Here is a 57671-nt window from a genome sequence, read left to right as displayed (position 1 = left end):
GTTCGAGGCGACCGGCCCGGGAGGTCGACCAGCCGGCCAGGGCGGAGTTGACGACAGCGACGCCTGCGGCGGCGAGCAGTCCAGGCAGCAGCGCGTGCAGCCGCTCGACGGCGCTTCCGGTGCCGAGCAGGGCGTGCATGACCGCGTTGACGGCGAGCAGGCTGACTGCAGCGGCGACGCCTTGGGCGATTTCGCTGATCGCCACGGCGACGAGCGCACGGCGGTCCGCGCGCCACGCCATGCGCAGGGTGGCACCGACGAGGGTGGGCATCTGGCGAAGCGCCGACCCCATGGTCAAGTCCAGCCCCGCGTGCTCGTGTTGGGACCAGCCCATGTCATAGCGCAGCGGCCCGCCGAACAGTTCGCGCTCGGCGTCGGACACCTGCGGCTCGGCCAGGCGGACTTTCCCGAAGAAGTTCTTCACTCGTCGTCCCCCTGTGTGTGCCGGTTCAGCGCCCGGTAGGACGGGCCGTGGGTGAGCGTGTGGAGGTTGTCGGCGGTTCCAGGGTGGCAGTCCGGCGGGGGATTCTCGATCGGGACCCGGAAACAGTCAGTCCTTCGTGTTTCCCGGGCTCGGTGTTGCGCGCGGCCGGTCCAGGGCTGTGCCGAACGGAACGGAGGTGATCCGGTCCCCGCCGTCGGGCTCTTGGCGGTGGCAGAGTCCCCAAAGCTCCCGCTGGGCGGCCCTGGGTGGCTCGCGATGGCACATGCGTCGGGACGACGGACAGAACCCGCGCGGCGGCGTCATCGACTGGCCGGCCCCGTCCTCGAAGACGATCCCGCCGCCAACACTCGGCCGCCGTGCCCCTACCCGCGGCCAGACCTCTTTCTCTCCACTGTAGAGACGGACGTGAGGCGGGGTGGGCGAGCGAGGAGGAGGGGAGCGGTGAGTCGGTTGCCGGAGTCGGCGCGTGAGCAGGCGACTGCGGGTCAATACCCCTAGATCCAGCCCCTCTTGGCCGCCTCGGCCCCCACCTGGAAGCGCGTGTCGAGGCCGAGCCCGGTCGCGATCGCCGCGATGCGGCGGGTCACGGTGCGCGCGCTCGTCCCCAACTGCCGGGCGATCGCCTGGTCCTTGTAACCCGCCTGCATCATCTTCAGCAGCAGGAGGTCCTGCGCGCTCGGCCCGTCGGGTGTCGCCGGAGCGGTCGCGACGAGGGACTGCCCACGCTGCCAGTAGGAGTCGAACAACTCGAGGAGTGCGTCGAGCAGGCCCGACCGGTGGACGACGGCGATCCTGTCGTAGCGGCCCGGGACCAGCGCGACCAGCGCGACGCGTCGGTCCATGATGCGCAGTCTGAACGGCAGGGCCGGCAGGATGCGGGCCTGCTCGCCGATCCGGGCCAGGTGGGTGATCAGCTCGAAACGTTCCGGCTGCGCCAGCGCCTCCGGGGTGTAGACCGACCGTATGTCGACCCCGCGGCCCAGCAGGTCCATCGTCAGCTCCTCCTCCAACTCGGTGCTGTAGGGCCCGAGATACGGGGGTCGATCCAGGACCCAGAAGTGGGTGCGGACCGACTGCATCAGCTCGGCGACGCGCAGTGTGATCTCCGCCTCGCCGGTGATCACCTCCACCAGTCCGGTCGGATCCTCCTGCAGCCGACGGGCGCGGTATTCGTCCGCCAGGTCGTCGACGGTGCCCCACACCGCGGTGAACGCCGCCTCGGTCTCGGCTCGGCGTCTGGCGAGCAGTGCCCTCAGCGCGGTGTGCGGGCTGACCGGCCGGTACTGGCCGTGCCCTTCCCTTCTCAGCATGCCCAGCTCCGCCAACCGGGAGACCGTGCGCCTGACCCGGCTGGGCGTGGTGCCCAGGCTCTCGGCGATCTCGGCAGCCGTCCGGTCCGACTTGGTCAGATAGCTGCGGTAGACCCGTTCGTCGAACTCGCTGATCCCCAGGGTGCTCAGCACCGGACGACCTCCCAGCGGTCACCGCCCGGCGAGCAGTCGGGACGGTCGTGACGCGAATCGCCAACTGGCGATGTACGACATGAGTTTGATCTAGACATTCCTCGTTCACAAGCTTTCACTCTGAACGTTCACGCCACCTGTGGAAGGGCTCCGAGCATCCTCGATGCCGACGAGCGGTCAGGGGGCGCCACGTGGACGGCAGAGGACGACCGTGCTCTGTCCGACTGCAGAGCCGGGAGAGACCTTGTGAAAGCGCACCACCGCAGACGCTGGAGTGTGCCGGTTGCCGCCGGTGCTCTGGTACTCGCGCTGGCCGGCCCCTACGACGCGACGGCCTCGGCAGCCCGTTCCGACGCCGCCGACTCCCCGACCACCGCATCCGCGTCCGACCGGGTGCCCGCCGGCGACCACTCCGTCACACTGATCACCGGTGACGTGGTGACCACCCGACAGAGCCCCGGCACCGACGGCAGGACCGGAGGCACCGTCAGCGTCCGCGGCGCCGACGGACGCCCGGTGCAGACCCACATCCTGACGTCGGGCGACGACCTCTACGTGTTCCCCGAGTCCGTGCTGCCCTTCGTGGCCAAGGGCACCCTGGACCGGCAGCTGTTCAACATCACGGACATGATCGCCGACGGGTACGACGACGCGCACCGTGACCGGCTGCCGCTCATCGTCTCCTACACGCAGTCCGCCGACTCGCGCCGCAAGGCCGCCGCGCTGCCCGACGGGGCGACCCGGGTCCGTACCCTCGACGGCATCAACGGCGCCGCCCTCACCGCGGACCGCTCGCACGCCGCGGACTTCTGGAAGTCCGTGGCCGGGACGGCGACGACCGACGGAGCCCGCAAGCAGGCCGCCGCACCGGCCTTCGCCGGCGGGATCGCGCACATCTGGCTGGACGGCCTCGTCCACGCCGACCTCGCCGACAGCACCACGCAGATCGGTGCCCCCCAGGTCTGGGCGGACGGCAACACCGGACGGGGCGTGGACGTGGCCGTCCTCGACACCGGCGTCGACGCGGGACACCCCGACCTCGCGGACCGCGTCGCGGGCCGGCAGAGCTTCGTACCGGACGAGAACACGGACGACCACGTCGGTCACGGCACGCATGTCGCGTCCATCATCGCCGGTACCGGCGCCGCCTCCGACGGCAAGGAGAAGGGCGTGGCGCCCGGCGCCCGCCTCGACATAGGCAAGGTGCTGGACGACACCGGGTCCGGTCAGACCTCCTGGGTCCTGGCCGGCATGGAATGGGCCGCGGTCGACCAGCACGCCAAGGTCATCAACATGAGCCTCGGTGACGGTCAGACGTCCGACGGGACCGACCCCCTCAGCCAGGCCGTCGACAGGCTCAGCGCCGAGACCGGCGCGCTGTTCGTCGTCGCCGCCGGCAACGCGGGGGCACCCGGCACCATCGGCGCACCAGGCGCGGCGAGCGCCGCGCTGACCGTGGGCGCCGTCGACTCCGGCGACTCCCTGGCCGAGTTCTCCAGCCAGGGTCCCCGCGTGGACGGGGCACTGAAGCCGGAGATCACCGCGCCCGGCGTCGACATCCTCGCGGCCAACTCCCAGTTCGACGGCAACGGCGAGGGCGCCTACCAGACCATGAGCGGCACCTCGATGGCCACGCCCCACGTGACGGGCGCCGCCGCGCTGATGGCCGCCGCTCATCCGGACCTCACCGGAACCCAGTTGAAGGATCTGCTGTCCAGCAGCTCCCGGCAGACCCCGCAGTACGACGCCTTCCAGGCGGGCAGCGGTCGTCTCGACGTCGCCGCGGCCTCGCATGCCGGAGTCTTCGCGACGGCGACCGCGTACGCCGCGCAGGTTCCGCAGAATCCCGCCGACGGCGTGCGGCGCCCGGTGACGTACACCAACACCACGGACAAGCCCGTCACCCTCGCGCTGAGCGTCGAGGCGGCACGCGCTCCCGCCGGGGTGTTCCGGCTCTCCGCCTCCCAGGTGGTCGTGCCCGCGCACGGTACCGCCGGTGTCACCGTGACGATCGACGGTTCGGGCGTCACCGCCGACGGCCGGTACACCGGCCAGGTCGTCGCGAAGACCGCGGCCGGCAACGTCGCGGCGCACACCGCCGTCTCCCTCGGGGACGTCCAGCACAAACTGACCATGGAGTTCAAGGACGCCCAGGGGCGGCCCATGTCCGGCGTGGTCGAACTGCTCAGGTCCGGTGACGACGTCCCGCAGTTCGTCGTGATCGACGACTCCGGTACGGCGCAGATGTACCTGCCCAACGACGTGTACTCGGTGCTGTCCTTCAAGACGGTGCAGGGCGTCCACGGTCCCCACTCGTGGGGCATGGCACTGCTGGGCGACCCCGACGTCCGCCTGGACCGCGACACCACCGTCACGCTCGACGCGTCCAAGATCGACCGGATCGACATGACGACCCCGCAGCGGACCGAGACGACCTACCAGCGACTGGACTACACCCGCCTGATGGGTGGCCAGAACTGGCGGGACTACATGGAGACCCAGACCAACTACGACAGCCTGTGGGCCCAGCCGACCACTCACAAGGTCACCCACGGCGACTTCTACCTGGCGGCCCGCTGGCGCAAGGAGCAGCCCGCGCTGGCCGTCTCCACCCGGACCACCGACTTCACCGATGTGCTGCGCCAGGACGGCGTGACCCCCCTGCCCAAGGGCAGCGTCAAGCTCCCGCTGGTCTTCGCCGGCCAGGGCGCGAGCACCGACTACGCCCACCTCGACGTGCACGGCAAGGCCGTGGTGGTACGCCGTAACGACGACGTCTCCGACAGGGACCAGGCGGCCGCCGCGATCACCGCCGGCGCCAAGCTCATGCTGGTCGTGAACAACGTGGACGGCCGCGGCTTCCGCGGCTACAACGAACCGTTCAGTTCGACGCCCGTCCCGCTCGACGTGGGTCTGCTCAGCACCGACGAGGGTGAGAAGCTCGTCCGGCAGGCCCAGGGCCGGGGCGCTTCGGTCACGGTCGGCTCCGCGCCCGTGAGCCCGTACGTCTACGACCTCGACCAGGCCTGGCACAACGAGATCCCCAGCCACATGGTGGTGCAGGGCAGTTCCAAGAACCTCGCCCGGGTGGACGAGACCTTCGACAGCCCGGCCCCGGGGAGCACCGGCGGCGAGTTCCGGTTCGACTGGCCCACGTACAACGACTGGGCCATCGGCGGAATGATGCCGGAGCCGGTGCGGGGGAAGCGCACCGACTGGGTCTCCACCGGGGGCTTCAACAGTTGGAGCCAGAGCGCGTACGCGGACGGCCTGGTCTTCGAAGCCGGGGCCAAGACCTCCTACCGGGCGGGCAGTACACAGTCCGAGGAGTGGTTCAAGCCGATCGAGCGGCCCTACCTGAACGACGTCTACAGCATGCCCACACGCAAGGGTGACCACCTGTACATCGACGCCCCGGCCTGGGGCAGCCACGACCACGTCGGCATGAGCCAGATGGACGGCGTAGCGGAGCAGCGGCAGACCCTCTACCAGGGCACCACGGAGCTGGGCACAGGAACCTTCACGAACGTCTCGGGCGACGCACCCGGTGCCGGCAAGCTGCCGTACCGACTGGTCGTCACCAGCAAGCGCGACGTGGCGTTCACCCCGTACTCCTCCAGCACGCGCACGGAGTGGGACTTCACCTCGAAGGCGACGGCGGACGGCTCCGACGCGGTGCTGCCGCTGGTGCAGATCGACTACGAGGTCGGCACCGACTCGGCCGGGCGGGCAGGACGGCAGGACACCCTGTCCGTCACCGCCGCTCAGCTGCCGGGGGCCGTCGGCGCCGGCAGGGTCGGCGCGGTCACCCTGGAGATGTCCTACGACGGCGGCACGACGTGGCACCGGGCCACGCGTGATCACGACGGGCGGTACCGCCTGGACGCGCCGAAGAAGGCGTCCTACGTGTCGCTCAGGGCGAGCGCCGAGGACGCGGCGGGCAACGCGGTGCACCAGACGGTGATCCGGGCGTTCGGCCTGCGCTGACGCACAGCCGCGGATCGCGCGCGCATGAAGAACGGTCCGTCCGGGGTCGCACGACCCCGGGCGGACCGCTGCCGTCCTCCACGGACCGAGGCGTTCAGCGGGTGCGGGTCGTCGGGTCGCATCCCGTGGACGGCTCCCACAGAATCCTCCCGACGACCTGACGACGGTCCCGCACCCGTACCCTTCGGGGGCCGGAGCCGACAACACCCCGATCGACGCGCACGCCTGACAGATCACCTCATGACGACGCGCCCCGAGCCGACGACGCGTCCCGAGCCGACGACGCGTCCCGAGCCGGGGAACGCCCCGACCGCTTCACGGACACGCCCGTCAGCGGGATGACCACCTCGTCCTCGACCGGCGGGTCGATCTCCTGCTCCCGGTTGCCGGTGGCGGCGAAGCAGCGCAACCGGACCGAGGACGGGGTGACGTCCAGACGCAGGAACGACTTGAAGAACGGCGGACTGTAGGTCGCCGAACCCGGGGAGAAGACCTCGGTGTACGTCTTGCGCACCGGGAGACGCCAGCGCGAGGCGCGGTCGGGCCGCCTGCCCGCGCCCAGCAGCGTCGCGACCAGCCGATGCCGCCAGGTGACCCGGACCGGGGTCCCCGCGGATCGGATCGGCGGAATACCGAGCCGCTCCGCCATGACGGCCATGGACTGCTCCTCGGTCAGGGTGAACAAGCGGCGCAGCCACAGCCGGCGCCCGTAGAGCCCGCTGTAGAAGGCCAGCGAGTCGCCGCGGAGCGGGTAGCACCGGAAGTCCGCCTCGGTGACCCCGGCGACGGAGACGCGCGGGATCGTGTGCGTGGCGTGCATGAATGCCCCACCGCCACCCGCGACCACGTACTGCAGGGTGCGGTCGCCGACCCGTACGGGATAGCGCTGGTAGTTGTGGATGTCGCCCCCTATCGCCGCGACGTAGTGATGCGCGGGGTCGCGCACGATGTCGTCGACGGTGCCGCCGCCCTCGATCCCGCACGGGTGGTGCTCCCCGTCCACGTACAGGGGGGAACCGGTGATCAGGATCTTGGGGGTGTCGCCCGCGGACACTTCCCGCAGCCAGCGCCCCTGCTCGGCGTCGAGCGTGCCGAGGAGGCCGGTGTCGATGCCTATGATCCGCACCGGACCGGCGTCGACAGCCCAGTACGGCCCCGGCTGGACCGCCTGTTGGGCCGGCTCCGACCGCAACTGCCGCGCCTCTTCGAGCCGTTGCCCCTCCCCCTTGTTCGGCTTGTGCCACAGCAGCGAACGCAGCCGCTCCCGTGCCGTACGCCGCGATTCGACTTCCGGCGCGAGGGCCGGCGCGTCACAGAAGACCCGCATGAACCCGTGGAGATCCTCGTACCAGTCGTGGTTGCCGGGTACGGCGTAGATGGGGGCCTGGTAGTCGCGGTACGGCCGGTGGAACTTCGTTCCGTAGTCGTCGAGACTGCCGACCGGATAGATCACGTCACTGGCGAGGACCGCGAAACTCGACCCCTGACTGGCCTTCAGGAAACCGGGGACCACGGCGTATTGAGGTTCGTCACCCTCGCCGGTGTCCCCGATGACCATGAAGGAGAAACGGTCGGGATCGTCGCGCCGCACCACCGCGTCGGCGGGCGCGCCCGCGTTCCTGCGCTGCTCCACCCACCGGGCACGGGTACGGCCCGTGGGGTCCCCGAACCACGAGGCCAGCACGCCGTTGCGTGCGGGCCACATCGTCCTGGGGTCGAGCCACGAGAGCTTCTCGACGCGGGCGGGCATCAGGCCTCTGTAGTCACCGGGTTCCGGGCTGCCCCAGCCGGCGCCCCGGGCGGTGTCGCGTGAAGAGTCGGACATCGGCGAACGGTAACAACGATCTTCCCAGGCGCAGGACGCGGGGGGCGTGCCCCTGGCGCTCCGCACTCACCGGAGGCCTCACCCATGCCGCCCGGGGACCGGAAGCCCGGCTTCTTCGGCGGGTACGACACCAGAAGGTTCTTCGTCTGCTGGTGGTACGGCGATTGCGCCCAATCTGACCAGCGGAAACAGCAGATGGTGTGGCTCTCTGGCGGGGCTGGTCCGGAAATGGTCCGGATCTTGGTCCGTATCGGTTCGCGCAATGTGCCGCTGCTCGGCGGGGCCTTCGCGGACCGCGCTGTGATCAGCAGTGCGATGAGCTGGATTCCGCCGGCGACCTCCCCCGTGTGCCGAGCGCGGCCGCCGGGTTCAGACGTCCGGGCGGCGGCGTTGGGCAGGCCGTTGAGGCAGTCGGCCGCCTTGTGGCCTTCGGCGGTCACTGAATCGCAGCGGAACCGTTCGGACGCTGCGGAGGCGGAAGCAGGACTGGCAGCGAGGAGCACGGCGGGGTCGGCCCCGGGAGACTTCGCAGTACGTCGTGGGGGAGGAGCGGTCAGGGGCCCTAGGCGTTGCTCCACCCGGTTGTGCTGGAATACGCGTCCAGCAAGTCCACCACGAAGACCAGGGTCGAGCCCGCCGGGATCAACGGCGAGGGCGACTGATTGCCGTAGCCGAGACGCGGGGGAACGATGATCTCGCGCCGGCCGCCGACCTTCATCCCCCTCACCCCCCGGTCCCAGCCCTTGATGGCCTTGCCGCTGCCCAGGGCGAACTTGAACGGCTGGCCCCGGTCCCAGGAGGCATCGAACTCCTTACCGGACTCGAAGGTCACCCCGACATAGTGGACCCTGACCACCATGCCCGGCTTCACCTCAGCCCCGACCCCGACGACCAGGTCCCGGATGATCAGCTCGGTAGGAGCGTCACCCTCCGGGACGTCGACCTCGGGCTTCGTCGGTTCACTCATGGCAGCCTCATCACGTTCCGTCGGAAACCGTCGCACGGACCAGCCGGACACATGGACACTCCATGCAGCGGATGGTCACGCTACCGAGAATGCCAGCCACCGGAGCACATCAGATCCAGCGGCGCCGACCGCCCGCCAAACTCCACGCGGACAACGGCCATGACTACGACCACCTGCGACGACGGCTGCGCAAGCGTGGCGTCCGCCATCGCATCGCCCGCAAAGGCATCGAGTCCTCGCAACGGCTGGGCCGTCACCGCTGGGTGTGGTCGAGAGGACCGTGTCCTGGCTCGCCGGATGCCGACGTCTGCACCGCCGCTACGAACGCAAGGCCGAACACTTCCTCGCCTTCGTCGGCATCGCCGCAACCCTCATCAACTGCCGCCGAGTCACCAAGCGAAGCAACGTCTTAGCGAGACCTTGGCCCGGAAATGCCCCGGAACCGCTGGTCAGAGCCGGGGTACGGGTGGGGGATATCGGGAGTGGGGGCGTGTTTCGACTCGCTGCTCAGATGTGCGCCGAGAAGGGCGCCTGCCGGGCATTAGCCCTGGTCAGGCGCCCTTGCCGCGTGTCTAGAAGAAGCCCAGCTTCTTCGGCGAGTACGACACCAGGAGGTTCTTCGTCTGCTGGTAGTGCTCCAGCATCATCTTGTGCGTCTCCCGGCCGATGCCGGACTGCTTGTAGCCGCCGAACGCCGCGTGCGCGGGGTAGGCGTGGTAGCAGTTCGTCCACACCCGGCCCGCCTGGATCGCGCGGCCCGCGCGATAGGCGGTGTTGATGTCGCGTGTCCACACGCCGGCCCCGAGGCCGTACAGGGTGTCGTTGGCGATCTTGATGGCGTCGTCGAAGTCGTCGAACGACGTGACCGAGACGACCGGGCCGAAGATCTCCTCCTGGAAGATCCGCATACGGTTGTCGCCCTCGAAGATGGTCGGCTGGACGTAATAGCCGCCCTTCAACTCACCGTCGTACTCGACGCGTTCGCCACCGGTGCGGATCGTGGCGCCCTCCTGTCGGCCGATGTCCAGGTAGGAGAGGATCTTCTCCAACTGGTCGTTGGAGGCCTGCGCGCCGATCATCGTGTCGGTGTCGAGCGGGTGCCCCGGCTTGATCAGCTCGGTGCGGGCGACCGCCGCCTCCATGAACTCGCCGTAGTTCCCGCGCTGTACGAGCGCGCGCGACGGACAGGTGCACACCTCGCCCTGGTTGAGCGCGAACATCGTGAAGCCTTCGAGCGCCTTGTCCCGGAAGTCGTCGTTCTGGGACCAGACGTCGTCGAAGAAGATGTTCGGCGACTTGCCGCCCAGCTCCAACGTGACCGGCTTGATGTTCTCGGAGGCGTACTGCATGATCAGCCGGCCCGTCGTGGTCTCGCCGGTGAACGCCACCTTCGCCACCCGCGGACTGGAAGCGAGGGGCTTGCCCGCCTCCACACCGAAGCCGTTGACGATGTTCACGACGCCCGGCGGCAGCAGATCCGCGATCAGACTCATCCAGTAGTGGATGGACGCCGGGGTCTGTTCGGCGGGCTTGATGACGACCGCGTTGCCCGCCGCCAGCGCCGGCGCGAGCTTCCAGACCGCCATCAGGATGGGGAAGTTCCAGGGGATGATCTGCGCGACGACACCGAGCGGCTCGTGGAAGTGGTACGCGACGGTGTCGTCGTCGACCTCGCCGAGCGAGCCCTCCTGGGCGCGGATCGCCCCCGCGAAGTACCGGAAGTGGTCGATGGCGAGCGGGATGTCGGCGGCCAGGGTCTCACGGACCGGCTTGCCGTTCTCCCAGCTCTCGGCGACCGCCAGCTTCTCCAGGTTCGCTTCCATCCGGTCGGCGATCTTGAGCAGGATGTCGCCGCGTGCCGCGACGGAGGTCCGGCCCCAGCCGGGCGCCGCCGCGTGCGCGGCGTCCAGGGCGCGCTCCACGTCCTCGGCGGTACCCCGCGCCACCTCCGTGAACGGCTGCCCGTTCACCGGACTCGGGTTCTCGAAATACTGCCCGCGAGCCGGCGGCACGTACTCGCCGCCGATGAAGTGGTCGTAACGCGCCTGGTAGGAGACGATCGCGCCCTCGGTGCCGGGCGCCGCGTAACGGGTCATGCTGGTCTGCCTCCCGGAGAAGCGCTGCCCGCCGTTGGGCAGCTCTCGCCCCGAGGCTAGAAACGCGGACGTTGCGACGACGTTGCGGACGTGTGCACATGGCCTCGTCCGCCGGGCCTCGGGGGCATCCATCCCGCGGGTGCGGCCTGTTCGGACTCCACCTCGTCGAGCCGGGAGCGTACCGCGGCCGTCGGTCGTACGGCGGCCAGCGCTCGCCAGACGTCGAGATCGTCCTCGCCCCACGGGGCGCGTGCCCAGTCCGCCAGCAGGTCGGGGTCGCGGCGCGCGATGAGCGCCGTACGCAGTCCGTCGGCGAGCCGGCGCCGCAGGCGCACGACGGCCGGGGCCACCGAACCCGGGAGCAGTGGACCGGCGTACGCCGTCATGGCCCCCGTGATCGCGCCCGAGCCGAGCCGACGCTCCACGACGGCGACGTCCGACTCGACCGGCGCCGTGAGCCGGTAGGGGCGCGAGGCCAGCAGGCCGGAATCCAGCAGACGGCGCAGGCGGGTCAGTTCGGCGCGCAGCGTCACCGGCGTCACCGACTCGTCCTCGTACAGCGCGCACAGCAACTCGTCGCCCGTCAGGCCCTCCGGGTGCCTGGAGAGCAGCACCAGGATCTCGCTGTGTCTGCGGCTCAGCCCGACCTTGCGCCCTCCCGCGACCAGTTGAGCCTCGTCACGGCCGAGCGCGGTCAGCTCGACCGTGTCCGCCGCCGTTCTCGGTGGTGCGAACAATGCCAACTGGGACTCCGCCGCACGCGCCACCGCCTGCACGAAACCGAGGCTGTGCGGATGCGCGAGTCCGTCCCCGCCGGTGATGTCGATCGCACCGAGCACCCGGCCGGTGCGCGGGTCGTGCACCGGAGCCGCCGCACACGTCCACGGCTGGACGCGCCGTATGAAGTGCTCGGCCGCGAAGACCTGCACCGGACGGTCCACAGCGACCGCGGTCCCCGGCGCGTTCGTACCGACGGCCGTCTCCGACCATCGGGCGCCCGGTACGAAGTTCATCCGTCCCGCCTGGCGTCGGGTCGTCGGATGGCCTTCGACCCACAACAGCCTGCCCTGCGCGTCACAGACCGCGAGAAGATGCTTGCCGTCCGCCGCGAACGTCCCCATGAGCTCGCGGAAGAGCGGCATCACCGCGGCCAGCGGATGCTCCGCCCGGTAGGAACCCAGATCCCCGTCCGTCAGCTCCACCGTCGCGGTCCCGTCGGGTACGACACCTGCCCGCGCCGAGCGCCGCCACGACTCGGCCACCACGGAACGCACCGGACGGGGCACCGTGCCCGCCTCGGTGAACGCCTCGTGCGCCCGGCGCAGGGTCCGCACTCGTTCGACGGGATCGGCACCCGGTTCCAGGGCAACCCATGGATCGGTCATTCGGCCTCCCGGAAAGGCGATGCGGCTGGGACCATCGTCACGTCCAGCGAGGATCCGGACAAGCTCTGTGACGGTGCGGCGGTAGTCGGGACAAGGCGAGCCCGGAAGTGACGCGCAGGGAGGGAGGAGCAAAGGGGCGTCGGCAGTCCGTCGTTCAGAGGCGCAGCGCCGCGGCTGTCTCGCGCAACCGCGCGTGCAGACCACGATGCGTCTCGCGCGCGGGCAACCACTCCTTGCGGAGCTTCGCGACGCAGGTGTAGTTGGTGTCGCAGACATTGGCGAGCGGCGATTCGACCGCCTGGGTCGCGAACTGGTACGCGTCCAGTTCGCTGAACCCGTAGTCACGCACCAGCCACTGCACCAGGTCGAGCTGGGAGATGCGGAACGCGTCCTCCAACGGGCGTGCCGAACCGGTCGAGATGATGTGCGTGTCGGACTCGATGCGCGGCCAGGGGGTGGCGACTCCCTTGAGCAGCTCGACGATCACCACCGTGTTCATCGCACACTCGACCGCCACGCCACACGTCTCGCCCTCGCCCTGCCGCGCGTGCCCGTCACCGAGGCTCAACAGGGCCCCCTCGACGTTCACCCCGAGAAAGCAGGTGACGCCGGCCCGCATCTCCGGCGTGTCCATGTTCCCGCCGTGGGCGTCCGGCACCAGCGCCGAGCGCACCTCCAGATTCGCCGGCGCCACCCCGACGGTGCCGTGCATCGGATCCATGGGCAGCTCGATCCGGATGTCGCTGTCCCGCGCGCGGAACAGGGCGGTACGCCGCTCCCGGTCGAGCTGCCAGATCCACACCGTCTCCGGCAGCGCCGGCTGCAGCGTGGCCGTGGTGTGCGTGGACGTGAGCGCGCCGAACAGCGGGACCGTCGTCGAGGCCGCCCAGTCGCGGGCCGGCTCGATCGACACGAAGTGCACCGCGACGGTGTCGCCCGGCTCCGCGCCCTCCACGTGGAAGGGGCCGGTCTGCGGATTGAGGAACGGGAACTCGCACACCTCGGACACCAGGTCCTTCTCGGAGCGCACCCGTCCGGCGAAGCAGTCCTCCGTGTACAGATCGAGGATGGTGCCCGGCGCGACGCGCGCCACCGGCGGCGCTCCGCCGAACGTCCACGCGTACTCGCCGGGTTCGGGCCGTACGGTCAGGATGTGAGGGTCGCTCATGGCTGTGTGGCTCCGCTCTGCCGGGGATCGGGGGACGAGGTCTCGTCGAGGTGGACACGGGCGGTCTCGGCTATGCGCCCGGGGTGCCGGCGCGAGAGGACGATCAGCACCACGACCCCGGTCATCATCCACACCCCGACGACCGGTCCCGCGTACGACACGGGCGCGGTCAGCTCGGAGACGAAGTCGAAGACGGGCAGACCCGCGGCGGTCAACAGGGCCGGGACGAAGGCCACGATGCCCAGCAGCGGGAACAGCAGATGCCGTACGGGACGGAACAACTCACGTCTGCGACGCAGGAAGTAGCCCGCGCAGGCGAGATTCACCACGATGTACACACCGATCACGACCGTGACGATCACCGTCGCGAGCAGCAGGAAGGCCGTCACCGGGTCGTAGGCGAAACCGAGCCCGAGCATGGCCGCGATCGCCACGGCGCACTGTACGGCGACTCCGGCGACGGGGGAGCGGTGCCGGGGATGCAAGCGTGCGAACAACTCCGGGAAGACCTTGATCCGGCCCAGGGCGAAGGCCGTCCGGGTGGAGACGGTCGCGCAGGCGTTGGCGTTGGCGATGGTGGAGTTGACCACGGCCAGGAACACGAGCACCCAGAACAGCCCGAACGAGGCGCGGGCCACGCCCTCCCAGGACGCGGCTCCGGAGGCTGAGAACCCCGTGAATCGGTCCGGGCCGACGTACACGGCCATGGCGTAGGTGGTGAGGACGTAGACAAGACCGATCGCCAGCGCCGCACCGAGGACCGCGCGGTGCATCGTCCGGCGCGGATCTTTCGTCTCCTCGGCGAGCGGGGCCGCCGCCTCGAACCCCGCGAAGGCCAGCACGGTGTAGACCGATCCCGCGAACACGCCGCTGATGCCTTCGTACCCCTCGGCGGTGTGCGACGTCCCGAACACCGACAGGGTGTTGTCACCGCCCGCCTTGACGATCAGCCAGATGGCGAAGACGAGGAAGACCAGCACCTCGAAGACACCGAGAACGGTCCCGAAGCGGGCCGAGGCACGCACTCCGAAGTAGCCCGCCACCGCGATGACCGCGGCTCCGGCGAGCGACCACGGCCACCACAGGTCGTCGGGGTACGAGGACCACTCCTGGTGCAGCGTGCCCGCCGTGGTGAACCCGAGCTGCAGAAGCAGCAGCGGGGGCACCAGGGCTTCGACGAACACATAGCCCCAGCCGACCAGAAACCCCACGGCCGGGTGCAGTCCCTGCGCCGCGTACGTGGACACCGAGCCCGCGGAGGGCAGTTGCCGCGCGAGCTCGGCCACACACGACGCGGTGAACAGGCACGCGACGAGCGCGATCAGTACGGACAGCGGCAGGCTGCCGCCCGCGAACGCCGCGCCCGACGGAATGGACGCGGCGACCGCAGCGGCCGGCGCCATGGCCGTGACACTCTGGAACAGGACCTCGCGCAGCCCGATGGCGTCGCGCCGCAGTCCCGGAACCGTCTCCCCCGACATGTGATCCCCCGATCCGCCTGGACATCGAGCCGTCGGCCCGATGGCTGCGCCTCGCGTGAATCACGTTACGGCGCTTGCCGGTTGGGCTGGAAGAGCGAGGCGTGAGTCGGTGGACAAGTCCTGGACTGTGGACAATCCGGCCACCCGAAGGAGGGAACGGGAGCCCCGTGCCGCGTGCGGTGACGGCTGCGGCCGGGCGCCGCGACCGTGCCTACGACCGCCCCGCGACCGACGACGGATCGTCGAGCACGGCCCGCACCGCCGAGTGGGCGGCCCCCAGCAGCGGCCCTTGCGGACCCAGCCGCGAGACGGCCACGGCACAGGCGGGTCCCGCCGTGCGTCGCGCCAACTCGTCCTCCAGCGAAGGCAGCAGCCACGGCGCGAGGCCGGACAGCCCTCCGCCCAGCACGACGGTCTCCGGGTCGAGCAGGTTGACCGCCCCGGTCAGCGCGATGCCGAGCGCCGTTCCGGCGTCGCGCAGGGCACGTCGAACCTCTTCGTCGCCCTGGGCGGCACGCTCGGCCAGTACCCCGACGCGGTCGCCGCCCGGTTCCAGACCGGCCGCGCGCAGGACGGCCTCCTCACCCGCGTACTGCTCGAGGCATCCTCGTCCGCCGCACGGACACTCCGGCCCGTCCGGACGCACCGGGACATGGCCCAGCTCGCCCGCGAAACCGCGTGTCCCGCGCAGCAGGTGCCCGTCCACGAGCAGCGCCGCGCCGATACCGATCTCCGCCGACACATGCAGGAAGTCGCGGGCGGTCGCCTCGCCGAGCCAGAGTTCTGCGAGGCCGCCGAAGTTGGCCTCGTTGTCCACGGTCAGCGGCAGTTCGGCGGGCAGCAGCGCTCCGAGGTCCGTGTCGTGCCAGTCGAGGTTGGGGGCGCGGACCACGGTCCGGGCGTCGCGTGCCACCAGGCCGGGCACGGCGACCGCGAGGCCCGCGGGCCACAGTCCCTCACGCTCGGCCTCGGCGACGACCTGACGGACCAGCGCGGTCAGCTCCCTGATCACGGGGCCGGGGGGACGACCGCGGTTCGTGCCGTGCCGCACCGCACGGGCCCGTACGTCTCCGCGCAGATCGACCGCGCACGCCGCCAGATGGTCAACGCCCACCTCGGCGCCGATCCCGGCGGGTCCGTGTCCGCTGACCGCGAGGGCCGAGCCGGGGCGCCCCACCCGGCCGGGACGCTCGGGGCCGAGTTCTTCGAGGAGTCCGGTACGGATCAGCTCGTCGACCAGCGTGGAGACGGCCGCCCGGGTCAGACCGATGTGCGAGGCGACGGCGGCACGCGACAGCGGCCCCTCGGCTCTCACGGTGTGCATGACCCGGGAGAGGTTGCGACGGCGCATGCCTTGCTGGGTGTCGGGCAGCCGACGGCCGGAACCGGCCGGGTGGGCCTCGTGCAGCGGTGAGCTCATGCCTCCGTCAGTCCTCGTCCGGCCGGTCCCTATGGGGCTGTCCTCGTCTGTGCGCGGTCAGTTCCTGTTCGACTCCCGTTCCAGCAGCGGGGCCGCGTCGGAGAGTACCCCGGCGATCCTCGCGAGTGTCTCCTCGTCCCGTTCCACGGCATCGAGCACCGGGCCGTGGGCCGTACCCCAGCGCCGGGCGACCGCGGCCGGATCCTCGCCGGTCAACAGACCCGCGGCCTGCGCGGCGGCGCCCAGCGCGACCAGTTCCCTGGCCTCGGGCACCTGGACCGGACGTCCCGACAGCCGGCGTACCGTCTGCTGCCAGGCCGTGCCCCGGGCACCCCCGCCGATGAGAAGCAGCGGTGCGGAACGATCGGCGTCCGCGTCGAGCACCAGGTCCAGGGCGCCGAGCAGCGAGTGGACCGCGCCGTCGTACGCCGCCTGGAGGAGCTGCCCGCCCGTCGTGTCGTGCCGCAGCCCGTGCAGGAGGCCCGAGGCGTGCGGCAGGTCGGGGGTGCGCTCGCCGTCGAGGTAGGGGAGCAGGGTCACGCCCGCGCCGGGTTCCACGGCCTCGCGGTCGAGCCCCAGCAGGGCGGCGATGCGGTCGACGGCGAGGGTGCAGTTCAGGGTACAGGCCAGCGGAAGCCAGTCGCCGCGCGCGTCGGCGAAGCCCGCGACGGTACCCGTCGGATCCGCGGGGCGCCGCGTCGAGATGGCGTACACGGTGCCCGAGGTGCCGAGACTCAGCACCGCGGTACCAGGTCGCAGCCCGAGGCCGAGTGCGGCGGCCGCGTTGTCACCGGTGCCGGCGGCGACCAGCGTGCCCCTGGAAAAGGGCAGCTCGTCGTGGGCGTGCACGGTTCCCGCCACCTCGCCCGGCCGGACGACGCGGGGGAGCAGGGCGGGGTCGAGGCCGATGTGCGCGAGGACCTCCTCGTCGTACGCCTCGGACCCGGACGCCCACCAGCCCGTGCCTGAGGCGTCGCCACGGTCGGTCGTGGCCTCTCCGGTGAGGCGTTCGGTGAGGTAGTCGTGCGGCAGCCGTACGGCGGCGGTGGCGCGGACGGCGTCCGGTTCGTTCTCGGCCAGCCAGGCCCACTTCGTGACCGTGATGGAGGGGCCGGGCACGGTTCCGGTGCGCTCGGCCCAGGCCTTCGGGCCGCCCAGCTCGTCGATCAGCCGGCGGGCCTGGGGCGCCGAGCGCACGTCGTTCCACAGCAGTGCCGGGCGTACCGGATCGCCCTGGGCGTCCAGGGTGACGAGCCCGTGCTGCTGGCCGCCGATCGAGACCGCCGCGGCCTCGTGGGCGGCGTCACCGCATTGGTGCAGTGCTTCGCGGAGCGCGTCCCACCACTGCCGCGGATCGCTCTCGCGGCCCGCTCCGGTAGAGACCGTGTGCGGCGCCTGCCCGCTCGCCACCACCCGTCCGGTCGATGCGTCGACGACCAGGGCCTTGGTGGACTGGGTGGATGTGTCCACCCCGACGACGAGCGGACCCTCGGCTGCTGACATCGGGCTCTCCCTCTTCCGCGGCTCCGCGGGATCTGTCCTGATGGTGGGCTTTTGGACCGGCGCGGCCCAGCTTTCACACTTCGTCTCTTCCCAGAGACGCCTTCGCATACTAATTTGTTAACTGCCATGACGAAATAGTCGGAGCTAACAAGGAGCCGCGGCATGAACTACCAGCCCACCCCCGAGGACAGGTTCACCTTCGGCCTGTGGACCGTCGGCTGGCAGGGAAGGGACCCGTTCGGCGACGCCACCCGGCGCGCCCTCGACCCGGTCGAGTCGGTGCAGCGCCTGGCCGACCTGGGTGCATACGGTGTGACCTTCCATGACGACGACCTGATCCCCTTCGGGTCCTCGGACAGCGAGCGCGAGTCGCACATCAAGCGGTTCCGCCAGGCCCTGGACGCGACCGGCATGCGGGTGCCGATGGCCACCACCAACCTCTTCACGCACCCCGTCTTCAAGGACGGCGCGTTCACCGCGAACGACCGGGACGTGCGCCGCTACGCGCTGCGCAAGACGATCCGCAACATCGACCTGGCGGTCGAGCTGGGCGCCCAGACGTACGTCGCCTGGGGCGGCCGTGAGGGCGCGGAGTCGGGCGCCGCCAAGGACGTACGTGTCGCCCTCGACCGCATGAAGGAGGCCTTCGACCTCCTCGGCGAGTACGTGATCGCACAGGGTTACGACCTGAAGTTCGCCATCGAGCCGAAGCCGAACGAGCCCCGTGGTGACATCCTGCTGCCCACCGTCGGTCACGCGCTCGCGTTCATCGAGCGGCTGGAACGCCCGGAGATGTACGGCGTGAACCCCGAGGTCGGCCACGAGCAGATGGCCGGGCTCAACTTCCCGCACGGCATCGCGCAGGCACTGTGGGCGGGCAAGCTCTTCCACATCGACCTCAACGGCCAGACCGGCATCAAGTACGACCAGGACCTGCGCTTCGGGGCCGGCGACCTGCGCTCCGCGTTCTGGCTGGTCGACCTCCTGGAGAGCGCCGGATACGCGGGACCCAAGCACTTCGACTTCAAGCCGCCGCGCACCGAGGACCTCGACGGGGTGTGGGACTCCGCGGCGGGCTGCATGCGCAACTACCTGATCCTGCGGGAGCGGTCGGCCGCCTTCCGCGGCGACCCCGAGGTTCAGGAGGCGCTGCGTGCCTCGCGCCTGGACGAACTCACGCAGCCCACCGCGGCTGACGGCCTGCAGGCGCTGCTCGCGGACCGTGCGGCCTTCGAGGAGTTCGACGTGGAGGCGGCAGCCGCGCGCGGCATGGCCTTCGAGCGGCTCGACCAGCTCGCCATGGATCACCTGCTCGGCGCGCGGGGCTGATCGACGCGTCGGTGAGGCGTGAGGCCCGCTTCGAGGTGCTGCGGGCCCGCGCCTCCCGGTGCGGATCTCTGCGGGAATTCCCCGGAATCATGTGGTCCGTGGCATGAGTCCGTATCAACTTCCGCGCGGGGGTCGCCATGTGACCGGTTCGAGCTGACTCTGGACGGTATGGCCACGCCGCCCTTACCGCCCCAGCCCCCTCGGCCGCCGGAGAACACACCGCCTTCAGGAGGCGGTGGCTTCGGTCCGCCGCCCGAAGGCTACGTGCCCTCGTCCGGCGGCCAAGGCTCCCCTTCGGGAGGTTACGGCCCCCCGTCACAGGACGGTGGCGGCGGCTGGCACCCCCCGCCACCGCCTCCCGCGCCGCCCGGTGGCCCTGGAGGGCATCGTGGAGGGCGGCGCCGAAACCCCCTGCTCCTGGTGCTCGTCGCGGTCGTGGCCCTCGCAGCCGTCGTCACCGTGATCCTGTTGACCGGCGGCGGCAGCGACAAGCCCGACAAGAAGGGGCCCACCGAGACCAGTAGCGGCACGGAGAGTTCTCCCTCGCCCTCACTGAGCATCCCGTCCGAGCTGCCCAGTGAACTGCCCAGTGAGCTGCCTTCAGGGCTGCCCTCGGAGTTTCCGTCGGAACTGCCGAGCGGCCTGCTCAGCGATCTGCCGAGCGGTCTCCAGTCACTCGTCCCCGATCTGGCCGACGACGAAGTGCCGTACTACATGTTGGGAACAGGCGACTGTTTCGACACCAGCGCGGCCCGGACCGGGCAGGCCGCCAAGCGCTCGTGCGGCGCACCGCACGACGCGGAAGTCGTCGAAGTGGGCGAGCTCAACGGCACCTACTCCACGGACGCCGCCCTCAAGAAGGCCGCCTCGGCCCTCTGCGCGGCACCCCTGGAACGCAAGGCGGCACAGCAGCCGGCGGGCACCGTCCGCGGCACCCTCGTGCAGTACCCGGATTCCGGCACCTACAGGACAGGCATCGACAAGGTGGCCTGCAGTCTGGCCGCGGACATCGGCGACGGCACGCGCAGGCTCACCGCACCACTGGCGTGACCGGCACGCACGCGTGGCTGCTGTTCGCGCCGCACGCACGCGTGCCGTACGCACACGATCCTGGGGTCTGGACTCGGTACGGCAGTCGCGCGTACGCCCGGCCTCGACGCGACGGGCGTGCGGCCTCATCCGTTCGTCGAGACGTCGCGCGGGTCTCCCGCCGCCATCGCGAGAGCCGTGGCCGGATCCCCGACCGCCTGTCCCGCAGGCGTCCAACGGCCGTGCTCCTTGCGATACGGCCACCACCGGCCGTCCTGCCCCAGGCGCAGCTGGACCGGCGCGCCGACCATGGTCCAGTGGTTGTGGGACGCGATCAGCGACGGCCGCTCGTCCTCGTCCCAGGCGGACGCCAGCGCGGCACGCGCGCGTGCGAGTGCCTCCGTCCCCACGGTCCACTCGTCCTCGAGCACGGACAGCGCCACCGCTCCGCCGAACTGCCAGGCACGTACCGCGAGCGTCAGTTCCTGGCGGTCCCGCCCCGATCCACGGGCGAGTCGCTGGGCGATCGGCGTGTCCGGACGGGCCGCCGCGAGACGGACCGCGTCCTGCTCGAGCGTCAACTCCTCCTCCGGTGACCGCGACCCATGGTCCGGTCCGATCGCCCGGGCCAGCAGTCGGTACGCCTCGGCCGCCGTCGCCATGGCCAGGAACTCCAGGGCGGGCGGGTCGACGCCGGGCGCGGGCGCGGCCCCCGTGTCCAAGGAAGGCGGTAGTCCGGGCCCTTCGGGCAGTCCGGGAAGGACGGGCAGGGGAGGCAGGATGTCACCGGCCGCGTACGCCTCGGCGGCGGCCACGCCTTGTGGAGGGGCTTCCGGCACTGCCCGGGGATGCCGGCTCCGTGCGTTCGCGCCGCCGACGGTACTACCGCGCTGCTGGAGTTCGTCGAGCAGCGTCCGTTCGGTGCGCCCGCGCAGGAGCAGCAGGACGAACGGGTCCTGGTCCAGCAGGCGCGCCATCTGATAGCAGAGCGCCGAGGTGTGCCCGCAGTGGTCCCAGGCCCCGCAGTCGCAGTCGGCTTCCAGGTCGCCGAGCCCCGGGAGCAGTTCGACGCCCGCGTCCGCCGCGTCCTCGACCAGGTGCGGCGGCATCTCGCGGTCGAGCAGCGCCGCGACATGTCCGGCCCGTTCGACGGCCATGTCCAGGAAACGGTCCCACCGCTCATCGGGCAGTTCCTGAACCAGGACGTCGGCCCGATGCGTGGTGTGATCGCGATCCCGGACGACGGCCGTGATGCGTCCCGGACGCACCGACACGGAACCCACCGCTCCCGCGCGCGCGAGCCTGCGTCCCGCTTTGATTTGCTCGGAGTCCAGCGCGGCGTCCTCCAGGGCCTTCACCCAGGCGCGCCCCCACCACGTGTGCGCGAAGCCCCGCCCGCGCAAGGGAGGCAGCGCCGCGAACGTGCGCTCCTTGTCACCGTCTGTCATCGTGTGCCCCCGCGAAGTTCCACCAGTTCGGCCAGTTCGGCGTCGGTCAGTTCCGTGAGCGCGGCCTCCCCGGCACCCAGGACAGCGTCGGCCAACCGTTGTTTGCGCCGCAGCATCTCGGCGATGCGGTCCTCGATGGTCCCCTCGGCGATCAGCCGGTGCACCTGCACGGGCCGGCTCTGGCCGATGCGGTACGCGCGGTCGGTGGCCTGTGCCTCCACCGCCGGGTTCCACCAGCGGTCGTAGTGCACGACGTGCTCGGCCCGCGTCAGGTTCAGGCCGGTTCCCGCGGCCTTCAACGACAGCAGGAAGACGGGGATCCCGCCCTCCTGGAAGTGCCGCACCATCGCCTCGCGCTCGTTGACGGGTGTCCCTCCGTGCAGGAACCGGGTCGGTACGCCACGTGCCGCGAGATGGCGCTCGATGAGGCGTGCCATCCGCACGTACTGGGTGAAGACCAGAACGCTCGCGCCCTCGGAGAGGATGGTGTCGAGCAGTTCGTCCAGCAGCTCCAGTTTCCCGGACCTGCCGGAGATCCTCGGCAGGTCCTCCTTGAGGTACTGCGCCGGGTGGTTGCAGATCTGCTTCAGTCCGGTGAGCAGCTTCATGATCAGGCCGCGCCGCGCCATGCTGTCCGCGCCCGAGATCTCCGCGAGCGTCTCGCGCACCACCGCCTCGTACAGACCCGTCTGCTCCGCCGTGAGCGAGACGGCGCGGTCGGTCTCGGTCTTGGGCGGCAGCTCGGGCGCGATACCGGGATCCGACTTGCGGCGTCGCAGCAGGAAGGGCCGGACCAGCCGGGCGAGCCGCTCGGAGGCCGCCGGATCCTGACCGCCCTCGACGGCCTGCGCGTACCGCGTCCGGAAGGAGCCGAGGCTTCCGAGCAGACCCGGTGTCGTCCAGTCCAGGATCGCCCACAGCTCCGAGAGGCTGTTCTCCACCGGCGTGCCGGTCAGCGCCACGCGCGAGCGTGCGCCGATGGTGCGCAAGGCCTGGGCCGTCGCGGAGTAGGGGTTCTTCACGTGCTGGGCCTCGTCGGCTACGACCATGCCCCAGGACACCTCGCCGAGCCGCACGGCGTCGAGCCGCATCGTGCCGTACGTGGTGAGCACGAACTCCCCGTCCCGCAGGCCTTCCAGGCTGCGCCGCGAGCCATGGAACCGGCGCACCGGCGTACCCGGGGCGAACCTCTCGATCTCGCGCTGCCAGTTGCCCATCAAGGAGGCCGGGCAGACCACGAGTGTGGGGCCCGCGGCCGACGGTTCGGTCTGCCGGTGCAGATGCAGCGCGATCAGGGTGATCGTCTTGCCCAGGCCCATGTCGTCCGCGAGACAGCCGCCCAGTCCCATGGAGGTCATCCGGGCCAGCCAGTTGAGACCGCGCAGCTGGTAGTCCCGCAGTGTTCCGCTGAGCGCGACCGGCGGGCCGACCGGCTCCTGCGCCTCCGGGTCCGCCAGCTGCTCCCGCAGCGTCGCCAGCCACCCCGAGGGCCGTACGTCGACCCGGTGGCCGTCGACCTCCGCCGAGCCCGTCAGAGCGGCGCTCAGCGCGTCGATGGGTGTGACCTCGCGGTCCTGCCGTGCCCGGGCGCGACGCACCGCGTGAGGGTCGACGAGGACCCACTGGTCGCGCAGCCGCACCATCGGACGGTTCGCCTCGGCGAGCAGGTCCAACTCATGCCGGGTGAGCTGCTGATCGCCCAGCGCGAACCGCCAGTTGAACGTGAGCAGGGCGTCCGCGGACAGAAAAGACGGTGTGTCCGACGAGACCTTCTTCAGTCTCCGCCCCTCTTCGGACGGACCGACGACCGCGCGCGTGGTCAGCTCGCGTGCGAGCTCCTTGGGCCAGTGCACGTCGACACCGGCGAACGCCAGCAGACGGGCGCCCTCGCCGAGGAGTTCGGTCACCTCCTCGTCCGCGAGTTCCAGGGCATCCGGAACCGTCGCCGAGAGCAGCGGTGTGAGCGGGGCCCAGGCGTGGGCCGCGCGGCGCAGGGCGAGCAGGACGTCCATCCGCGCCCGCGGGCCGAAACCCGGCGCACCGGCCCAGACCGCGGAGGCGTCCGCGACGACGCCGGGATCGCTCACGCTGTGCACCTGCAGCACCCCGCGGAAGGGCGCCCGCGTCACATCCCCCTCGACCGACGCCAGGCCCGGGATCTCGACGCGCAGTGAGACGCGTACTCCCGTGTCATGTCCCGCGGCCACGTCGGCCGTCCAGGCGCGCTGCTGTGGCACGTGCTGCGGCTCCTGGGCCGCGAAGGCCGGACCACCGGCGGCGAGCGTCGCGGCGGGGGAGCGGGGCAGTGCGTCGGCCACCGCGTCGAGGAAGGCGCGCAGCAACCGCCCCGGGTCGGGCAGCCGCGGTGGCTCGACATCACTCACCGGTACGGCGTGCGCCTCCGGTGGCATCGCGGCGGCGAGCTCGCGCGTCCGTTCCAGGTCGTCGGCGCGCAGCGGCCCCGCGCGCCATGCGTCGTGGCCGTCGCCCGTCAGCCCCGGCAGCAGCAGACCCCGAGCGGCGAACTGGAGGGCGAGCACCGAGGCGGCGCCCCAGAACGTGGTCGCCCGGTGCGCCCGCGCGACGGCACGCGCGCGCGTGAGGACCGGCAGCGCGGCCCGGACGGGAAGCTCGACGGCCGCGACGGTCACCAGCTCGACACCCCCGTCGCCGGGAAGTACGACGGTCAGGTCCCGCGTGGTTCCCGACGCCACCGCCGGAGGGATGTCACCCTCGGGCCGCCAGAAGGCGACGCGCCCGGTGCGGGCGGGTTCGGCGGGCATGAACACGGCACAACAGCGGGCCAGTTCGGAGATCTCGGCGGGTGTGGCCGCAGGAATTCTCTGCACGGCGATGACGCATTCCTCAAGTTTGACTACTGGGGGTCGGAGCCGCCGAGGGTACAGCACTTCACCGGCACGGGCGGGTACGCCGCCGCACTGAAACGGCTCATCCCGCACCGGGGGTGCAGGTAGCCCCCCTCCGCGTGCGGGGGAAGCCTCCGTACGTATCCGGGTGATGGCGCCATGGTTGCCGATGGGCCCCGATTCGTACGTTTCATCAGGTCAGCCCATACCCTGAGAGAACCGGAGACCCAACCATGCCCGACACCGCCGCAGCCGTCGCGGAACGCCCTCCGGGGGTAGACGTCGGGCAGTCCCCGGGAAGCGGGTTCGCGCCTCTCCTGCGCGTCGTCAGAAATCAGGGTCTCCTGGAGCGGCGCCGCGGCTGGTACGCGCTCACGATCACCGTCAACACGCTCTTCCTGGCCGCGATCGTGACCGGCGTCGTCCTGCTCGGCGACACGTGGTGGACGACGCTCCTCGCCCCGCCGCTCGCCGTGTTCTCGGCCCGGACGGCCTTCATAGGCCACGACGCGGGACACTCCCAGATCACCGCCGGCAAGAGGACCGGCCGCGTGATCGGCCTGATCCACGGCAACCTGCTCCTGGGAATGAGCTACGGCTGGTGGAACGACAAGCACAACCGGCACCACGCCAACCCCAACCACATCGACAAGGACCCCGACGTCGTCGCCGACGTCCTGGTCTTCACCGGTGAGCAGGCCAAGGAGCGGGCCGGTTTCCGGCGCTGGCTCACCCGCAACCAGGCCTGGCTCTTCTTCCCGCTCACCCTCCTGGAGGGTGTCGCTCTGAAGGTCCACGGCTTCCGGGATCTGCGGAGGCAGACGCCGCGCGAGCGGGCGGTGGAGGCGCTGCTGCTGGTGGCGCACGTCGCGGCGTACGCGACGCTGCTGCTCACCTCGATGTCCCTGGGCAAGGCGCTGGCCTTCGCCGCACTGCACCAGGCGCTGTTCGGCCTGCACCTGGGCATGGCCTTCGCACCGAACCACAAGGGCATGGAGATGCCCGACCCGGACGGTGAACGCTGGGGCCATCTGCAACGCCAGGTGCTCACCTCGCGCAACGTTCGCGGCGCCGTCCTGACCGACTGGTTCCTCGGCGGCCTCAATTACCAGATCGAGCACCACTTGTTCCCCAGCATGCCCCGGCCCCATCTGAGGCGCGCCCAGCCACTGGTACGCGCACACTGTCGGGAATTGGGTATCCCCTATGCGGAAACGGGGCTCGTCGACTCCTACCGGCAGGCCCTGCGTCACATGTACGAGGTCGGTGAGCCGCTCAGGGCCGAGTAGTCGCGGAGGGACTCGGGGGCGGGTGCGGGAAGGACTCAGGGGCGAGTAAGGGAGCGACTCAGGGATGTCTCAGGGTCGCGCACTGGAACCGTGGACGGCGCGGACCCGTTTTCAGGACAGAGAGCGGCAGTAGCCGCGAAGGAGGCGACACATGTCGAAGAACGCGAAGATCGCCGCAGGGGGTGTGGCGGTCGGCCTCATCCTGCTGATCTGGCTGCCCTGGTGGGCCGCCTTCCTGATCGTGGTGGGGGTTCCCGCGGCCGCGTACCTGACGCTGGACCCCTCGCAGCGGCGCCGGCTGCGCCGCATCACCCGCAAGGAGCTCGGACGCTGAGCGCTGCCGGGCCGGTGCGGCCCGGCCCGGCGCGGCTCCGCCCGGCGTAGCGGGAGGCGGCCACGCCGCCGCTCGCGGACCTTACGGCCGTACAGCCCGCGAGCGGCAGCACGCACCGTCCGCGGTGGTCGCGCGGCGCGGTCGCTCAGCTGGGGCGAACGGCCATCTTGTCGAGGGCTTCCAGAAGACCGGGCAGTTCGGGGCCGCGCCCGACGGGCAGCACCTCACCGGGTTCGTCGTCCAGGAGGACGAACGCGATGTCGTCGGTTCGGGCGACCATCGACCAGCCCGGGCCGTCGGCCCGCAGCGTCCGGGCGTCGCCGGTGGCGAACGACGAGCGCACACGGCCGAGTGGCGGCGGCGTGTCCACGTAGGACCGCGCCTCCGCGAGCACCCGGCGGACACCGCTACGGCTCCTGCCGCCGCTCACGGACTCGTCCTGAGGCGCGTTCTCGTCCTCAGTCTTGTCCTCCGCGTGAGCCTTGTCCTCCGCCTGAGCCTTGCTCTCCGCCGTGACGAACTCGTCGTCGTCGATCTGTTCCCGCCATGTCGACCACTGCAGGGCGATCTCGTCGGCGCCGAGACGCCGTTGCGCCGGCCCCCAGTCGGTGGTGTCCGGAGGGGTGAGCGGCGGCCGCTCCGCGAGATCGGGAGCGGGATCGTGCGGGGCGGGAACCCCCGGCGCCGCGACAGCGACCGCGAGGGGCCAGCCGGGCAGCGCGCAGACGACCGTCCGCTCGTCGGGGGACAGTTCGTGCTCCATGCCGCAGTCCCAGGACGCGATGGCGACGGCGACCAACGAGACATCGTCGATGACGACCGTCCACCGCGCGCCGTCGCCGTCCTGGCCGAGCACGATCCCGTATCCGTCGGACAGGGGCGCCAGATCCAGGGCCGCGCAGGCCTCCGGGTAGTCGTCCCCCAGCACGCTGGGGAACTTCGCGGGCGTCAGCAGCACCGCCGTCAGCACATACAGCGCGTCGTCGTCCCCGGTGGCGACGGCGTCACCGTCCGTCCCGGCCATCCCAACCTCCCCATCGCTACGTTCGTCGGCGCACCCTAGTGCGACCGGAAGGTGCTTGTCACGGGCCCGAAGCCCACGCGGAGCTGCAGTTATCCGGCTGGACAGGGGCGAAACGACCGTCGCGGCCCCTGGCTTTCAGCCGGTCGGCAGACCGAGCAGCGTCCGCGCCACGGTACGGGGTGACTCGTCGCGCTCGCGGGCCAGGGCGATGACGGCGCGGCAGGCCAGTTCGTTCACCCCGAACGACAGGGCCTCGGGCGACACCCAGGTCGCGGCCTCGTCGATCCGCTCCTGGTCGTCCTCCGCGCACGCCGACACATATGCGGCGGCGGCCTCGAACAGGTTGCGCGCACGCCTCTCGGGGCGCTGCTTCGCAGGCCGCCGCCCTCCGGTCTCCTCGGCCGTCCTGGGGCCCCACAACCTGCGGAATCTGGCGAACATGCCGGACATCGGACCGCCTTCCCCTGCGGGCTCGTCATCGCTGACCGTTCATATGCTGCTACTCAACGTAGAGTTGAAGCCTCGGCGGCAGAAGGGGGACGGCTCGGTGAAGCGCTACGAGCGACTCGAGCGGATTCGGCGGATGGACCCGCGCGAAGAGGCGTCGGAGATCTACCGGCTCAGCTCCGTCTACGAATTCCCCTGGGACCTCGCCCGCGCCCTGGAGCTGGCCCTCTACCGCACGTACGCCGTCCCCGGCATCGGCCGGCTGCTCGCCGAGACGGCGGAGCTCACCGACCGCACGCAGAAGCGTTACGACGACACCGCGCTGCTTCTGGACACCGTCGTCGAGCACGGCTTCAACTCCGAGGAGGGGCGCACCGCGATCCGGCGCATCAACCAGATGCACCGCAGCTACGACATCGGCAACGCGGACATGCGGTACGTGCTCTGCACCTTCGTGGTCGTGCCCAAACGGTGGATCGACGCCTACGGGTGGCGCAGGATGTCCCGGCACGAGATCGTCGCGTCCGCCGTCCACTACGGCACTCTGGGACGGCACATGGGCATCGAGGACATCCCGGAGACGTACGAGGAGTTCGAGGCATGCCTCGACGCCTATGAAGAGGCTCATTTCGGGTGGGACGAGGGTGGGCGTCGCGTCTCCGACGCGACCCTCGACCTGATGGCCTCCTGGTACCCGCGCCCGCTGGCGCCCCTGCTGCGTGCCTCGACGCTCGCGCTGCTCGACGAACCGCTGTTGCGGGCGTTCCGGTACGAGCCACCGGGTGCCGCCACCCGCGTGCTGGTGCGCCGTGCGGTACGGGCGCGCGGCCGTCTGGTCCGGCTGCTGCCGCCCCGTCGGGCCCCGCACTACGCACGGCAGAACCGGGAGATCAAGGGTTACCCGAACGGCTACCGCGTCGCCGAACTGGGGACATGCCCGGTGCCAGGTGTGCGCGGCTGTCCCGCCTCACCCGTCACTCGCGTCGAGTGAGGCGATCGTGGCCCGCAGCCAGGACAGTTCGGCCACACTCGTGGCCCGCGCGATGGTGAGGACGCCGCGCCTGAAGGGGTCGTCCAGTTCCTCGGCACGCAGTGGCCGGTCGCCTTCGTAGAAGAAGCTCGCCGGCTCTTCCAGGAAGGTGAGCCTGCGGCGCAGCACCGAGGCCTGGGCCGCAGGGTCATCGAGGTGCCTCAGGAAGGCGAGCACCGTGAACCAGCGGTTCTCGTCGGTGATGTCGCTCCGCGCGGGTTCCGCGAGTCGGCGGCGCAGTGTGCGTTTGCCGTCCTCGGTGAGTGTCAGGACATGGCGGGGGGCGGCCACGGCGCCCGGCTCCGTCGTCCGCGCCAGCATGCCCGCCTTCTCCAGCCGCTTGATCGCGGGATACAGCGTGCTCTCGGCGACGGGTTTCACGTGCCCGGTCAGCGCGGTGATGCGCTTGCGGAGTTCGTAGCCGTGCAGGGGGGAGTCGTACAGAAAGCCGAGGATGGCCAGTTCCAGCATGTGTCGCATTGTGTCGCACGGGCGCCGTGCACCGGCTCGTCAGTAGATCCGCTCCACCATCCCCGCTCCATCGTCATCGAGCACTTGATGCATCGCACTCGTAATACATCGGAGACGATGTATTCTCTACGGGATGTCGAGAACGTCGAGAACGACGAAGCGACTCCAGGAGGAGAAGCGATGAAGCAGGCAGAGTTCGACGGCAGGGGAAGTCGGATCCGCTGGACGGAAGCCGCAGGCGCGGAGCCGGCCCGGGTGTATGTGCACGGCCTGGGATCGGCCTCGGCGGTCTACAACGCCCACATCGCCGCCCGGCCCGAACTGGCAGGACGTCGCTCCCTGTTCGTCGATCTGCCGGGGCATGGCATCAGTGACCGGCCCGTGGACTTCGGTTACACCCTGGAGGATCACGCCGACGCATTGGCCGCCGCTCTGGACGAGGCCCGTGTCACGGCGGCGGAACTCGTCGCCCACAGCATGGGCGGCGCCGTGGCCATCGTGCTCGCGGACCGCCGGCCCGACCTCGTGTCCAGGCTCGTCCTCGTGGAAGCGAATCTCGACCCGTACCCCCCGGGCGAGGCGGGCGGCAGCGGGATCGCCTCCTACTCGGAGCGGGAGTACGTCGAAAACGGCGGCCACGCGCGCGTGCTCGACAAGGTCGGCCCCGCATGGGCCGCCACCATGCGACTCGCCGACCCGCTCGCCCTCCACCGGACCGCGACCGGGCTCGCGCGCGGCACCACGCCCACCATGCGCCACCTGTTGGAGCGGTCGCCGGTGGCCCGTGTCTACCTCCAAGGGGAACTGAGTGGCGAACTGGACGACAGAAAAGGGCTGGAGGCCGCCGGTGTGCGCGTGGTGAGCGTCCCCCGGGCGGGGCACAACATCATGTTCGACAACCCCGACGCCTTCGTGGCCGAGATCGCCGCAACGGTGTGAGGTCTCAGCTCCGGTGTACGGCAAGCGCCAGGAAGCGCTCGTCCTCGTCGGCGTACGACGTCATGACCCATCCGGAACCCGCCAGCAGAGGACGCAGATTCGCCTCCGCTCGCAGATCGTCCGGCGTGATCCGGCGACCCTGGCGGGCCGCGAGCGCCGCCCGCCCGATGGGATGGAACAGGGCCAGCGTGCCACCGGGACGCACCACGCGCGCCAACTCCCGCAGAGCCGCCCGAGGGTTCGGCAGATGGGCGATGAGGCCCGCGCCGAACACGGCGTCGAGCGACCCGGTGCGCAGCGGCAGCGTGGCGGCATCGGCGAGCAGCAGTTGCCCCTCGCGGTCCCGCCCGGCCCGTACGGCGGCCGCCAGCATCGCCGGGGTCAGATCGGCCCCGATGACCACTCCGGACGGCCCCACGGCCGCTCGTAGCGGCGGCAGGGCGCGCCCGGTGCCGCAGCCCGCGTCGAGTACCCGGTCACCCTCGCGCAGGCCGAGTTCGGCCGCCGCCGCCGCGTAGGCGGGCCCGTCGTCGGGAAATCTGGCGTCCCAGTCGGCGGCGCGCGGTGAGAAGAACTCCCGGACGTGTGTGTGGTCGTCGTTCATGTTCCGCATGATCCCGCACCGACACGAAGGGCGACGCTGCGCACACGTTCGAACGTGACGCGATCGCTCGGCTGCCTTTCTGTGTCATATTGCAACACCTTTCGAAATGCGCCCCCTTCGTGCGCCCCTGGCCGGGCTAGCGTCCGTGGGCCATGGGACACCTGGACCACGCCACCTTCGGCTGGCTGACCCCCGTGCTGTCGTACGCGATGGCCTGTACCGGCGCTGCTCTCGGGCTGCGCTGCACCGTCCGCGCGCTCGCCGCCACCGGACGCGCGCGCCGCAACTGGCTCCTCGCGGCGGCCTCGGCGATCGCCACCGGCATCTGGACGATGCACTTCGTGGCGATGCTCGGGTTCGGCGTCAGTGGCACGGAGATCCGCTACGACGTCCCGTTGACGATCCTGAGTCTGCTCGTGGCCCTGGTCGTCGTGGGCGCGGGCGTCTTCGCGGTCGGGTACGGCCGTGACCGGGGACGCGCGCTCGCCCTCGGCGGACTCACCACGGGGCTCGGGGTCGCGAGCATGCACTACCTCGGCATGGCCGCGCTGCGACTGCACGGCTCCGTGCGCTACGACCCGATGCTCGTCGGACTCTCGGTGGTGATCGCCGTGGTGGCGGCGACCGCGGCCCTGTGGGCGGGGCTCAACATCAAGTCACCCCTCGCGGTCGTCGGGGCCTCACTCGTCATGGGAGGCGCCGTGAGCAGCATGCACTACACCGGAATGCTGGCGGTGAGCGTCCGCGTCAGCCCTTCCGGTGAGGCTCTTCCCGGGGCCACGGTGATGCAGTTCGTCTTCCCCCTCGCCGTCGGCCTCGGGTCCTATCTCTTCCTGACCTCGGCGTTCGTCGCACTGTCACCCACGGCCCGCGAGCGTGAGGCGTCCGCGGCGGCCCAGCGGCCGGTCGAGAGCGCCGCCCGCTAGCCGCGGCTCGGTACCGACCCGCCGGGAACGCCCCCGATTCATTGAGTGAGGAGGCCATGCGTACACCCCGTACAACCCCCGCACCCGGCGCCGAGTCGCCGTCCCAGGCTCCGGCGCGCGGCCGTCGTGCCCACGCCGGCCCGCCCGCCGAGGAGCACGGCGGCCTCGACGAGGACGCCGACGGGACGGGACCCGTCGGGAGCCCGCGTCCCGGGGCGATCCCGCGTCGCGCGGGTCGTTGGAACCCGCGCCCCCGCACCGTGCGGGCCAAGATCATCTGCCTGCTGATGGTGCCGGTCGTCTCCCTGTTCGCGCTGTGGGCGTATGCCACGGTGACCACGGCTCAGGACGTCGCGCGACTGCGGCAACTGCAACGCGTGGACTCCATGATCCGTGTCCCGATCGACAACGCCGTCACCGCGTTGCAGGCCGAGCGGACGGCTACCGTCCGCTACGCGACCGATCCGGAGTCCGAGCGGCAGAGCGACCTCAGGACGTTCGCGGAACGGACCGACCGCGCGGTGGCGAAACTTCGGCTCGGCGACCGCAACACCGTCGCCGACGGCGCCGACCTGCCTACCGGGGTGGCCGGCCGCCTCGACTCCTTCGTCACCGCAGCGGAGGACCTGCGAACGCTGCGCAGTGCCGTACGCGAGCGCCGTACGGGGTGGAACGAGGTCTACGAGCAGTACACCAAGGTCATTTCGGCCGCCTTCACGGTGACCGGCGCGCTCACCGGCGTCCAGGACCCGGGCCCCGGATCCGAGGCGCGCGTGCTCATCGAGTTCTCCCGGGCAAGGGAGGCGCTCGCGCAGGAGGACACGGTGCTGGCCGGCGCGCGGCTCGCGGGCACGCTGGAGGGTGAACGACTGCGGCTGTTCACCGGAGCCGTCGCCACCCGTCGTGCGCTGACCGACGCGTCCGTCGCGGATCTGCGGGGGGCCGAACAAGCGTCCTGGCGCGACCTCATGGACGGGAGCGCGTACGCCGACGTGGGTGCCGTCGAGGACAGCGCGCTCGCGTCCCGGCCGGGCGCCACCGCCCTGGCCGCCGCGCCGGAAGCCGACTGGAACGCGCCTCACGCGCGGGTGAGTGACGCCATGCGCACGATCGAGGCCCACGCGGGCCCAGGTGCCGAGGGCCGGGACTACCCGTTGACCCGCGGTCTGCGAACGCCCGCCGGCGCCGCCGTCGTGTTCGGTCTCGCCGCCGTCGCCGCGTCACTCGTCATCTCCGTACGCATCGGCCGCGGCCTGGTCGTCGAACTGGTGGCCCTGCGCAACAGGGCCCTCGAGATCGCCCGGCGCAAACTCCCCGACGCCATGCGCAAACTGCGCGCGGGGGAGGAGATCGACGTGCGGGCCGAGGCCCCGTCCGGACCGCCCTCCGAGGACGAGACCGGTCAGGTCGCGGAGGCCCTGACCACCGTCCACCGGGCGGCCCTGCGCGCCGCGGTCGAACGCGCGGAACTCGCGAGCGGAATCTCCGGAGTCTTCGTCAATCTCGCCCGGCGCAGCCAGGTCCTGGTGCATCGCCAACTCAGCCTGCTGGACAGCATGGAGCGCCGGTCCGAGGATCCGGACGAACTGGGCGACCTCTTCAGGCTCGACCACCTCACCACCCGTATGCGGCGGCACGCGGAGAACCTGATCATTCTCTCGGGCTCGGCTCCCGGCCGGGCCTGGCGCATGCCGGTCTCACTGACGAACGTGGTCCGTGCGGCCGTGTCCGAGGTCGAGGACTACGCGCGCGTGGAGGTACGGCAGTTCCCGGAGACGTCCGTCATCGGGGCCGCTGTCGCGGACCTCACGCACCTCCTGGCGGAAGTCGTCGAGAACGCCGCGCAGTTCTCACCTCCGCACACCCATGTCCGTATCACCGGTGAGCCGGTCGGCAACGGCTACGCGCTGGAGGTCGAGGACCGGGGGCTCGGGATGGGCAAGGAGACGCTCGACGAGGCCAATCGGCGGATCGAGGAGACCGAGACGCTCGACCTGTCCGACAGTGACCGGCTCGGTCTCTTCGTGGTCAGCAGGCTCGCCGCCCGGCATGACATCAAGGTGCACCTGCGGACCTCGCCCTACGGAGGCACCACCGCGGTCGTCCTGCTTCCCACGGCGCTGCTGCAGCCAGGTCCGGCGGAACGAGCCCCTCGCAAGGCGGACACCGAAGGGCCCGCGGAACGCGAGTACGCGCGCGTGTCGGCCACGCCCGAAAGGGAGGCCGTCCAGGCGCCCGCCGAGCGGCCCGTCCTCGTGGCTCCCGTGCAGGCCGCCGTCGAAGCCCCCGGGAAGACCTCACCCGAAACACCGCCCCCTGGAGTCACCACCTTGCGGCTGCACCGTCCTCCGGAAGCCTCCGACGGTGACGACGGCCTCCCCAGACGCGTACGGCAGGCCAGCCTCGCACCCCAACTGCGTGAACAGCGCCCCGAGGAGCCGGCACATGTCCCCCGTCCCAGGAGCGAGGACACCCGCACCCCCGAACTCGTACGGGACCGAATGACCGCCTATCGCGACGGCTGGGCGCGCGGTAGCGGCCGGACATCCGGTCACGGCGGCACCTCAGCCCCCGATGCGGGTGGCGACAGCGGCGAAGGAGACCCCGCGTGATTCAGGACCCGAGCCTGCGGGCTGCCCAGAGATCCGGCGAGCTCGACTGGCTGCTGGACGACCTGGTGCTGCGTGTGGCCGAAGTACGGCACGCGGTGGTGCTGTCGAACGACGGGCTGGCGGTCGGCGCCTCCACCGGCCTCGGACGCGCGGACGCCGAACACCTGGCCGCCGTCGCCTCCGGCTTCCACAGCCTGGCGAAAGGCGCAGGCCGCCATTTCGGTGCCGGAGGCGTACGTCAGACACTGGTCGAGATGGACGACGGCTTTCTGCTCGTGGCGGCGGCGGGCGATGGCTCGTGTCTCGCCGTTCTCACCGCCGCGACGGCCGACATCGGGTTGGTGGCGTACGAGATGGCGCGGCTGGTCAAGCGCGTCGGCGAGCATCTCCACGCACCTCCGCGCGCCGCTGCGCAGCCGCCCGCCGCCGGATCGGCCGAGGAAGGCCGATACGGATGAGCGAGGACGCGGTGGGCAGCCAGTGGTACGACAACGAGGCCGGGCCCCTCGTCCGCCCGTACGCGATGACGGGCGGCCGCACCCAATCCGGCCCCACCGGGGTCCGCTTCGACCTGATCGCCCTGGTCACGCTCGACACGACCGCATCCGGGGCGGACGACGAGTCGCTGCTCGGGCCGGAACACCGCCACCTCATCGACCTGTGCCGCGTCGAGACCCAGTCGGTGGCCGAACTCGCCGCGGACACCGACCTGCCGGTGGGCGTGGTCAGAGTCCTGCTGGGCGACCTTCTGGAACGCGGCCGCGTCACGGTCAGCCGCCCGGTGCCGCCCGCACAACTGCCCGACGAGCGGATCCTCCACGAGGTGATCGAAGGGTTGAGGGCGCTCTAGATGAACGTTGTCGGCCCGACCCGCACCCGCCATCGCCCACTTCCGGACACCGAACAGCCGCGAGACGGTCGCAACGGTCCAGTAGCGGTCCGTTCCCTCGCGGGGAAGGCGCAGTTGCCATGATGCTGACTTCGCGCACCCGCAGACATGTACCGAATGCACCGAAGCGCCCGCCGTGCACCTGGGTCCCACCACAGCGCGTGCGGACGGGCCATGCCGACCCTGGTCGGCACTCCCGAGGGAAGTGATCGATGGTCTCCGAGAACTCCGACGCCTCGGCCGCCGAGTCGTCCGCGCTGGCTTTGAAGATACTGGTCGCCGGTGGGTTCGGCGTGGGGAAGACCACCCTGGTGGGCGCGGTCAGCGAGATCCGCCCGTTGCGCACCGAGGAACTGCTGAGCGAGGCAGGGCAGTCGGTGGACGACACCGAGGGAGTGGACCGCAAGGCCACGACGACCGTCGCCATGGACTTCGGCCGCATCACCATCCGGTCCGGTCTCTCCCTCTACCTGTTCGGCACCCCGGGCCAGGACCGGTTCTGGTTCCTCTGGGACGAGTTGTCGCTGGGCGCGCTCGGCGCCGTCGTCCTCGCGGACACCCGGCGACTCGAGGACTGCTTCCCCGCGGTCGACTACTTCGAGCACCGGCACATCCCGTTCGTGGTGGCCGTCAACTGCTTCGCGGGCGCCCGGGCCTACGGAGCCCAGGACGTGTCCCGTGCCCTCGACCTCGACCGGGGCACGCCGGTGGTGCTCTGTGACGCCCGTGACCGCGACTCCGGGAAGGAGGTGCTGATCCGACTGGTGGAGTACGCCGGGCGGGTGCACACCGCCCGGCTGCTCGACTCCGTCGGCTGAGAGCGCCGAGTCGCCGGAGGCCCACGGGCGAAGGGATCCAGGGCGTGCCGTTCGGAACATGCAGGCGTCGCTGGGGCGACTCGGCCGCAAGGCACCGCTTCTCACAGCCGGCTGACCCGAACGGCACCCTCTAGTCCGCCACCGCGGAGTACGCGAGGACCTTGTCGATCCGCACGCGTACGACGAGTTCGCCCGGGACTCCGTTGCGCTTCCCGAACTCCTCCGCCCGATCCGCACCCATGTAGCGGCCACCGATGCGGGCGGCCCAGAGACGCAACTCGTCGGGGTCCTCGGACAGTTCGGCCCGACCTTCCAGCACCACGAAGTCGAACGGCGGCCGGTCGTCGTCCACGCAGAGGGCGACTCGGCCGTCACGGGCGAGGTTCCGCCCCTTCACGGTCTCCTTCGAGGTGTTGAAGATCAGGTCGTCGCCGTCCAGCAGGAACCAGATCGGCGCCACATGCGGACTCCCGTCCGCCCGGACGGTCGACAGTTTCCCGGTGCGGGTGCCGTGCGAGACGAAGGCCCGCCATTGCTCGTCGGTCATCTTCTGTGCCATGCCTCCATCCTCCTTGCTCGCACGGCGGCCGTGGGGAAGGCTGGCTGGTCGAATCCTCCGGTCAGGGGGAGACAACGACACGGGGAGACGGACATGGAGCAGAACACGCGGCTCGGCTGGCTGCTGGACGACCTGACCGAGCGCGTCGAACACGTACGGCACGCGTTGGTGCTCTCCAACGACGGGCTGGTGACGGGCGCGAGTACGGGACTTCGACGCGAGGACGCCGAACACCTGGCGGCGGTCTCGTCGGGTCTGCACAGTCTGGCCAAGGGGTCCGGTCGTCACTTCGGCGCGGGCGAGGTGCGGCAGACGATGATCGAGTTCGACGACGCGGTGCTCTTCGTCACCGCCGCGGGAGACGGCAGCTGCCTGTGCGTTCTCAGTGCCGCGGAGGCCGACATCGGCCAGGTCGCCTACGAGATGACCCTGCTGGTGAACCGAGTCGGCGAACACCTGCGGGTGGACACACGCCAGCCGGAACGATCCCCCTCACTGGACTCCTGACCTGCGCAGACGTGTCACGCGGCGGAGTTATACACAGGCGCGCCGCGAGATCGTCCGGACCGGCTACGGTTTTTCTCGAGGCAAGCGCACACCGGCGCGAGCACCGCACTCCACGGGGGAGACCGTCATGTCCGGTAACACCGTCACGCAGTCGGACACGCAGTCCGCTACTTGGTCGCTCGCCCGCGCCGCCCGGGAACTGGAGCTCAGGCGCGGCGAGTTCGACCTGGCCGTGCACCTCGGATACGTACGCACAGTTCTCGACGAAGGGGGAGGGGGACGCCGGGTCACCCGTGCGGAGACCGACCGCGTGCGTTCCCAAGAGGGCTTTCCCGAGGCGCTGCGAGAGCGCGTCAAGGCTGTCGGTACGACAGAGGGTGCCGCCCTCCTGGGCATTTCCACCGCCCGGTTCACACGCCTCGCACGCCTGGGCCTCGTGGTGCCGGTCAAGTTCTATCTGAACCGCTACCGAGCCGTGGTCTGGCTCTATCTGGCCGAGGAACTGTACCGCTTCCCGGCCGACAAGCAGAACGCTCCGCTGCTCAGGGGCCGTACGCCCGAGGGACTGCGGGACCAACTGGAGGCCGGCCTGGACCTCCGGCCCCGCAACTGGCGGGGACGGCACATGGGATTCCTGCTGCGCCAGACCGAGGGCCCCTGGGCGAGGGCGGCGGTCGTGGCCTCCCTGCTCGACCCCGTGCAGGTGGCGGAGGTCATCACGGATCCGTACGAGCGCGCCTGCCTGAACCGCTTCCGCCCCGAACGCCCCTCCCACGGCGCGCCGGACTCGCCCGCCGCGCACCTCGTCTCCCGGATCATGACAGCCGAGGACCCCGACGAGATCAGCTGGCTCCGCGCCGACCTGGGTCAGGCCGTCGCCGAGGCCCGAGAGACGCACCCCGCACCGCGTCCGACGCAGAGGGCCGAGCCCGGCGTCGTCCCGGAACCGGCCGGATCGTCCCCGGCCCATTCGTTCCCGGCCCATTCGTCCCGGGCCCGTTCATCCCCGGTGGCCTCTCGACCAGTGGTTCCCGCTCCGGCTGCCTTCGCTCCGGCCGCACCGGTGTCGGCCGCAGCCGCGCCGGTCGTCTCCACGGCAGTGGCTTCGCGGCCGGAGACAGCCACCTCCGAAGACCTGCCCGCGGCCGGGGAACGCGGGTGGCCACGCGGGCTGGTCGGCTGGCTGCGCCGCAGAAGCACCTGACAGCCTGGCGGCCCGGCACATCGTCACAGCGCCCGGAACAGGCCTTCCTGGACGACGGAGACGAGCAGGCGTCCCTTCAGGTCGTAGATGCGTCCGCGGGCCAGTCCTCGCCCGCCGGTCGCGATGGGCGACTCCTGGTCATACAGGAACCACTCGTCCGCCCGGAACGGCCGGTGGAACCACATGGCGTGGTCGAGGGAGGCCATGTCGAAGCCCCGCGGACCCCACAGCGGCTCCACGGGGATGCGGACGGCGTCCAGGAGCGTCATGTCACTCGCGTACGTGAGGGCGCATGTGTGCACGAGCGGATCGTCGCCCAGCGGTCCCACGGCCCGCATCCACACCGCGCTGCGCGGTTCCGCGTCCTTGATCTCGTTCGGCGTCCAGCGCAGCCGGTCCACGTACCGGATGTCGAACGGCTGGCGGCGTGCCATGCGTTCCAACGCCTCCGGAAGCGTGCCCAGATGCCTGGTGATCTCCTGCGGCAGCGTCGGCAGGGACTCGGGGTCGGGGACTTCGCGAGCCGGCGGCAGCTGGTGCTCGAAGGTCCCTTCCTCAGGCTTGTGAAAGGAGGCGGTCAGATTGAAGATCGTGCGTCCCTGCTGCACGGCGGTGACACGACGCGTGGTGAAAGAGCGCCCGTCCCGGACCCGTTCGACCTGGTACACGATCGGCACGCCCGGCCTGCCCGGACGCAGGAAGTACGCGTGCAGCGAGTGCACCGGTCGGTCGCCCTCCGTGGTGCGCCCGGCGGCGACCAGCGCCTGGCCCGCCACCTGGCCACCGAAGACACGCTGCAGCGACTCGTCCGGGCTGCGGCCGCGGAAGATGTTGACCTCGATCTTCTCGAGGTCGAGCAGGTCGACGAGTCTCTCGGCTGGGTTCGTCATGCGGGGGATTCTCCTGTGCTCACAACTGGCCGACGTCGGTGACCTTGACGACGGCACGGCCCTCCGCGTCGGACGCCGTGAGGTCGACCTCCGCGCTGATGCCCCAGTCGTGGTCGCCGTTCGGGTCGGCGAAGGTCTGACGGACGCGCCACAGGCTGTTCTGCGGCTCCTCCACGATGGACAGCAGCTTGGGACCGCGGGCGTCGGGGCCGGTGCCGAGGTCCTCGTACTCGTCCCAGTACTTGTCCATCGCCTCACCCCAGGCGTCGGCGTCCCAGCCGGCGTCGGCATCCAGCGCGCCCAGCTCGTGGACGTTGTCGAGCGCGGCGAGTTCGACGCGGCGGAACATCGCGTTCCGGACGAGGACGCGGAAGGCGCGGGCGTTCGCGGTGACCGGCTTGACCTGGTCGGCCTTCTCCTGAGCCTCCTCGGCCGTCATCACCTCCGGGTTGGCGAGCTGCTCCCACTCGTCCAGCAGGCTGGAGTCGACCTGGCGCACCAACTCGCCCAGCCAGGCGATCAGATCCTCCAGGTCCTCGGACTTGAGGTCGTCCGGGACGGTGTGTTCCAGGGCCTTGTAGGCGCTGGCCAGGTAGCGCAGGACGATGCCCTCGGTGCGCGCGAGCTCGTAGAAGGAGACGAACTCGGTGAAGGACATGGCGCGTTCGTACATGTCGCGGATCACGGACTTCGGCGACAGCGGATGGTCGCCAACCCACGGGTGGCTCTTGCGGTAGGTGTTGTAGGCGTGGAAGAGCAACTCCTCCATCGGCTTGGGGTACGAGACGTCCTGGAGCCGCTCCATGCGCTCCTCGTACTCGACGCCGTCCGCCTTCATCGCGGCCACGGCCTCGCCCCGCGCCTTGTTCTGCTGGGCGGCGAGGATCTGCCGCGGGTCGTCCAGCGTGGATTCCACGACGGAGACCATGTCCAGGGCGTAGGACGGGGACTCGGGGTCCAGGAGGTCGAACGCGGCGAGCGCGAACGTCGACAGCGGCTGGTTGAGCGCGAAGTCCTGCTGCAGGTCGACGGTGAGACGCACGATGCGGCCCTCGGAGTCCGGCGTGTCCAGCTTCTCGACGATGCCGCCGTCGAGGAGCGAGCGGTAGATCGCGATCGCCCGCCGGATGTGCCGCAACTGCTGCTTGCGCGGCTCGTGGTTGTCCTCCAGCAGATGCCGCATCGCCTCGAAGGCGTTCCCGGGCCGGGCGATGACCGACAGAAGCATCGTGTGGGTCACCCGGAAGCGGGAGGTGAGCGGCTCGGGATCGGAGGAGATGAGCTTCTCGAAGGTGTTGTCCGTCCACCCGACGAAGCCCTCGGGAGCCTTCTTGCGCACCACCTTGCGACGCTTCTTCGGGTCGTCGCCGGCCTTGGCGAGGGACTTCTCGTTCTCGATCACGTGCTCGGGGGCCTGAGCGACGACGTACCCCGCCGTGTCGAAGCCCGCCCGTCCGGCGCGCCCCGCGATCTGGTGGAACTCGCGGGCGCGCAGCGTACGTACGCGATTGCCGTCGTACTTCGTCAGCGCGGTGAACAGCACGGTGCGGATGGGGACGTTGACACCCACGCCAAGGGTGTCCGTGCCGCAGATGACCTTCAGCAGGCCGGCCTGGGCCAGCTTCTCGACCAGCCGACGGTACTTGGGCAGCATGCCGGCGTGATGGACACCGATCCCGTGGCGTACGTAGCGGGAGAGGTTCTGGCCGAACTTGGTGGTGAACCGGAAGTTGCCGATCAGATCGGCGATCTGGTCCTTCTCCTCCCGGGTGCACATGTTGATGCTCATCAGCGCCTGCGCCCGCTCCACGGCCTGCGCCTGGGTGAAGTGGACGATGTAGACCGGGGCCTGCCTGGTCGCGAGCAGTTCGGTGAGCGTCTCCGTCAGCGGAGTCAGCACGTACTCGTAGGAGAGAGGCACGGGCCGGGTCGCCGAGCGGACCACCGACGTGGGGCGGCCGGTGCGCCGGGTGAGGTCCTTCTCGAACATCGACATATCGCCGAGCGTCGCCGACATCAGGATGAACTGCGCCTGGGGCAGTTCCAGGATCGGGATCTGCCACGCCCAGCCGCGGTCGCCCTCCGCGTAGAAGTGGAACTCGTCCATCACGACCTGGCCGACATCGGCGTGCTTGCCGTCCCGCAGCGCGATGGACGCCAGCACCTCGGCGGTACAGCAGATGACGGGCGCGTCGGCGTTGACGGAGGCGTCACCGGTGAGCATGCCCACGTTCTCGGTGCCGAAGATCTTGCACAGCTCGAAGAACTTCTCCGACACGAGCGCCTTGATCGGTGCCGTGTAGAAGGTGACCTCGTCCCGGGCGAGCGCGGCGAAGTGCGCACCCGCGGCGATCATGCTCTTCCCCGAGCCGGTGGGGGTCGAGACGATCACGTTCGCCCCCGAGACCACCTCGATCAGCGCCTCCTCCTGGTGGGGATAGAGCGTGAGACCGCGTTCCCCGGCCCACGACTCGAAGGCTTCGTAGAGGGCGTCGGGATCTGCGGTCTGCGGCAGCTGATCGATAAGGGTCACGCCCCCATCTTGCCTGTCGACCTGCCCGATGGGGGAATCGGATGTCCGGCCGAAGATCACGAACGTTACGCTGTGGCGCCGGCGAAGCGTCACCGTACGCGGGCAACTGGACAGCGGTACAAGTGGAATGGGGCGGGGAACGGCCATGATGGGACCAGCACACTCACTGTCGGGGGCCGCGGCCTGGCTCGGTGTCGGGGCGGCGGCCGCGGCCACCGGTCACACCATGCCCTGGCCGGTTCTCCTCGTCGGGGCCCTGATCTGCGCGGGGGCCGCGCTCGCCCCCGACCTGGACCACAAGGCGGCGACCATCTCGCGGGCCTTCGGGCCGATCTCACGAGGTCTGTGCGAGATCGTCGACAAGCTCTCGTACGCGGTCTACAAGTCGACACGCAAGGCCGGCGACCCGCGGCGCTCCGGTGGCCATCGCACGCTGACGCACACCTGGCTGTGGGCGGTGGCCATCGGTGCGGGGTCCTCGCTGCTGGCGATCACCGGTGGGCGCTGGGCGGTCCTGGCGCTCCTGTTCGTGCACATGGTGCTCGCGATCGAGGGGCTGCTGTGGCGGGCCGCGCGCGGGTCCAGCAGCGACGTCCTGGTCTGGCTGCTGGCCGCGACGAGCGCGTGGATCCTCGCCGGGATCCTGGACAAGCCGGGCAACGGCTCGGACTGGCTGTTCACCGCGCCCGGCCAGGAGTACCTGTGGCTCGGCCTGCCGATCGTGCTGGGCGCCCTGGTGCACGACATCGGGGACGCGCTGACGGTGTCCGGCTGCCCGATCCTGTGGCCGATCCCGCTCGGCCGCAAGCGGTGGTACCCGATCGGGCCGCCCAAGGTGATGCGTTTCCGGGCCGGCAGCTGGGTGGAGCTCAAGGTGCTGATGCCGGTGTTCATGCTGCTGGGCGGGGTGGGCTGCGCGGCGGCGCTCAACTTCATCTGACCGGCCGGGCGTGCGCCGCGTCCGGCGACGACGGCGCTCCCGCACCCGTCGGATGCGGTGCTCCCGTACCCGTGGGTTGCGACGGTCCCGTGCCCGGTGGACACGGTGCTCCCGTACCCGTCGGATGTGGTGCGCGGGCGGTCGGCGGCGACGGTCTCAGGGCCTCACGCCGTGTCCTTCTCGTCCCCGGCCGGTCCCGAGCTTCCGTAGCGTTTCTCGAACTGCGCGATCCTGCCCTCCGAGTCCACCGTCCGGGCCTTGCCGGTGTAGAAGGGGTGGCTCTCCGAGGAGATCTCGACGTCGACGACCGGGTAGGTCTCGCCGTCGTCCCACTCGATGGTCCGCTCGCTCGTCGCCGTGGAGCGGGTGAGGAAGGCGAATCCGGCGGCCCGGTCCCGGAAGACCACAGCGTGGTAGTCGGGCTGCTTCTCCTGCTGCATGGGATCTCCTCGCGTGGGAAGGGCGGGCCGGGGAGGGCCCGCTCAGCCGGACAGGGTGTCCTCGTCGACGATGTGCATCGCGGCTTCCTCGGCCGAGGAAGCGGCGCCGTCGATGCCGACGTCGGTGGCGATCAGCCCGCTCTCCCCGTCCTCGTGCGCTCCTTCGGCAGGGGCGACGAGACGGCCGGAGCGGGCGGTGCCCACCTCGTTGTCCAGGGGCTCGCCGTCCCCGTCCTGGTAGTCCCCGATACCGTCGCCGCCGGGCTCCGTGACCTCGGGCAGCTCTTCCGCGAGGCGCTGGTCCAAGGTCTCGCCGTGCCTGCGCTCGGAGGCGGTCACCCCGGAGTGCTCCACCGCCCACGGGCGCTCCGGCGGGGACCAGCCACGGTCGAGTGGGTCACCCACACCGTCGGAGTCCAGGGTGTCCTCGACGTCGAGCAGCCCCGCGTCGTCCTGCACCTCCGATCCGTCAGGCTGGTAGACGTCGTCTCCCCATCCGTCGGCGCTCTCCACGGGTACCTCCAGGTAATGCGGGTGAGCCCGGTCCCACCACGCTCGACGGCGGGCACGGTCACTGGACACCGGCCCCGCCCCGCGCGAACCGGGTGGTTCCCGGTCGCTCCCCGAATCGGTGCCGACATCCAGCCTTCCACCCCGGTTCGGCACCGCGCAACGCCACAGGCTCCGACGTGGGACGGACCCGTGCACGCGGCGAGGACCAGGACACCGGTGCGCGGGCCCCGCGGGACCGGCGCCGGCCGCTCCACCGGGGTCCACGCCTGCGCCCCTGACCGGACCGGCGCGGCCCGCGCATCCGTGCCGCGCCGGTCGGTCGGGATCACCTCATCCGTGCCAGGACCTCCACAAAGCCGCGTAGGCGCCGTCCGCGGCGACCAGGTCGTCGTGGCTGCCCAGCTCACTGATCCGGCCGTTCTCCACGACGGCGATGACATCCGCGTCGTGGGCGGTGTGCAGCCGGTGGGCGATGGCGACGACGGTGCGACCGTCGAGCACGCGCGCCAGCGAGCGTTCCAGATGGCGGGCCGCGCGCGGGTCGAGGAGCGAGGTCGCCTCGTCCAGCACCAGCGTGTGCGGATCGGCGAGGACCAGCCGGGCCAGCGCGATCTGCTGGGCCTGCGCCGGGGTGAGCGCCAGGCCGCCCGAACCGACCTCGGTGTCCAGACCGTCGCTCAGAGCCTGTGCCCAGCCCTCGGCGTCGACCGCGCCCAGGGCCGCCCACAGTTCTGCGTCGGCCGCTCCCGTCCGGGCGAGCAGCAGATTGTCACGCAGGGAGCCCACGAAGACGTGGTGCTCCTGGTTGACCAGGGCCACGTGGGTCCGGACGGCCTCCGCGGGCATCCGCGAGAGTTCGGCGCCGCCGAGCGTGACGTGGCCGGCTCTGGGGGCGTAGATCCCGGCGAGCAGCCTTCCCAGGGTGGACTTGCCCGCACCGGACGGGCCGACCAGCGCGAGGCGGGTGCCCGGCGCGACCTCCAGGGAGACCTTCCGCAGCACGTCCACGCCGGCGCGGTAGCCGAACCGGACCTCGTCCGCGTGCACGTCGCGCCCGTCCGGCCTCACCTCCGGATCGCCGGCGGCCGGTTCGATGTCGCGGACGCCGACCAGCCGTGCGAGCGAGACCTGGGCGACCTGCAGCTCGTCGTACCAGCGCAGGATCAGGCCCACCGGGTCGACCAGCATCTGGGCGATGAGCGCGCCCGTCGTCAGCTGACCCACGTCGATCCAGCCCTGGAGGACGAAGACCCCGCCGATCATGAGGACCGAACAGAGGACCGTGACATGGGTGAGGTTGACGATGGGGAAGAGCACCGAGCGCAACCACAGGGTGTAGCGCTCCCAGGCCGTCCACTCCTTGATGCGGCGCTCGGAGAGGTCGATGCGGCGCTGGCCCAGGCGGTGCGCCTCGACGGTGCGTCCGGCGTCCACCGTCTCGGCGAGGGCGGCGGCGACGGCGGCGTAACCGGCCGCCTCCGAGCGGTAGGCGGCCGGGGCACGCTTGAAGTACCAGCGGCAGCCGACGACCAGGAGGGGGACGGCGACCAGGACCGCGGGCGCGAGGGGAGGTGCGGTGACGGCCAGCCCGCCGAGGAGCAGCACGACCCACACCACGCCGATGGCGAGCTGGGGCACGGCTTCGCGCATGGCATTGGCGAGCCGGTCGATGTCGGTGGTGATACGGGACAGCAGGTCGCCCGTGCCGGCCCGTTCCAGCACGCCCGGCGGCAGCCCGACCGACCGGATGAGGAAGTCCTCGCGCAGGTCGGCGAGCATGCGTTCGCCGAGCATGGCGCCGCGCAGCCGGACCTCGCGCACGAACACGGCCTGGATGACGAGCGCGGTGAGGAACAGCGCGGAGGTGCGTACCAGGTGGAGATCCCGCGCATGGTCCGAGACCCGCTCGACGATCGCGCCCAGCAGATAGGGCCCGGCCATCGAGGCCACCACGGCCACCGTGTTGACGGTGACGAGCAGCAGGAAGGCCCGGCGGTGCCGTTGGAAGAGTTCGGTGATGTAGGCGCGTACGGTCGCGGCGGCGCCGACGGGCAGGGTGTTCGCCGTCGTCGGGGCCGCCGGGTCGTACGCCGGTGGCGCCACGCCGATCATGCGGTTTCCTCGATTTCTTCCAGTGCGTCGATCTCGCTGTTCCTGCCGAGCCCGTCGAGCGTGTCGAGCTCGTCGTGCTCGTCGTGCTCGTCGTGCTCGTCGATCTTGTCGAGCCCGGCCGTCGCGTCGCTTGTCCCGACGCCCGCCCGTCCACCGTCGGAGGCGGCTTCCTCGTCCGTCTCGCGGGTGACCACCGCCCTGTACCGCGGTTCGCCGAGCACCAGCTCGCGGTGTACTCCGACGGCCGCGACCGAGCCCTCGTGGACGAGTACGACCCGGTCCGCGTGGTCCAGGAGCAGCGGTGAGGAGGTGAAGACGACCGTTGTGCGTCCGGCGCGCAGAGCGCGGACACCGTCGGCGATCCGGGCCTCGGTGTGCGAGTCGACCGCGGAGGTCGGCTCGTCCAGGACCAGCACGCCGGGGTCGGTGACCAGTGACCGGGCCAGGGCCAGACGCTGGCGCTGGCCGCCCGACAGGGAGCGTCCGCGCTCGGTGATGCGGGCGTCCATCGGGTCCTCGGCGTCCAGCGAGCCCTGCGTCAGCGCGTCCAGGACGTCGCCGCACTGCGCGGCGGCCAGCGCCTCGGCGGCGCTCACCCCACCCGAGGAGGGCACGTCCAGCAGCTCGCGCAGCGAGCCGGACAGCAGCACCGGGTCCTTGTCCTGGACGAGGACGGCCGTCCTCGCGGAGCCGAGCGGCAGGTCGTCGAGCGGTACACCTCCCAGGAGCACCGAGGTGCCCTCCACGGAGGGATGGCCACCCAGGCGCTCGGCGAGCACGCCCGCCACGTCCGGGTCGCCGCAGACCACGGCGGTGAGCCGCCCCGCGGGCGCGAGAAGCCCGGTGACGGGGTCGTACAGGTCGCCGCCCGGCACCTCGGCCGAGCGTGACCCGCCACTGTCCGTGGCCCGTTCCAGGGCCAGCACCCGGGCGGCGCGCTTGGCGGACGGACGGGAGAAGGAGTACGCCATGGCGATCTCCTCGAAGTGCCGCAGCGGGTAGGTGAGCAGCATGACCGTGCTGTAGACGGTGACCAGTTCGCCGACCGTGATCCGGCCGTCGCGGGCCAGGTGCACGCCGTGCCAGATGACGGCGATCATGAGCAGGCCGGGCAGCAGCACCTGGACGGCCGAGATCAGCGACCACATCCGGGCGCTGCGCACGGCTGCCCGGCGGACCTCCTGGGACGCGCGGCGGTAGCGGTCGAGGAAGAGTTCCTCGCCACCGATGCCGCGCAGCACGCGCAGACCCGCGACGGTGTCCGAGGCCAGTTCGGTGGCGCGTCCGGCCTTCTCCCGCTGGAAGTCGGCGCGGCGGGTGGCGCGGGGCAGCAGCGGCAGCACGGCGAGCGCCAGGACGGGCACGCCCACGGCGACGATCACGCCCAGGTCCGGCTGGTAGACGACCAGGCCGACGCAGACGAGGACGACGGTCAGCGCGGCCGCCGCGAACCGCGACAGAGCCTCCACGAACCAGCCGATCTTCTCGACGTCGCCGGTGGAGACGGCGACGACCTCGCCGGCAGCGACGCGTTGGGTCAGCGCCGAACCGAGCTGGGCGGTCTTGTGCGCCAGCAACTGCTGGACGCGTGCGGCGGCGGTGATCCAGTTGGTGACCGCGGCCCGGTGCAGCATGGTTTCGCCCAGCGCGATGCCCGCACCGCACAGCGCCATCAGCCCACCGGTCAGAGCCAGCCGTGTGCCGGATCTGTCGACGACGGCCTGCACGGCCAGGCCCACACAGAACGGAAGCCCGGCGACGGCGACGAAGTGCAGCAGTCCCCAGGCCAGGGCCTTGAACTGGCCGCCCAGCTGATTCCGGCCGAGCCACCGCAGGAATCGGGGGCCGGAACGGGCGTCCGGCACACCCGGGTCTGGATAGGGAAGGTCTTGAATCTGCATGGCGTCCCAGTGGCTCGTGTAAGGGGTGGGTTCAGGGGTGAGGGGAAGCCGTAACGTTTCGGCGACCAAGCCGGTCGCGGAGGCCGGCAGCAAACCGTGAAAGGTTCGCGGCAGGACGCAGTCCGAAGCAAGCGGTTTTTTCCCTTGGGACAAGGTTTCGGCCCCTCCGGCGGATGCCCGCCGCGACCTTCCCCGGGCGGGATGACGTCCCCGGTCGCGCCCGCGTTCCGGGCCGCCGGACGCGGGCCCAGGAGGACACCATGTGTCCAAAGGGGCGGGGGTAAGGGGCTGTTCGTCCGATAAGTGGTGCGACGATGGACCGCATGCGAAAAAACGGTGCGATGCGGACGGGGCTCGCCGTGGCCGCGTGCGGAGTCCTCGCGATGACCCTTTCGGGATGCGGTGGTCCGGGCGGAGGAAGCGGTTCGGCGAAGGGGCCGGGCGGGCCGGGCGGGAAGACCGAAGGGGCTCCCGCGGGCGGCGTCGACGGTACACGGATCCCGGGGGTCGGCCACGGGCTGCGGTCGCACATCCCGTCCAACTCCCGTCAGGTCGTGGCCGTCTACGGCGCGGGCAGGAACTCGGCCGACTCGACGGTCGTTCTCTACACGAAGTCCGGATCCACCTGGGACACACAGCGCGTGGGGAAGGCGCACAACGGGGTGAAGGGCTGGACCACCGACCACCACGAGGACGACAAGCGCAGTCCCGTCGGCGTGTTCACACTCACCGACGCCGGCGGAGTGCTCCACGACCCGGGCGCGCTTCTCCCGTACGACCGGTCGCAGGCCTACCAGGCCCCCCGCGGCTGGGCCAAGTCCTACTGGCACGACTTCGACTATGTCATCGCCATCAACTTCAACCGCCGCCCAGGTACCCCGCCCGACGACCCGAGCCGCCCGCAGGGCCAGTCGAAGGGCGGCGGCATCTGGCTGCACCTGGACCACGGCAGCGGTACGTCGGCCTGCGTGAGCCTGCCCAAGCCGGCCATGGAGCATCTGCTGCGCACGCTCGACCCGCGCCGGCACCCCGTCGTGGTGATGGGGGACAGGACGGATCTGGCGGCGTAGTCACCCCGGCCGCCCTGGGCGCGCCGCGGCCTGGCGGCCCCGAGGGCCCATTGCGGGGTGTCCCGACTCCCCGTAGAACACCGCACATGAGAAGACGGATCGTCATGTCCATGCTCGCCGGAGTGTTCCTCGCGGCGAGCACCTGCCTCGCGACGGGCCCGGTCTCCGCGGCCTCCTTACCGGGCGCCGCGCTCCACGCCCCCGTGGCAGCCCCCGTCACACCCCCCCGACAGTCCCGTCACCCCTCCCCACGCGCCCGTCGCGGCCCCCGCGGAGTTCGGCACCGACTGGCACGATCCCCTGACCGCCGCCCCGGCGACATCCAGGCCCCACGCCAAGTCCTGCGAAGTGACTCTCGCCGAGGCTCAGTTCAGGGACTTCACGCCGTACCGGGGGACGTACGCACCGCCCGGCGGCTGCGGCGACCGCTGGAGCAAGGTCGTCCTGCGGCTCGACGGGAAGGTCAAGGGCCGCCAGTACGACCGACTGGGCTACCTGCACGTCGGTGGCGTGGAGATCTTCCGCACGTCCACTCCCGAGCCCTCGCCCGACGGCATCGAGTGGTCCGTCGAGAAGGACGTGACGCGTTACAGCGACACGTTCCGGCGCGGTGGCGACGTCGAGATGCTCATCGGGAACGTCGTCGACGACACGTACACCGGCGTCCTCGACGTGAAGGTCACGCTGACCTTCTACGCGGAGGGGAGGGCCACGCGGCCGGCCGCGACCCCCGACACCCCCAGCCGTGTCCTCACCCTCCAGAACGGCACGCTCACCACCCCGCGCAACAGCGAGCGCATCGTCGCCGAGGTCTACGCGACCGGATCCGGCGGCGGCTGCGAGGAGTTCTGGTACCTGACGGTGCCCGACTCGGCCCCGTACTCCTGCAAGGCGCCGGGCGGTCCGTACCGTGAGGTGCAGATCAAGGTCGACGGCCGGCTCGCCGGCATCGCCGAGCCGTTCCCGAACGTGTGGACCGGCGGCTGGTCCAACCCCTTCCTCTGGTACGTGATCCCGGGACCGCGCGCCTTCGACGTCAAGCCCATCGAGTACGACCTCTCGCCCTTCGCCGGGCTTCTCGACGACGGCCGTCCGCACCGCGTCGACGTGTCCGCCGTGGGGGTGCCGGAGGGGCAGAGCGGCTGGAGCGCCCCCGTCAACGTCCTCGTCTGGCAGGACACGCGGCGCGCCCACGTGAGCGGCGCGCTCACCGAGGCCACGGCGGACGGCCTCGCCAACACCTCCTCGTACACGCCCGGTTCGCCGGAGCGCCTCGACACGGTGGGTGGCCACCGGTTGACGGTCTCCGGCTACGTCGACACCTCGCACGGCCGGGTGACGACCACCGTCCGTCGCGTGCTCGCGAACACCTCCGTGCACCAATGGACCGACGGGGAGGACACCGACGGACTGAGGGCCACCTGGAGCGACGACCAGACGGTCACCGTCGACGGGCGCGGGACGGCGAGGACGACGCGCACCCACCGGACGTACACGATGGACGGCGCGACGACGCTCGGCCCGGACGGCCGGCTGCGGACCGTGATGCGGCTCGGTGACCGGGCGGCGGTGGATGAACTGCGCGGCGGGCGGCGGACCGCGTGGTCACGGCTCGACGACACCTATGACGGCGACGCGACGTACACGGCCGACGCGCCGCGCGATCAACGGCACGCGGTCGGCAGGACGAGCGAGCGCTACGCCCTGCGTGGATCCGACGGTTGCCATGACCGCGTTCTCGTCACTGAGCAAGGAGCGCTGACGGTGGATCACCGATACTGCTGAAGTCGCTCGGGGCCGCTGAAGTCTCCCGGAACCGTCGAGGCCGAAGGGAGGGCTCGAGGAGTTCGGCGAAGGAGTCCGAGGGGATGGCGCGCACCTGCTCCGGCATCGCGGCGCCGGTGCGCGGGGCCCGTCGTGTGTGCCGAGCCCCGTCAGCTGCCCCTCAGCAGCGCTTTTCCAGCCGGGGCATCCCGTCCACGAGGGTGTCCAGCAGCCCGCCCAGCACCTCGCGTTGCTCGTCCGAGAGCGGAGCGAGGATCTCCTCCGCGGCCGACCGGCGCGCGCCCCGCAGCTCCTGCAGTGCCGCGCGCCCCTGGTCCGTGACCTCGATCCGGATCACCCGCCGATTGCTGGGATCGGGGACCCGGCGCACCTTTCCGCTCGCCTCCAGGCCGTCGACCAGTGTGGTCACCGCCCGCGGGACCACCTCCAGCCGCTCGGCGAGATCGGCCATGCGCGGCGGTGAGCCGTAGTGCGCGAGTGTGCGCAACAGCCGGGACTGGGCCGGAGTGATGCCCAGCCCGCGCTGCTCCAGATGCCGCTTCTGGATGCGGTGCACGCGGCGGGTCAGCCGCAGCAACTGCTCGGCGAGGAGGCCGTCGGCATCGGGGGTGGTCATACGGGAACAATAACAGGATGCGGTTCATTGTGAGTATAGGTAACAATGAGCTAAGCTCCGTGAGTCATCGTGTCTCCGTCTCCGTAACCATTCCCTCACCCTCCGTAGGAGCCCATGCGCCCCGAGCGATCCACCTGGACCCCGTCCCCCGCCGAGAGCGAACAGCCGCGGCAGGTGCGCCGCATCCTGAAGCTCTTCCGGCCCTACCGCGGCCGCCTCGCGATCGTCGGTGTGCTGGTCGGCGCCTCGTCCCTCGTCACGGTCGCGACACCCTTCCTGCTGAAGGAGATCCTGGACGTCGCCATTCCTCAGGGTCGTACGGGTCTGCTGAGCCTGCTCGCGCTCGGCATGATCCTCAGCGCGGTCGTCACCAGCATCTTCGGCGTCCTGCAGACCCTGATCTCCACGACGGTCGGCCAGCGCGTCATGCACGACCTGCGCACCGCCGTCTACGGCCGGCTGCAGCGCATGTCGCTCGCCTTCTTCACCCGCACCCGCACGGGAGAGGTCCAGTCCCGCATCGCCAACGACATCGGCGGCATGCAGGCGACGGTGACCTCCACCGCCACCTCGCTGGTCTCGAACCTCACGAGCGTCGTCGCCACGATCGTCGCGATGATCGCCCTCGACTGGCGGCTCACCGTCGTCTCGCTGCTCCTGCTGCCGGTCTTCGTGTGGATCAGCCGCCGGGTGGGCAACGAACGCAAGAAGATCGCCACCGAGCGGCAGAAGCAGATGGCCGCGATGGCCGCCACCGTCACCGAGTCGCTCTCCGTCAGCGGCATCCTGCTCGGCCGCACGATGGGCCGCGGTGATTCGCTCACCAAGGCCTTCGAGGCCGAGTCGGACAGCCTGGTCGACCTCGAGGTGAAGTCGAACATGGCGGGGCGCTGGCGGATGTCCGTCATCGGCATCGTGATGGCCGCCATGCCCGCCGTCATCTACTGGGCGGCGGGCATGGCCATCCAGTTCGGCGGTCCGTCCGTCTCGCTGGGTACGCTCGTCGCCTTCGTCTCGCTCCAACAGGGCCTGTTCCGCCCGGCGGTGAGCCTGCTGTCCACCGGTGTCCAGATCCAGACCTCGCTCGCGCTCTTCCAGCGCATCTTCGAGTACCTGGACCTGCCCATCGACATCACCGAGCCGGAGCGGCCGGTCCACCTCGACCAGGTCAAGGGCGAGATCCGCTTCGAGGACGTCGAGTTCCGCTACGACGACAAGAGCAATCCGATCCTCGACGGCATCGACATCACCGTGCCCGCCGGCGGCAGCCTCGCCGTCGTCGGCCCGACCGGTTCCGGCAAGTCCACGCTCAGCTATCTGGTGCCAAGGCTGTACGACGTCACGGGCGGCCGTGTCACGCTCGACGGGATCGACGTGCGCGACCTGGACTTCGACACGCTCGCGCGGGGAATCGGTGTCGTCTCCCAGGAGACGTACCTCTTCCACGCCTCGGTCGCGGACAACCTGCGCTTCGCCAGGCCGGACGCCACCGACGAGGAGTTGTGGGCGGCGGCGCGGGCGGCCCAGATCCACGACCACATCGCGTCGTTGCCCGACGGGTACGACACGGTCGTGGGCGAGCGCGGCCACCGCTTCTCCGGCGGGGAGAAGCAGCGCCTGGCCATCGCGCGCACCATCCTGCGCGACCCGCCGGTGCTCATCCTCGACGAGGCGACCAGCGCTCTGGACACCCGCACGGAGCACGCCGTCCAGAAGGCGATCGACGCGCTGTCGGCCAACCGGACCACGCTCACCATCGCGCACCGGCTGTCCACCATCCGGGGCGCGGACCAGATCGTGGTCCTGGATTCCGGCCGAGCGGTCGAACGCGGCACCCACGAGGAGCTGTTGGAGCGGGACGGGCGCTATGCGGGCCTGGTCCGCCGGGACGCCCAACTGGAGCCGACAAGATGACGATATGCCGGGTTTGTGGCGATTAGCGGGTTACCGTGCCCGCATGCAGATGAACACTCCGCGACGGAGCACGATTCGACTGACGCGCCGGGGCCGGGTCGCCCTCGTCGCGACCGGAGCCGTCGTGGCGGTCACCGCCGTGGCGGTGCCGCTGCTGATCGTCGGAGGCGAGGAGGCGCCCCGCGCCTCCCTCGTGATCCCGGAGGGCTGGCGTGCGGGCCAGGTCTACCGGGCCGTCGACAAAGCGCTCGCCCTGCCCGCGGGTGCCACCAAGAAGTCCCTGGCCAAAGCTCATCTGAAACTGCCCGACGACGCGGCGGGCAACCCCGAGGGGTACCTGTACCCGGCGACGTACCCGGTCGACGAGAAGGCGACGCCGGAGTCGCTGCTGCGCTTCATGGTCGACACGGCCGACAAGAGATTCCACGGGAACCCGATCACCGCGGGAGCCCAGCGCAACGCGATGGACGTCTATCAGGTGGTCACCACCGCGAGCATCGTCCAGGCGGAGGCCGCCACCAAGGCCGACATGGCCAAGGTGGCCCGGGTGATCTTCAACCGGCTTCAGCAGGGCATGCCGCTGCAGATGGACTCCACGCTCAACTACGCGTTGAACCGGTCCACGCTGAACACGACCGCGAGCGACACGAAGCTCAAGAGCCCCTACAACTCCTACGAGCGCATGGGTCTGCCGCCCACACCGATCGCCAACCCCGGCGAGGACGCGATGCGCGCCGCGATCAATCCGACCCCGGGCGACTGGCTGTACTTCGTCACCGTCAAGCCGGGTGACACCCGCTTCACGGCCAGTTTCGAGGAGCATCAGAGGAACGTCGCCGAGTTCAACCGGAACAACCGGGCGAGCGGGGCCTCGGCCCCGTCGTCGTCCAGCTGAACGGCGGCCGTCCGGGGCGTCAGGCGCCGGCCGGCACTCCGGCCAGCAGCCGCCTGATGTCCCGTACCGCCGCGCGTCCGGCCCGGTTGGCGCCGATGGTGCTGGCCGACGGCCCGTAGCCGACCAGATGGATCCGCGGATCGGCCGCGGCACGGGTGCCCTCGACGCGGATGCCGCCGCCCGGCTCGCGCAGCCGCAGAGGCGCCAGATGGTCGATGGCGGCGCGGAAGCCGGTCGCCCACAGGATGACGTCGGCGGCCACGCGGTGTCCGTCGGCCCACTCCACGCCGTCCGGGACGATGCGATCGAACATCGGCTGCCGGTCCAGCACGCCGTCGGCGAGGGCCTGGCGGATCGCGTCGTTCAACGGCAGCCCCGTCACCGAGACGACGCTCTTGGGCGGCAGCCCCTGCCGTACCCGTTCCTCGACGAGCGCGACGGCCGCCCGGCCGAAGTCCTCGGTGAACGGCCCCTCGCGGAAGACCGGCGGCTTCCGTGTCACCCAGGTGGTCGCGGCCGCGTACGGAGCGATCTCCATCAGATGCTGGGTGCCGGACGCGCCACCGCCCACGACGACCACACGGTGCCCGGCGAACTCCTCGGGCCCGGGGTACTGCGCCGTGTGCAACTGCCGTCCGCGGAAGGTCTCCTGTCCCGGACAGCGCGGCCAGAACGGCCGGTCCCAGGTGCCCGTCGCGTTGATCAGCGCCCGCGCCGACCACGTGCCGTCGGAGGTCTCGACGAGCAGTCGTCCCTCGGTGCCGTCCCGGACCGCCGTCACCTCGACGGGCCGCCGCACCCGCAGATCGAACGTGCGCTCATAAGTGTCGAAGTACTCGGCGATGACCTCCGAGGACGGTCGCGCCGGGTCCGCGCCCTCCAGCTCGAGGCCGGGCAGCGAGTGCATTCCGTGCACCTTGCCGTAGGTCAGCGACGGCCAGCGGAACTGCCACGCGCCGCCGGGCCGCGGCGCGTGGTCCAGCACCACGAAGTCGCGCTCCGGCTCGAAACCGGTGCGCCGCAAGTGGTAGGCGCTGGACAGTCCAGCCTGACCGGCACCCACCACCACGACATCGACCGCGCGCGCCTGCGCCCCAGTGTTGTTCACGCTTCTACCAACTCGGCCGGAGCCGGAGATCTTCCCCGGGGTGGACCAGGTGTGATCCACCCGACGGGAGCGCCTCAGCGGCCGCCCGCGACCAGCAGCGGCGCACCACCTCCCGCCGCCGTACGCGGCAGCGGCTCCGGGACCTGAGGCAGCAGCCCCCGGGCGGCCAGAACCGGGATCACGCCTTCCCCGAACCAGTACGCCTCCTCCAGGTGCGGATACCCGGAGAGCACGAAGTGCTCGATGCCCAGAGCGTGGTACTCCTCGATCCGGTCGGCGACCTCGGCGTGGCTGCCGACGAGAGCGGTGCCCGCGCCACCGCGTACGAGACCCACGCCCGCCCACAGGTTCGGGGAGATCTCCAGCTCGTCGCGGGAACCGCCGTGCAGCGCCAGCATGCGCCGCTGGCCCACCGACTCACTGCGCCCGAGCGCGGACTGCGCGGCCGCGATCGTGTCCGCGTCGAGGTCGTCGAGCAGCCGGTTCGCGGTCGACCAGGCCGCGGCGGACGAGTCGCGCGAGACGGAGTGCAGCCGGATGCCGAAGCGGACCGTCCGCCCCTCGCGCTCGGCCAGCGAGCGAATCCAGTCGATCTTCTCCCGCACCTGGGCCGGAGGCTCGCCCCAGGTGAGATAGACGTCCGCGTGCCGGGCCGCGACCGGCCCCGCGGCTGCCGACGAACCGCCGAAGAAGATCTCCGGCAGCGGTTCGGGCGGCAGCGCCGTCAGCCCACCCTCGATCCGGTAGTGGCTCCCGTCGAAGTCGTACGGCTGCCCGCTCCACACGCCGCGCACCACGGACAGGAACTCGTCCGTACGCGCGTACCGCTGATCGTGGCCGAGATGGTCGCCGAAGCGCCGCTGCTCGGCCGAGTCGCCACCGGTGACGACATTGAGGAGCAGCCGTCCCCGCGTGATCCGCTGGTAGGTCGCGGCCATCTGCGCCGCGAGGGTCGGCGACACGACACCGGGCCGGAACGCCACCAGGAACTTCAGCCGTTCGGTGTGCTGGGCCAGCGCCACCGTGGTCAGCCACGCGTCCTCGCACCACGTACCGGTGGGGGTGAGCACGGCCTCGAAGCCCAACTGCTCCGCGGCCTTCGCGATCTGGGCCAGGTACTCGATGTCGGGTGCCCTGACCCCGTCGGCCTGCCGCGCGCGGCCGATGGGGTTGGACGCGTACGCGTGCCGGTCCACCAGGGTGCGGCCGTCACCGCCGGTCGGCAGGAACCAGTGGAGATGGACGGTCATGTCACGACTCCTTGTAGACGCGGGGAGTGGTGGTGGACGCCGGCAGCCCGCCGTTGAAGCGGGTGTCGACGAACGCCGAGAAGTCGACCTTGTGCGGGATGAGCCCGAGGCCGGTGAAGGTGTCCGCGATGCGCTGCTCGGAGGCGATGAGCGGCTTGTCGACGGCGACCGCGATACGGCTGGCGTTCGTCCGCTTCACCGAGGCGAGCGCCACCGCGTACGGCAGCCCGGTGTCCTTCGCCCACACCTTCGCCCAGGCGTCCGGGTGGTCGTAGACCCAGTCCTGGGCGCGCCGCAGCCGCTCCAGGTAGTCCTTGACCGCCGCCGCCTTCCGGCTGTCCCTGAGCGCACCGGGCGCGGCCACCTGGAAGTTGAGCCCGTTGACCACCCCGTCTCCGTCCGTCAGGATCCGGCCCTGTCCCGCCTCGACCACCTGTGAGGTGTACGGGTCCCACACCGCCCACGCGTCCACCTTGCCGCCGGTGAACGCGGCCAGCGCGTCGGCGGGCTGCAGGTACTTGACCTTCACGTCGCCCAGCTTCAGACCGGCCTTCTTGAGCGAGGCGATCAGCTGGTAGTGCGCGGACGAACCCTGCGCCACGGCTATGGACTTGCCCTTCAGCTCCTCGGGGCGCTTCAGCGACGAGTTCTTCGGTACGAGGACGGCCTCGCCCTTGGACGTGCCGCGCCAGGCGGCCACCACCGAGATCTTCGAGTCGGCGCCGGCCGCGAAGACGGGTGGGGTGTTGCCGACCCCGCCGATGTCGACGGCCTTGGCGTTGACGGCCTCCAGGAGAGGCGGGCCTGAGGTGAACGTCGACCATTTGATCTTGTAGTCGAGGTTCTTGAGCTCCCCGGCGGCCCGCAGCACCGCCTCCGAACCGCCTTTCTGGTCACCGACGTCGAGTGTGAGGGAACCCTTGCCGTCGGTTCCGGCACCCGCGGCGGTGTCGGCGACCGAGGCGCCGCCGCAGGCGGTGAGCAGCAGGGCGAGGGGGAGGAGAGCGGCGGGGACGAGGCGTCGTCGCATGGCGAATTCCGTTCGGTCGGTCCGGGGGTGGGGCGGGCGTGGGCGTCGCACGCTCGGTGGAGGGACGTGGGTCCGGGGCGTGGGGAGTTCAGGACGCGCTGTCGACGCCCAGGCGCTCCAGGAGCCCGGCACGCAGAGCGGCGAAACGGGGGTCGGCGATGTCGCGCGGGCGGTCCAGCCCGACCTGGGTCTCGTACGCGATCGCACCCTCGTCCATGACCAGGACCCGGTCGGCGAGGAGCACGGCCTCCTCCACGTCGTGCGTCACCAGCAGGACCGCGCAGCCGCGCCGTCGCCACAACTCGCCGACCAGCCGCTGCGCCGTGATCCGGGTGAGGGCGTCGAGCGCGCCGAACGGCTCGTCGAGCAGCAGCAGATCGGGCTCGCGCACCAACGCGCGGGCCAGCGAGGCACGTTGGGCCTCGCCACCGGAGAGCGTCTTGGGCCACGCGTCGGAGCGGTGGGTGAGGCCGACCTCGGTCAACGCCTGCTCGGCGACAGAGCGTTCGGGCTTGCCGGGCAGTCCGAGCAGGACGTTGCGCCACACCTTCTTCCACGGCATCAGCCGCGGCGCCTGGAACGCGACGGCCTTGCGGCGCGGGACGAGG

Annotated in this window: 46 protein-coding genes and 2 pseudogenes (2 of these 48 running past the window's edge); 20 read left to right on the top strand and 28 right to left on the bottom strand. The window is 70.9% G+C overall.

Translation table 11 applies throughout. The features are described from left to right. Positions 1-424, bottom strand: the 5' portion of a protein-coding gene (locus tag HEP85_RS06340; protein ID WP_168526910.1) for an ABC transporter ATP-binding protein. The gene continues 1565 nt to the left of window position 1, outside the view; 424 of the gene's 1989 nt are visible here — the first part of the coding sequence; its start codon is at positions 422-424; its stop codon lies off the left edge, out of view. A gap of 515 nt (positions 425-939) precedes the next feature. Continuing rightward, complete coding sequence (locus tag HEP85_RS06335; RefSeq protein ID WP_168526909.1) at positions 940-1908, bottom strand: helix-turn-helix domain-containing protein; 969 nt, start codon at positions 1906-1908, stop codon at positions 940-942. Between the two features lie 276 nt (positions 1909-2184). Between HEP85_RS06335 and HEP85_RS06330 the strand changes: the two genes are divergently transcribed. Further along, positions 2185-5895 carry a S8 family serine peptidase gene (locus HEP85_RS06330; protein ID WP_369657625.1) on the top strand — a complete coding sequence of 1237 codons (3711 nt, stop codon included), beginning with the start codon at positions 2185-2187 and terminating at the stop codon, positions 5893-5895. Between the two features lie 238 nt (positions 5896-6133). Here HEP85_RS06330 and HEP85_RS06325 read toward each other — a convergent pair whose 3' ends face one another. Together HEP85_RS06325 and HEP85_RS06320 are read right to left on the bottom strand one after the other, a co-directional pair. After that, a complete protein-coding gene (locus HEP85_RS06325) occupies positions 6134-7720 on the bottom strand; it encodes a metallophosphoesterase (RefSeq protein ID WP_168526908.1) in 1587 nt (528 codons plus the stop codon). A gap of 562 nt (positions 7721-8282) precedes the next feature. Beyond that, the gene (locus HEP85_RS06320) at positions 8283-8687 is read right to left on the bottom strand and encodes an FKBP-type peptidyl-prolyl cis-trans isomerase (RefSeq protein ID WP_168526907.1); all 405 of its coding nucleotides are present in this window, start codon (positions 8685-8687) and stop codon (positions 8283-8285) included. 119 nt (positions 8688-8806) lie between these two features. Between HEP85_RS06320 and HEP85_RS06315 the strand changes: the two are divergent. Next, positions 8807-9087, top strand: a pseudogene (locus HEP85_RS06315) (transposase); the annotation flags it as partial. Positions 9088-9259: 172 nt separating this feature from the next. On the opposite strand, the gene HEP85_RS06310 reads toward HEP85_RS06315, so the two are convergent. From HEP85_RS06310 to xylB, 6 genes are all read right to left on the bottom strand, one after another. Continuing rightward, positions 9260-10783 carry an aldehyde dehydrogenase family protein gene (locus HEP85_RS06310; protein WP_168526906.1) on the bottom strand — a complete coding sequence of 508 codons (1524 nt, stop codon included), beginning with the start codon at positions 10781-10783 and terminating at the stop codon, positions 9260-9262. A 56-nt stretch (positions 10784-10839) separates the two neighbouring features. Further along, complete coding sequence (locus HEP85_RS06305) at positions 10840-12168, bottom strand: GAF domain-containing protein (RefSeq protein WP_168526905.1); 1329 nt, start codon at positions 12166-12168, stop codon at positions 10840-10842. Between the two features lie 154 nt (positions 12169-12322). Beyond that, positions 12323-13336, bottom strand: a complete 1014-nt coding sequence (locus tag HEP85_RS06300) for an acetamidase/formamidase family protein (protein WP_168526904.1) — start codon at positions 13334-13336, stop codon at positions 12323-12325. Next, on the bottom strand, positions 13333-14817 hold the full coding sequence (locus HEP85_RS06295) for an APC family permease (protein ID WP_168526903.1): 1485 nt from the start codon (positions 14815-14817) through the stop codon (positions 13333-13335). The genes HEP85_RS06300 and HEP85_RS06295 overlap by 4 nt, the downstream gene beginning before the upstream one ends. A 211-nt stretch (positions 14818-15028) precedes the next feature. Further along, entirely contained in the window at positions 15029-16237 is a 1209-nt protein-coding gene (locus tag HEP85_RS06290; protein ID WP_168526902.1) for an ROK family transcriptional regulator, read from the bottom strand. Between the two features lie 57 nt (positions 16238-16294). Further along, positions 16295-17740 carry a xylulokinase gene (gene xylB / locus HEP85_RS06285; RefSeq protein ID WP_168526901.1) on the bottom strand — a complete coding sequence of 482 codons (1446 nt, stop codon included), beginning with the start codon at positions 17738-17740 and terminating at the stop codon, positions 16295-16297. A gap of 162 nt (positions 17741-17902) precedes the next feature. Between xylB and xylA the strand changes: the two genes are divergently transcribed. Further along, the gene (gene xylA, locus HEP85_RS06280) at positions 17903-19069 is read left to right on the top strand and encodes a xylose isomerase (protein ID WP_168526900.1); all 1167 of its coding nucleotides are present in this window, start codon (positions 17903-17905) and stop codon (positions 19067-19069) included. A gap of 420 nt (positions 19070-19489) precedes the next feature. Continuing rightward, entirely contained in the window at positions 19490-20119 is a 630-nt protein-coding gene (locus tag HEP85_RS06275) for a hypothetical protein (protein WP_211117860.1), read from the top strand. 125 nt (positions 20120-20244) lie between these two features. On the opposite strand, the gene HEP85_RS06270 is transcribed toward HEP85_RS06275, so the two are convergent. Then, positions 20245-21546 carry an SWF or SNF family helicase gene (locus HEP85_RS06270; protein WP_168526899.1) on the bottom strand — a complete coding sequence of 434 codons (1302 nt, stop codon included), beginning with the start codon at positions 21544-21546 and terminating at the stop codon, positions 20245-20247. Next, positions 21543-24395, bottom strand: coding sequence for an SNF2-related protein (locus HEP85_RS06265; RefSeq protein WP_369657624.1), 2853 nt, complete (start codon positions 24393-24395; stop codon positions 21543-21545). Before HEP85_RS06265 ends, HEP85_RS06270 begins: the two co-directional genes overlap by 4 nt. A gap of 251 nt (positions 24396-24646) precedes the next feature. On the opposite strand from HEP85_RS06265, the gene HEP85_RS06260 reads away from it, so the two are divergent. After that, complete coding sequence (locus tag HEP85_RS06260) at positions 24647-25702, top strand: acyl-CoA desaturase (RefSeq protein WP_168526898.1); 1056 nt, start codon at positions 24647-24649, stop codon at positions 25700-25702. A gap of 151 nt (positions 25703-25853) precedes the next feature. Continuing rightward, on the top strand, positions 25854-26036 hold the full coding sequence (locus HEP85_RS06255; protein WP_148008078.1) for a hypothetical protein: 183 nt from the start codon (positions 25854-25856) through the stop codon (positions 26034-26036). Positions 26037-26181: 145 nt separating this feature from the next. On the opposite strand, the gene HEP85_RS06250 is transcribed toward HEP85_RS06255, so the two are convergent. Both HEP85_RS06250 and HEP85_RS06245 read right to left on the bottom strand, forming a co-directional pair. Continuing rightward, the gene (locus tag HEP85_RS06250; RefSeq protein WP_168526897.1) at positions 26182-27060 is read right to left on the bottom strand and encodes a hypothetical protein; all 879 of its coding nucleotides are present in this window, start codon (positions 27058-27060) and stop codon (positions 26182-26184) included. A 135-nt stretch (positions 27061-27195) separates the two neighbouring features. Further along, positions 27196-27501 carry a hypothetical protein gene (locus HEP85_RS06245; protein WP_168526896.1) on the bottom strand — a complete coding sequence of 102 codons (306 nt, stop codon included), beginning with the start codon at positions 27499-27501 and terminating at the stop codon, positions 27196-27198. A 106-nt stretch (positions 27502-27607) separates the two neighbouring features. Here HEP85_RS06245 and HEP85_RS06240 point away from each other — a divergent pair, with 106 nt between their 5' ends. Beyond that, on the top strand, positions 27608-28498 hold the full coding sequence (locus HEP85_RS06240; protein WP_168533387.1) for an oxygenase MpaB family protein: 891 nt from the start codon (positions 27608-27610) through the stop codon (positions 28496-28498). On the opposite strand, the gene HEP85_RS06235 is transcribed toward HEP85_RS06240, so the two are convergent. Beyond that, on the bottom strand, positions 28475-29008 hold the full coding sequence (locus tag HEP85_RS06235) for a PadR family transcriptional regulator (RefSeq protein ID WP_168526895.1): 534 nt from the start codon (positions 29006-29008) through the stop codon (positions 28475-28477). The two genes, HEP85_RS06240 and HEP85_RS06235, sit on opposite strands and share 24 nt — an antisense overlap. A 180-nt stretch (positions 29009-29188) precedes the next feature. On the opposite strand from HEP85_RS06235, the gene HEP85_RS06230 reads away from it, so the two are divergent. Then, positions 29189-29947, top strand: coding sequence for an alpha/beta fold hydrolase (locus HEP85_RS06230; protein WP_168526894.1), 759 nt, complete (start codon positions 29189-29191; stop codon positions 29945-29947). Between the two features lie 4 nt (positions 29948-29951). On the opposite strand, the gene HEP85_RS06225 is transcribed toward HEP85_RS06230, so the two are convergent. Then, positions 29952-30551: a class I SAM-dependent methyltransferase gene (locus HEP85_RS06225; protein WP_168526893.1), complete on the bottom strand. Its 600-nt coding sequence runs from the start codon at positions 30549-30551 to the stop codon at positions 29952-29954. Between the two features lie 152 nt (positions 30552-30703). Here HEP85_RS06225 and HEP85_RS06220 point away from each other — a divergent pair, with 152 nt between their 5' ends. The 5 genes from HEP85_RS06220 to HEP85_RS06200 all read left to right on the top strand — a co-directional run bounded on the left by HEP85_RS06220 (position 30704) and on the right by HEP85_RS06200 (position 35796). After that, positions 30704-31477 (top strand): MHYT domain-containing protein, encoded by a 774-nt coding sequence (locus HEP85_RS06220; protein WP_168526892.1) that lies wholly within the window; start codon positions 30704-30706, stop codon positions 31475-31477. Between the two features lie 56 nt (positions 31478-31533). After that, positions 31534-34089 carry a nitrate- and nitrite sensing domain-containing protein gene (locus HEP85_RS06215; protein WP_369657623.1) on the top strand — a complete coding sequence of 852 codons (2556 nt, stop codon included), beginning with the start codon at positions 31534-31536 and terminating at the stop codon, positions 34087-34089. After that, on the top strand, positions 34086-34547 hold the full coding sequence (locus HEP85_RS06210; protein WP_168526890.1) for a roadblock/LC7 domain-containing protein: 462 nt from the start codon (positions 34086-34088) through the stop codon (positions 34545-34547). Before HEP85_RS06215 ends, HEP85_RS06210 begins: the two co-directional genes overlap by 4 nt. Continuing rightward, the gene (locus HEP85_RS06205) at positions 34544-34939 is read left to right on the top strand and encodes a DUF742 domain-containing protein (protein ID WP_168526889.1); all 396 of its coding nucleotides are present in this window, start codon (positions 34544-34546) and stop codon (positions 34937-34939) included. The genes HEP85_RS06210 and HEP85_RS06205 overlap by 4 nt, the downstream gene beginning before the upstream one ends. 251 nt (positions 34940-35190) lie before the next feature. Further along, positions 35191-35796 carry an ATP/GTP-binding protein gene (locus tag HEP85_RS06200; RefSeq protein ID WP_153292055.1) on the top strand — a complete coding sequence of 202 codons (606 nt, stop codon included), beginning with the start codon at positions 35191-35193 and terminating at the stop codon, positions 35794-35796. Positions 35797-35926: 130 nt separating this feature from the next. On the opposite strand, the gene HEP85_RS06195 is transcribed toward HEP85_RS06200, so the two are convergent. Continuing rightward, on the bottom strand, positions 35927-36355 hold the full coding sequence (locus HEP85_RS06195) for a PPOX class F420-dependent oxidoreductase (protein ID WP_168526888.1): 429 nt from the start codon (positions 36353-36355) through the stop codon (positions 35927-35929). Between the two features lie 93 nt (positions 36356-36448). Here HEP85_RS06195 and HEP85_RS06190 point away from each other — a divergent pair, with 93 nt between their 5' ends. Together HEP85_RS06190 and HEP85_RS06185 are read left to right on the top strand one after the other, a co-directional pair. After that, positions 36449-36862 carry a roadblock/LC7 domain-containing protein gene (locus HEP85_RS06190; RefSeq protein WP_168526887.1) on the top strand — a complete coding sequence of 138 codons (414 nt, stop codon included), beginning with the start codon at positions 36449-36451 and terminating at the stop codon, positions 36860-36862. A 127-nt stretch (positions 36863-36989) separates the two neighbouring features. Then, entirely contained in the window at positions 36990-38066 is a 1077-nt protein-coding gene (locus tag HEP85_RS06185) for a DUF6397 family protein (protein ID WP_248001851.1), read from the top strand. 23 nt (positions 38067-38089) lie between these two features. Here the strand turns inward: HEP85_RS06185 and HEP85_RS06180 are convergent, their stop codons facing one another. Both HEP85_RS06180 and HEP85_RS06175 read right to left on the bottom strand, forming a co-directional pair. Continuing rightward, a complete protein-coding gene (locus tag HEP85_RS06180; RefSeq protein ID WP_329285805.1) occupies positions 38090-38956 on the bottom strand; it encodes an acyl-CoA thioesterase II in 867 nt (288 codons plus the stop codon). 19 nt (positions 38957-38975) lie between these two features. After that, positions 38976-41489 (bottom strand): RNA helicase, encoded by a 2514-nt coding sequence (locus tag HEP85_RS06175; protein ID WP_168526885.1) that lies wholly within the window; start codon positions 41487-41489, stop codon positions 38976-38978. Between the two features lie 145 nt (positions 41490-41634). Here HEP85_RS06175 and HEP85_RS06170 point away from each other — a divergent pair, with 145 nt between their 5' ends. After that, entirely contained in the window at positions 41635-42429 is a 795-nt protein-coding gene (locus HEP85_RS06170) for a metal-dependent hydrolase (protein ID WP_168526884.1), read from the top strand. Between the two features lie 164 nt (positions 42430-42593). Here HEP85_RS06170 and HEP85_RS06165 read toward each other — a convergent pair whose 3' ends face one another. From HEP85_RS06165 to HEP85_RS06150, 4 genes are all read right to left on the bottom strand, one after another. Further along, the gene (locus HEP85_RS06165; protein WP_168526881.1) at positions 42594-42869 is read right to left on the bottom strand and encodes a type B 50S ribosomal protein L31; all 276 of its coding nucleotides are present in this window, start codon (positions 42867-42869) and stop codon (positions 42594-42596) included. A 42-nt stretch (positions 42870-42911) separates the two neighbouring features. Beyond that, positions 42912-43382 carry a DUF5709 domain-containing protein gene (locus HEP85_RS06160; protein ID WP_168526879.1) on the bottom strand — a complete coding sequence of 157 codons (471 nt, stop codon included), beginning with the start codon at positions 43380-43382 and terminating at the stop codon, positions 42912-42914. Positions 43383-43712: 330 nt separating this feature from the next. Next, positions 43713-45494: an ABC transporter ATP-binding protein gene (locus tag HEP85_RS06155; RefSeq protein WP_168526877.1), complete on the bottom strand. Its 1782-nt coding sequence runs from the start codon at positions 45492-45494 to the stop codon at positions 43713-43715. After that, positions 45491-47395 carry an ABC transporter ATP-binding protein gene (locus HEP85_RS06150; protein ID WP_168526875.1) on the bottom strand — a complete coding sequence of 635 codons (1905 nt, stop codon included), beginning with the start codon at positions 47393-47395 and terminating at the stop codon, positions 45491-45493. The genes HEP85_RS06155 and HEP85_RS06150 overlap by 4 nt, the downstream gene beginning before the upstream one ends. A gap of 323 nt (positions 47396-47718) precedes the next feature. Between HEP85_RS06150 and HEP85_RS06145 the strand changes: the two genes are divergently transcribed. Beyond that, a complete protein-coding gene (locus HEP85_RS06145) occupies positions 47719-48465 on the top strand; it encodes a hypothetical protein (RefSeq protein ID WP_168526873.1) in 747 nt (248 codons plus the stop codon). Between the two features lie 267 nt (positions 48466-48732). After that, a pseudogene (locus HEP85_RS06140) lies at positions 48733-50250 on the top strand (peptide-N4-asparagine amidase); the annotation flags it as partial. A 160-nt stretch (positions 50251-50410) separates the two neighbouring features. Here HEP85_RS06140 and HEP85_RS06135 read toward each other — a convergent pair. After that, positions 50411-50866 carry a MarR family winged helix-turn-helix transcriptional regulator gene (locus tag HEP85_RS06135; protein WP_168526871.1) on the bottom strand — a complete coding sequence of 152 codons (456 nt, stop codon included), beginning with the start codon at positions 50864-50866 and terminating at the stop codon, positions 50411-50413. A gap of 114 nt (positions 50867-50980) precedes the next feature. Between HEP85_RS06135 and HEP85_RS06130 the strand changes: the two genes are divergently transcribed. Both HEP85_RS06130 and mltG read left to right on the top strand, forming a co-directional pair. Continuing rightward, a complete protein-coding gene (locus HEP85_RS06130) occupies positions 50981-52780 on the top strand; it encodes an ABC transporter ATP-binding protein (RefSeq protein WP_168526869.1) in 1800 nt (599 codons plus the stop codon). A gap of 43 nt (positions 52781-52823) precedes the next feature. Beyond that, positions 52824-53675: an endolytic transglycosylase MltG gene (gene mltG / locus HEP85_RS06125; RefSeq protein ID WP_168526867.1), complete on the top strand. Its 852-nt coding sequence runs from the start codon at positions 52824-52826 to the stop codon at positions 53673-53675. Positions 53676-53694: 19 nt separating this feature from the next. Here mltG and HEP85_RS06120 read toward each other — a convergent pair whose 3' ends face one another. The 4 genes from HEP85_RS06120 to HEP85_RS06105 form a co-directional block, all read right to left on the bottom strand. Next, entirely contained in the window at positions 53695-54783 is a 1089-nt protein-coding gene (locus HEP85_RS06120; RefSeq protein ID WP_329285786.1) for an NAD(P)-binding domain-containing protein, read from the bottom strand. Between the two features lie 74 nt (positions 54784-54857). Beyond that, positions 54858-56033 carry an LLM class flavin-dependent oxidoreductase gene (locus HEP85_RS06115; RefSeq protein ID WP_168526863.1) on the bottom strand — a complete coding sequence of 392 codons (1176 nt, stop codon included), beginning with the start codon at positions 56031-56033 and terminating at the stop codon, positions 54858-54860. A gap of 1 nt (position 56034) precedes the next feature. Next, positions 56035-57063 carry an ABC transporter substrate-binding protein gene (locus HEP85_RS06110; protein WP_168526861.1) on the bottom strand — a complete coding sequence of 343 codons (1029 nt, stop codon included), beginning with the start codon at positions 57061-57063 and terminating at the stop codon, positions 56035-56037. 88 nt (positions 57064-57151) lie between these two features. Beyond that, positions 57152-57671, bottom strand: the 3' portion of a protein-coding gene (locus HEP85_RS06105) for an ABC transporter ATP-binding protein (protein ID WP_168526859.1). It continues 314 nt past the right edge of the window; only the last 520 of its 834 coding nucleotides appear in the window; its start codon lies off the right edge, out of view — the gene reads right to left on this strand; the stop codon is at positions 57152-57154.

It is taken from the genome of Streptomyces sp. RPA4-2 (assembly GCF_012273515.2).
Taxonomy (GTDB): Bacteria; Actinomycetota; Actinomycetes; order Streptomycetales; family Streptomycetaceae; genus Streptomyces; species Streptomyces kaempferi.
This window is presented reverse-complemented; position numbering and strand designations above follow the sequence as displayed.

Coding starts and splice junctions, on each gene's coding strand:
- HEP85_RS06325 (WP_168526908.1), bottom strand. CDS start 7,720: ATGTCCGACTCTTCACGCGACACCGCCCGGGGCGCCGGCTGGGGCAGC.
- HEP85_RS06320 (WP_168526907.1), bottom strand. CDS start 8,687: ATGAGTGAACCGACGAAGCCCGAGGTCGACGTCCCGGAGGGTGACGCT.
- HEP85_RS06310 (WP_168526906.1), bottom strand. CDS start 10,783: ATGACCCGTTACGCGGCGCCCGGCACCGAGGGCGCGATCGTCTCCTAC.
- HEP85_RS06305 (WP_168526905.1), bottom strand. CDS start 12,168: ATGACCGATCCATGGGTTGCCCTGGAACCGGGTGCCGATCCCGTCGAA.
- HEP85_RS06300 (WP_168526904.1), bottom strand. CDS start 13,336: ATGAGCGACCCTCACATCCTGACCGTACGGCCCGAACCCGGCGAGTAC.
- HEP85_RS06295 (WP_168526903.1), bottom strand. CDS start 14,817: ATGTCGGGGGAGACGGTTCCGGGACTGCGGCGCGACGCCATCGGGCTG.
- HEP85_RS06290 (WP_168526902.1), bottom strand. CDS start 16,237: ATGAGCTCACCGCTGCACGAGGCCCACCCGGCCGGTTCCGGCCGTCGG.
- xylB (WP_168526901.1), bottom strand. CDS start 17,740: ATGTCAGCAGCCGAGGGTCCGCTCGTCGTCGGGGTGGACACATCCACC.
- xylA (WP_168526900.1), top strand. CDS start 17,903: ATGAACTACCAGCCCACCCCCGAGGACAGGTTCACCTTCGGCCTGTGG.
- HEP85_RS06270 (WP_168526899.1), bottom strand. CDS start 21,546: ATGACAGACGGTGACAAGGAGCGCACGTTCGCGGCGCTGCCTCCCTTG.
- HEP85_RS06260 (WP_168526898.1), top strand. CDS start 24,647: ATGCCCGACACCGCCGCAGCCGTCGCGGAACGCCCTCCGGGGGTAGAC.
- HEP85_RS06255 (WP_148008078.1), top strand. CDS start 25,854: ATGTCGAAGAACGCGAAGATCGCCGCAGGGGGTGTGGCGGTCGGCCTC.
- HEP85_RS06250 (WP_168526897.1), bottom strand. CDS start 27,060: ATGGCCGGGACGGACGGTGACGCCGTCGCCACCGGGGACGACGACGCG.
- HEP85_RS06245 (WP_168526896.1), bottom strand. CDS start 27,501: ATGTTCGCCAGATTCCGCAGGTTGTGGGGCCCCAGGACGGCCGAGGAG.
- HEP85_RS06235 (WP_168526895.1), bottom strand. CDS start 29,008: ATGCTGGAACTGGCCATCCTCGGCTTTCTGTACGACTCCCCCCTGCAC.
- HEP85_RS06230 (WP_168526894.1), top strand. CDS start 29,189: ATGAAGCAGGCAGAGTTCGACGGCAGGGGAAGTCGGATCCGCTGGACG.
- HEP85_RS06225 (WP_168526893.1), bottom strand. CDS start 30,551: ATGAACGACGACCACACACACGTCCGGGAGTTCTTCTCACCGCGCGCC.
- HEP85_RS06220 (WP_168526892.1), top strand. CDS start 30,704: ATGGGACACCTGGACCACGCCACCTTCGGCTGGCTGACCCCCGTGCTG.
- HEP85_RS06215 (WP_369657623.1), top strand. CDS start 31,534: ATGCGTACACCCCGTACAACCCCCGCACCCGGCGCCGAGTCGCCGTCC.
- HEP85_RS06205 (WP_168526889.1), top strand. CDS start 34,544: ATGAGCGAGGACGCGGTGGGCAGCCAGTGGTACGACAACGAGGCCGGG.
- HEP85_RS06200 (WP_153292055.1), top strand. CDS start 35,191: ATGGTCTCCGAGAACTCCGACGCCTCGGCCGCCGAGTCGTCCGCGCTG.
- HEP85_RS06195 (WP_168526888.1), bottom strand. CDS start 36,355: ATGGCACAGAAGATGACCGACGAGCAATGGCGGGCCTTCGTCTCGCAC.
- HEP85_RS06190 (WP_168526887.1), top strand. CDS start 36,449: ATGGAGCAGAACACGCGGCTCGGCTGGCTGCTGGACGACCTGACCGAG.
- HEP85_RS06185 (WP_248001851.1), top strand. CDS start 36,990: ATGTCCGGTAACACCGTCACGCAGTCGGACACGCAGTCCGCTACTTGG.
- HEP85_RS06180 (WP_329285805.1), bottom strand. CDS start 38,956: ATGACGAACCCAGCCGAGAGACTCGTCGACCTGCTCGACCTCGAGAAG.
- HEP85_RS06170 (WP_168526884.1), top strand. CDS start 41,635: ATGATGGGACCAGCACACTCACTGTCGGGGGCCGCGGCCTGGCTCGGT.
- HEP85_RS06165 (WP_168526881.1), bottom strand. CDS start 42,869: ATGCAGCAGGAGAAGCAGCCCGACTACCACGCTGTGGTCTTCCGGGAC.
- HEP85_RS06155 (WP_168526877.1), bottom strand. CDS start 45,494: ATGATCGGCGTGGCGCCACCGGCGTACGACCCGGCGGCCCCGACGACG.
- HEP85_RS06150 (WP_168526875.1), bottom strand. CDS start 47,395: ATGCAGATTCAAGACCTTCCCTATCCAGACCCGGGTGTGCCGGACGCC.
- HEP85_RS06145 (WP_168526873.1), top strand. CDS start 47,719: ATGCGAAAAAACGGTGCGATGCGGACGGGGCTCGCCGTGGCCGCGTGC.
- HEP85_RS06135 (WP_168526871.1), bottom strand. CDS start 50,866: ATGACCACCCCCGATGCCGACGGCCTCCTCGCCGAGCAGTTGCTGCGG.
- HEP85_RS06130 (WP_168526869.1), top strand. CDS start 50,981: ATGCGCCCCGAGCGATCCACCTGGACCCCGTCCCCCGCCGAGAGCGAA.
- mltG (WP_168526867.1), top strand. CDS start 52,824: ATGCAGATGAACACTCCGCGACGGAGCACGATTCGACTGACGCGCCGG.
- HEP85_RS06115 (WP_168526863.1), bottom strand. CDS start 56,033: ATGACCGTCCATCTCCACTGGTTCCTGCCGACCGGCGGTGACGGCCGC.
- HEP85_RS06110 (WP_168526861.1), bottom strand. CDS start 57,063: ATGCGACGACGCCTCGTCCCCGCCGCTCTCCTCCCCCTCGCCCTGCTG.